The following is a 57671-nucleotide window of genomic DNA, read 5'->3' as shown; positions in this document are numbered from 1 at the left end:
GACCCGCGTCCGGCCAACGTGCTGATCGACGAAGCGGTCAAAGCGGCCAAGGACGCTGACGTGATCGTTGCCGCTGTCGGCGAGTCCCGTGGCATGTCCCACGAATCGTCCAGCCGCACCGACCTGAACATCCCGGAAAACCAGCGCGAGCTGATCCGCGAGCTGAAAGCCACCGGCAAACCGCTGGTGCTGGTGTTGATGAACGGCCGCCCGCTGACCATTCTTGAAGAGAACCAATCGGCTGACGCGATTCTGGAAACCTGGTTCAGCGGCACCGAGGGCGGCAACGCCATCGCCGACGTGCTGTTCGGCGACTACAACCCGTCGGGCAAGCTACCGGTGACCTTCCCGCGTTCCGTGGGCCAGATCCCGACGTACTACAACCATCTGAGCATTGGCCGGCCGTTCACGCCGGGCAAACCGGGCAACTACACCTCGCAGTATTTCGATGACACCACCGGGCCGCTGTTCCCGTTCGGTTATGGCCTGAGCTACACCCATTTCGCCCTGAGCGACATGGCGCTGTCGTCGACCACGCTGAACGCCACCGGCAAGCTCGACGCCAGCGTCATGCTGAAAAACACCGGCAAGCGTGACGGCGAAACCGTGGTGCAGTTGTACATTCAGGACGTTACCGGCTCGATGATCCGTCCGGTCAAAGAACTGAAGAACTTCCAGAAAATCATGCTCAAGGCCGGCGAACAGAAAGTCGTGCACTTCACCATCACCGAGGATGACCTGAAGTTCTACAACGCCCAGCTCAAATACGCGGCCGAGCCCGGCAAGTTCAACGTACAGATCGGCCTGGATTCGCAGGACGTCACACAGCAGAGCTTTGAACTGCTGTAACCGGTTTTGCCCCGATGATCGTTCCCACGCTGCGCGTGGGAATGCCTCAAGGGACGCTCCGCGTCCAGTGACGCGGAGCGTCACGGGCTGCATTCCCACGCAGAGCGTGGGAACGATCAATGGTGTACACCCTGTAGGAGCTGCCGAAGCCTGCGATCTTTTGATCTCGCTCTACCCGCGGCGATCGAGGATGTTCACCACCACCCGATCCACCCACCCCCAGACCCGCTGCTTCACCCGCCGCCACAACGGCCGACGCTGCCACTCTTCCAGACTCACCAGCTGACTCAGCCCGAAGTCCTTCACAAAACTCGCCTCCACCGCTGCCGTCAACGACGGATCCAGCGCCTCCAGATTCGCCTCCAGATTGAAGCGCAGGTTCCAATGGTCGAAGTTGCACGAACCAATGCTCACCCAATCGTCCACCAGCACCATTTTCAAATGCAAAAAGCACGGCTGGTATTCGAAGATCTGCACCCCGGCCTTGAGCAGGCGCGGGTAGTAGCGATGCCCGGCGTAACGCACTGACGGGTGATCGGTGCGCGGCCCGGTCAGCAGCAAACGCACGTCGACACCACGCGCGGCAGCCTTGCGCAGGGAGCGGCGGATTTTCCACGTTGGCAGAAAATACGGCGTGGCCATCCAGATACGTTGCTGGCCGCTGTTCAACGCGCGGAACAACGACTGCAAAATATCGCGATGCTGGCGGGCATCGGCATACGCCACGCGGCCCATGCCCTCGCCCTTGTCCGGCACGCGCGGCAACCGTGGCAGACCGAAATGCGCAGCCGGACGCCAGGCGCGGCGGTAGCGGTTGGCAATCCATTGACGATCAAACAGCAATTGCCAGTCGATCACCAACGGCCCGCTGATCTCGACCATCACTTCGTGCCATTCGCTGGTGTCGTGCCCCGGCGTCCAGAATTCATCGGTGACACCGGTGCCGCCGACCACCGCCAGACGCTGATCGACCAGCAGCAATTTGCGGTGATCGCGATAGAAATTACCGACCCAGCGCCGCCAGTTCAGCCGATTGTAGAAACGCAGTTCAACCCCGGCATGGGTCAGGCGTTGGCGCAAATTGAAAGTGAAGGCGAGGCTGCCGTAATCATCGAACAGGCAACGCACGCGCACCCCACGCTCGGCGGCCAGCACCAGTGCCTGCACGATGGTTTCGGCACAGGCGCCGGCCTCGACCAGGTACAGTTCGAGTTCGATCTGCTCTTGAGCGCCAGCAATCTGCTCGAGCATGCGCGGAAAGAATTGCGGGCCGTCGATCAACAGTTCGAACCGGTTGCCGTCACGCCATGGAAACACCGCGCCGCGCATGTCAGCGCGCCGTGAAAATCAGCACCGCACCCACCGGTACCGACAGACTGATGACCGACAGGTCGGCGAGTTTGCGCAGGCTTTCCAGGCCCGGCGCCAGATCAAAATCTTCGGCGTTGATCACCAGCGGCTCGAGGGTGACCACTTGAAAGCGTCGATCATCGAGCCGCGTCGCCAGCAATTCGGCGGGGTATTCGTGTTGTTTGCCATGCAGGTTGACCGTCAGCGGCAAGCGCAATTCCAGCTGCGCGCCGGGCGCCAGATCGTTGATCGGGCGCAGGTCGATCTGCGTGGTGATGGTCGCTTCGGGGAATTGCTCGATCTGGAACAGCTCCTTGCGCATGCGTTCATCGCGCAGCGGGATGCCGCTGTTGATCGAGTCCAGCTCGACTTCGACTTCGGCGCGACCGTTGGGGTCGACCTTGCCGTGCAGCACCAGAAAGCGCTGCACTTCAGAAATGTTGGCGTTTTTCGTGCTGACGAACGACAGCCGCGACGACTCGCCGTCCAGATACCAATTGGCCTGCGCCGGCAACGCGACAGCGGCGAGCAGCAGGCTGGACAGGGATGCAATGAGGGAGCGGTTGAACATTGAGGACTCGTGGGGCCGATAAACCTGCACGAACCTTAACTGGCCATGGGGTTATTGCAAACATTCAGATCAAAAGATCGCAGCCTGCGGCAGCTCCTACAGGGGAATGCATTTCAAATATTGTAGGAGCTGCCGCAGGCTGCGATCTTTTGGCTGTCAGGCCAATACCTGCTGCACATCGCCAATCGTCGCCGCCAGACTGTTCAAATGCAGGCTCAACACCCGCTCCACCGGCGCCTGATCCATCGGCCAGTGCAGCGCCATGCTGCCCACCAATTTCCCTTCAGCACGAATCGGCAACGCCACCGCGCGAATCAGAAACGGCAAACGCACCGGATATTCCCAATAACCTTCCGTGCGCTGACCAAAACCCTGATGCAACGCCTGCTCTGTCGCACTGACCAAGCTTTCCGCGCTCAGCTGCTCACGCTGGGCCAGGCGTTCGACCTCATCACTGCCCAACTCGCCAAGGCACGCCCGGCCCATCGCCGAGTGAAACAAACTCGCGTGATGCCCGACGATTTGGCAATTGTTCGGATAACGCTTGCGCAACACCTGCGGAATCGCGCTTTCCATCACTTCAACCCGCTCGCCATCGAAGCACGACAGATCCGCGACCAGCCCGGTGCGCTCGCACAACTCCACCAGCATCGGCGCCGCGCTCTCCACCAGATGCCGTTTGAAACGTTGCTGACGATCACCAAACAGACGCTTGGCGCACAGGCGATAACGCCGGTCGCTGAGGCCACGATAGATCCAGCCCTGCTCCTGCAACGTCGCGAGCATGCGTGACACCGTGGCCTTCGGCAGACTCGTGAGGTAGTGCAATTCCTCCAGCCCCAGCGCCTGATGCTCGCCGAGCAATTCGACGATCGCCAGCGCTCGTTCGACCGAACGCACGCTGCCGGTATCTGTTTTGCTGCCCATGTGTTCGATCTCCCTGCGCACAGATGGATGAACACTTTTTGCAGCAAAATGCGGGCCGCTCAAGCCGATTGCAGGCATGGCGGTGGTCGTCGTTCGACCCAACGGGTCAGTTGTTCATGGGCATACGCCAGTTGCAGAACCGCGCGATCCGCCTGCGCCGGGCCGATGATTTGCAGGCCCATCGGCAGCCCTGCCGGGTTGAACCCGACCGGCACGCTGATGCTCGGCAACCCGGCCAAGGTCGGGCCGATAACCACCTCCATCCAGCGGTGATAGGTGTCCATGGTTTGCCCACCGACCACGCGCGGCCATGACTGTTGTGCATCAAAAGGGAACACTTGTGCGGTAGGCAACAGCAGGAAATCGTAACGTTCGAACAATTCACTCAGCGCCCGATACCACTCACTGCGGTCGACCGAGGCCTTGTAGACATCGGCAGCGCTCAGACGCAGACCGCCCTCGACTTCCCACTGTGCTTCCGGTTTGAGCAACTCGCGTTTGTGCGGATCGGCATACGCGGCACCCAGACTGCCCTGCACCAGAAAGTGCCGATGGGTCAGCCAGGTTTGCCACAAACGCTCCATGGAAAAATCCGGCTGACAGGCTTCGACCTGACAGCCCAGCGCGGTGAAATCCGCCAGCGCCGATTCGCACAGACTGAGCACGCCGTCGTCCATCGGCAGATAGCCGTTGTAGTCGCCGAGCCAGCCAATGCGCACGTCGCTGAAATCCCGTTGCAGGCCTTCGGCAAAATTGCGCGGCTGATCTTTCAGCGACAGCGGCACGCGAGGGGCGTAACCCGCCTGCGTCGACAGCAATCGTGCGACGTCGGTGACGCTGCGGCCCATCGGCCCTTCGGTAGCCAGTTGCTGGACGAACACTTCCGGGGTCGGCCCGTGCGGCACGCGGCCCTGGGACGGGCGAAAACCGAAGACGTTATTGAACGCCGCCGGATTACGCAGCGAGCCCATCATGTCGCTGCCATCAGCCACCGGCAGCAAACGCAGAGCCAGCGCCACCGCCGCCCCGCCGCTGCTGCCGCCGGCAATCCGGCTGGCATCGTAGGCATTGGTGGTGGTGCCGAACACGCTGTTGTAGGTCTGCGAACCGAGGCCGAATTCCGGCACGTTGCTCTTGCCGATGATGATCGCGCCGCACTCGCGCACCCGCGCCACGCTGATCGCATCGTGCTGCGGCACCTGCTCGGCGAACAATGGCGAACCCATGGTCGTGCGCAGTCCAGCGGTGGCGGCCAGATCCTTGATCGCCTGCGGCATGCCGTGCATCCAGCCCCGGGATTCGCCGCGATCGAGTTGCCGATCACATTCATCGGCCTCGCGCAAAACCTCCTCGGCGGGACGCAACGACACCAGCGCGTTGACCTGCGGATTGAAACGCTCGATGTGTTGCAGATACGCCTGCATCACTTCGCGGCACGAGACTTTGCGGGCATGGATCGCGCGGGACAACGCATCGGCGTCCAGCGCGACAATCGGATCGATGGCTAACGGACTCAAGATTTCACTCCAAGGTTGAGCGCGCTGGGGGCTTTGGCGCGGGGCGCCTCTTGCATGCAATAAATCCCGAGCAAGGTCAGCAGGCAAGCGAACAACACATAAAACGAAGGCGCCACCGGGGTTTCCAGCACCTTGCTCAACCAGGTCACGATCAGCGGCGCGAAACCGCCGAACACCATTACCGAAATGTTGTAGGCAATCGACACGCCGGTGGAGCGCACTTCGATGGGAAATTGCTCGGCCAGCGCCGTCGGTGCCGGGCCGAAGAAGCCGCCAATCGCGCCGCACAGCAGCAGTTGCATTACCAGCAAACGTTCGATTGAAGGCGCTGCCGCGACCCACACGTACAGCGGATAAATCATCACGAAAAACGCCAGGGTAAAGGCCATCAATACCGGTCGCCGGCCGACGCGATCCGACAGTGCGCCGGAGAACGGTATCACCACGGTCATCAGCGCCACCGCGAGCATCTGCACCAGCAGCACCTGATCCAGCGGCAAGCCGAGGTTGGTGTGGGCGAAGGTCGGCATGTTCACCAGCACCACGTAAAACGCCACCGTCGCACCACTGGCCAGGCCCATCGACACCAGCAGGCTGCGGCGATGTTCGCGAACCACTTGCCACAGGCCCGGCGCTGCGCCTTTGGCTTTTTTGCGCGCTTCGAGAAACTCTTCCGGCTCTTCCATGTGCTTGCGAATCCACAAGCCGACCGGGCCGATCAACAGGCCGAGCACGAACGGAATCCGCCAGCCCCAACTGTCCAGCGTCTCAGGGGTAAACAGGTGCGTGACCAACGCCACCATCGCCGCGCCGGCAAACACCGCCAGGCATTGCCCGACCAGTTGCCACGAACCGTACAAACCTTTGCGATGGGCCGGCGCGCTTTCCACCAGAAACGCCGTGGCGCTGGCGTATTCACCGCCGGTGGCAAAGCCCTGGAGCATCCGCGCAACCACGATCAGCAACGGCGCGCCCATGCCGATGGCGGCGTAACTTGGCGCGAAAGCGATCATTGCAATGGACACGGTCATCAGACGAATGATCATCTGCATCGCCGCTTTGCGACCTTTGCGGTCGGAATACATGCCGAGCAGGATGCCGCCCACCGGGCGCATGAAGAAGCCGACGCCGAAGGTCGCCAGCGCCATCAGCAGCGAGGCGTAGCTGTCTTCGGAGGGGAAGAATTGCCGGGCGATGATGCTCGCCAGAAAGCCGTAAACAATGAAGTCATACCATTCCAGCGCGTTGCCGATAACGGCGGCGACCACTTGCCGGGTACGCGAAACACCTGTGCCTGAAGCCTGCATGGGAGATTCTCCAAAAGCTGTTGGGTGAGCCCGTGCGCCGGTGCGCTCGGGATTCAGCGGCAGCAGAACGTGAAGAAATCAGGCCGGCTTGAGCCAGCTCTCGGTGAGCGCGCCCCAGTAGGCGGCGCCAGTCAGCAGGATGTCGTCGTTAAAGTCATAGGCAGGGTTGTGCACCATCGGCCGCGACACGCCGTTGCCGATAAACAGATAGGCGCCGGGGCAACGCTGGAGCATCCAGGCGAAATCTTCGCTGCCCATCAATTTTGGCGTGTTGCCATCGACGGCGTCGGCGCCGACCAACTCGACGCCAATGTTGCGGGCGAACTCGGTTTCGGCGGCGTGGTTGACCAGCACCGGATAGGCCGGGCGATGTTCGATTGTCGAAGTACAGCCGAAACTCTGCGCCTGGGTTTCGATGATGTTGCGCACGCGATTGAGGGTTTGTTCGCGCACATCGGCATTCAGTGCGCGCAGGCTCAGACGCAGAATCGCCTGCTGCGGAATGACGTTGGCCGCCTCCCCCGCTTGCAGTGCACCGACGGTGACCACCGCGGCTTGCTGCGCATCGATGTTGCGCGCGACCACGGTTTGCAGCGCCATCACCACACTCGACGCAGCGACCAGTGGATCGACGGTCAGGTGCGGCATCGAACCGTGGCCGCCGACGCCTTCGATGACCACGTTGAGCAGATCCTGCGAAGCCATCATCGGCCCCTCGCGAAAGCCCAGATGCCCAGCGGGCAGGCCCGGCATGTTGTGCATGCCGAACAGCGCATCGCAGGGGAAACGTTCAAGCAGACCATCGGCGAGCATCGCTTCGGCGCCGCCCTGACCTTCTTCGGCGGGTTGGAAAATCAGCGTGAGGGTGCCGTCGAACTGACGCGTCGCCGCCAGATAACGTGCGGCGCCGAGCAACATGGTCGTGTGACCATCGTGACCGCAGGCGTGCATGCAGCCCTTGTGCTGACTGCTGTAGGCGACGCCGGTATTTTCGATGATCGGCAAGGCGTCCATGTCGGCACGCAGACCGAGTTTGCGCGAGCTGCTGCCGTTGCGCAGCACACCGACAACGCCGGTTTTACCGATGCCGGTGTGGACTTCGTAGCCCCAGCTTTCGAGGGATTTGGCGACCAGCGCCGAGGTGCGGCTTTCTTCGAAACCGAGTTCGGGGTGGGCGTGGATGTCCTGGCGGGTGGCGTGCAGGTCGCTGGCGACGTCGCTGAGCCAGGCCAGAATGTGCTGATGTCGGGTCATGACGGTTCTCCTCGCGCGGGTTTTCCCGGTCTTGTTGTTCGCAATGAATTCACGACACGTTGGAAGGCAGGTCGTGCTCACCGCCAGATAACCGCGAGACGCGCGCGAGGACAATCGAATGTGGTTCCGCAGAGTGGAACGCAATTCGGGAAACGACACAGATCCTTGTGGGAGCGGGCTTGCTCGCGAAAGCGGTGTATCAGGCGACAACTGTTTTGCCTGACACGACGCCTTCGCGAGCAAGCCCGCTCCCACAGGGGGGGTTGGTTTGCAGGGGGATTGTGTGTCTGTTTTCAGGGATTCAGGCGGCAGCCCTGGCGTTCGCTTTGCCACTGGGCGCTGTTGCTGCGCCCCATGCCACTGACTGTGATGATTTTGCGGGCCGGGTCATCGCTGAACTGGCTGGTCGGCAGCCATTGTTTTACGTAGCCACGGCAATACTCGGCATCGTTGTTCATCACGTACCGGCACGAACAATATTCCTTGGCGGTGTAGGCGCTGATGATGTCCGGGAAGGCCCACAGATTTTCGCGCTCATAGACGATCCAGCCAAGCAACAAAACCAGCAGCAACAACAAAAAGCGCTTCATGGCCGCACCGCCTGCAGCACGCGTTTGAGCAGCTCGTTATGTCGATAACTGCCATCGCGATCATCGCCATAACGGACGATCAGCAGTTTCTCGCTGGGAATCACATACATCGCCTGGCCCCAATGGCCAAGGGCGGCGAAAGTGTCGGGCGGTGCATCGGGCCACGGTGACGCCGCGCCATCCGCCGCACGGTTGAGCCACCACTGCCCGCCGGGCACGGCTTCGTCTTGATGCGCCTTGTAACCGGCGAACGGTTTGAGGTTGAACGCGAGCCATTCCTTGGGCAATAACTGCCGATCATTCCAGCGCCCATCGCGCGCCATCAACAGGCCCACTCGCGCTAGATCCCGCGCGGTGAGATAGGCGTAAGACGAAGCGACAAAGGTGCCCGTCGCATCGGTTTCCCACACGGCGTGACGGATGCCCAAGGGTTCGAACAGCGCCGTCCATGGATAGTCCGCATAGCGCTGCGGGCCGACGATGTTTTTCAGTGCGGCGGCGAGCAGATTGCTGTCGCCACTGGAATAACGGAAAGCCTGACCCGGTGGCGCGTAGCTGTCGTGAACCGCTGTAAAAGCCGCCATGTCGCGCTGACCACGGGTGTAGAGCATCGCCACCACCGAGGATTTCAGCGGGGCGTATTCGTAGTCTTCCTGCCAGTCGAGGCCTGAGGCCCAGTGCAGCAGATCGGCGAGTTTGATGTCCGGGTGTTTAGCCAGCGGCGGGTAAAACTTTGCGGCGGGGTCTTCGAGTTTGAACAGGCCTTCGCCATACGCCACACCGAGGACGGCGGCCATCAGGCTTTTGCTGATTGACCAGGTCAGGTGCGGGGTTTGCGCGTTGGTCGGGCCGGCGTAGCGTTCGTAGATGATCTGCCCGTCGCGGATGATCAGCAGCGCATCGGTGCGGATGCCTTTGCGGGTGGTTTCGTCGCGTGGTGGGAAGGCGTAGTTTTCCAGCGCTTCAGTATTGGTGATTGTCGCGCCAGTCGGCCATTGCTCACCGGGCCATGGTTCGGCCTGAATGGTGGCGCTGATCAGCAGCAGAAGCAGGGTCAGGCCTTTGAACATGGTGAGGGCTCGCTAGACAGATCTGCAAATCCTAGCCCAGAAAAATGACAATCTGCGATCCGATGCCTCCTGTAGGAGCTGCCGCAGGCTGCGATCTTTTGATTTTGCCTTTTAAAAAACAAGATCAAAAGATCGCAGCCTGCGGCAGCTCCTACAGGGAGGTGTGCAAGGCTTTGGTCAGGCGTTTGGCTCTGGCGATAGAGGCCAACTGCATCACTCCCTGATCCCGCGCCCACATCTGCGCCCACTCCGAACCACCCTCCGCCAACGCCTGATCGATCTCAGGCTTGAGCGCATCAAACTGCGCAAACAGCCCAGCCAACAACACATGCCCGGCCGGATTATTCGGCGGCTGCCGGCTCGCCTCGGCACACCCGGCCAACAGCGCCAGCAAACGCAATTGCAGCGTCTGTGGCCAATCGCTGTCCTGCCCGACGCCATACAACCAAGCAGTCATCGCGCTCAGCACATAAACATCTTCCAGCGTGCGAAACGGCTTCACATAAGCGTCCCAACCATCCCCGGCCAACAACTCACACAGCGCGCCATCCAGCAACAAGCGTCCATGACTGATGTCCGGCATCAACGGCAGCGCCGGCAATTTCTCCACGCTCACGCCGGGCTCGCCGGGGTAGACCACGGCCAGACTCAGGCGCGGACTTTCGCCGGGCTCTTCACTGCGCGCCGCGATCAACAGCCAGTCCGCCGCATCACCGGCGGTGACGAAATCCTTGCGTCCGCTCAGACGCAAATCCGTCAGCCGCGTCTGCATGTCTGCCGGGCGCAGGCTGCGCTGTTCGGTCGCACACAAAGCACCAAGGCTCAGCGGCGCACTCGGCCACAACATGCGCAACGCCGCCTGATAACCGACCAGAAACGCCAGCCCCGGCGTCGCCATCCGCCGCCCACCGGCGACCGCCAATTCGAACGGCGTGACGTTGCCCAACTGCTGCAACAACGTCGCAAAACCCTCGGCAAGGTCAGCAACGGCGGGCAATCGTTCACGGCTTTGCAGCAGATCTGGCCAGGGCATAGGAGGCTCCTTGTGGGCTGTCATATAAGCATCACCGAACGTTCATGGCGATGACACCGGGGCTACATAGCCTGACTTTGCACAACACGGCTGCATAAAGAAAGTCGATCGGCTGCAACCCACGACGGGTTAAAGGCCCGTACGGAGATTCACATGACTCAGATCGCCCGCATCAGCGACACCGGCAATGAACGCCGCCTGCAAGCCGAACGCCTGATCGGCGCCGAGGCCTTGCAGCAAGCCCAGGCCCTGCGGTTCAACGTGTTCAGCGGCGAGTTCAACGCCAAGCTGAAAGGCGCGGAGCTGGGTCTGGACATGGATGATTATGATGTTCACTGCAGCCACATCGGCGTGCGTGATTTGAACACCGGCCGTTTGGTGGCGACCACGCGTTTACTCGATCACACCGCCGCCAGCAGCCTCGGCAAGTTCTACAGCGAAGAAGAATTCAGCCTGCACGGCCTCGCGCATCTGCAAGGCCCGATCCTCGAAATCGGCCGCACCTGCGTTGACCCGGCGTACCGTAATGGCGGCACCATCGCCGTGTTGTGGGGCGAGTTGGCCGAGGTGTTGAATCAGGGCGGCTACAGCTATCTGATGGGCTGCGCGAGCATCCCGATGCAGGACGGCGGCGTGCAGGCGCACGCGATCATGCAGCGTCTGCGCGAACGTTATCTGTGCACCGAACACCTGCGCGCCGAGCCGAAAAAACCGCTGCCGACGCTGGATATTCCATCGAACGTAATCGCGGAAATGCCGCCGCTGCTCAAGGCCTACATGCGTCTGGGCGCGAAGATCTGCGGCGAGCCGTGCTGGGACGAAGATTTTCAGGTCGCCGACGTGTTCATCCTGCTCAAGCGCGACGAACTTTGCCCGCGCTACGCCAAGCACTTCAAGGCGGCCGTGTGATGAGCCGGTTGCGGGTGTACGCGCGAATTGCGCGAGTGCTGATCGTGGTGACACTGGGGCTGACCATGGCCGGTGTCTTCGGCGTTTTTGAACGGATTGGTCTGGCGCATTCGATGGAACGTCGCCAGCGTTGGTCGCGCTTTTTCATGGCGCGTTTGGGCAATGCCCTGCCCTTTCGCGTGACCGTGCACGGCGAGCTGCCGAAGCAGCCGATGTTGTGGGTGAGCAATCATGTGTCGTGGACGGATATTCCGCTGCTCGGCATGCTCACGCCGCTGTCGTTTCTGTCCAAGGCCGAAGTGCGCACCTGGCCGGTCGCCGGTTGGCTCGCGGCCAAGGCTGGCAGTCTGTTTATTCGTCGCGGTTCGGGCGATAGCCAGTTGATCCGCAAGCAGATGACCCGTCACCTGCAAACCGCGCATCCGCTGCTGATGTTCCCGGAAGGCACCACCACGGATGGCAGCTCGCTGCGCACCTTTCACGGTCGCTTGCTGTCGGCGGCGATTGATTCGGAGGTGATGCTGCAACCAGTGGCGATTCGTTATCTGCGTGATGGCGAAATTGATGCGCTGGCGCCGTTTATTGGTGACGATGATTTGCTGTCGCACTTGATGCGTTTGTTCAGCAATGATTGCGGCGACGTTGAAGTGCACCTGCTCCAGCCGATTGCCTGTCAGGGTCGTGAGCGTGCGGCGCTGGCGTTTGAAGCGCAGCAGGCGGTGCAGAAGGCGTTGTTTGGTGAGGTGGCGAAACCTGCTGAACCGCGTCGCGCAGGCGAACTGATCGCCGCTTGAAAAGCAAAAGATCGCAGCCTTCGGCAGCTCCTACATTGATCCCTGTAGGAGCTGCCGAAGGCTGCGATCTTTTGATCTTGCTTAATCCCGCAACCCAGCAAAATCCTGGAGATGTGGGTAGAACAATCTGAAGTCTTCACTCAACGGCTCATACAACCGCCGCAACTCCTGCATCGCCCCCGCCAATTCTTCCGGCCGGCTCAACCGCCGCGAGATCCCGCGCAACACCTGTTCCAGCACTTCAAATTCCTGATACGAACCCAACCAGTCATTGGCGACCATGTGCGGCGCAATCTTCGCCAGTCGCTCGGGCAATTCCCGCTCGTGAGTCAGTACCCGATACACATCCGCCGTAAAAACCGCCAACGGCCGATCGGCATACAACGTCCAATCCCGCGCCAGACAGTGATCAAAAAACACATCAAGCACGATCCCGGCATAACGCCGCCGCGTTTCGGTAAACCGCCCCAACGCGACATCCACCAAGGGATGTCGATCGGTAAACACGTCAATCCGTCGATGCAGCTGAATCGCCGCTTCCACCTCCGGCGCAAACTGCCCTTGCAGCCGGCCTTTGACGAAGTCGCCATACAGGCTGCCGAGTAATTGCCCGGGGCGCTGGCCACCGAGGTGCAAATGTGCGAGATAGTTCATGGGCGCAGCTTAGCACCGCGCCCTGCAATCGACACCTCACCATATCGTTATAACCCGATATACCGATTTATGCGTTCATAAGACCAAAATCATATTGGTATATCGCGAAGTACCGATTTAAAGTTCGCCTCATCGCGATATAGCGTTGTACACAACCGAGCACCCTGCCATGAACCTTGACCTCGACGAAATAATAAAAGCCCTGGCGCACCCAGTACGGCGAGACATCCTCAACTGGCTGAAAGACCCGAAAGGCGAATTCCCGGAACAGCTGCACAACCACGAGTACGGCATCTGCGCCGGACAGATCGATCAGCGCTGCGGCCTGTCGCAGTCGACCGTTTCTGCCCACCTCGCGACGTTGCAACGCGCAGGACTGATCAGCAGCCAGAAGGCCGGGCAATGGCACTTTTTCAAACGTAACGAGGACGTGATCCAGGCGTTCCTCAGCACCCTCAGTAAAGAGCTCTGACCCTTAACGTCAGCCAGCCGACAAGGAAACCCGCATGCCCCTCTCGCTACTCATCCTCGCCTTGAGCGCCTTCGCCATCGGCACAACCGAGTTCGTCATCATGGGCCTGCTGCCCGATGTGGCGGCCGACCTCGGTGTGTCGATCCCCGGCGCCGGCTGGCTGGTGACTGGTTACGCCTTGGGCGTAGCCATCGGTGCGCCGTTCATGGCACTGGCCACCGCCAAACTGCCGCGCAAGGCGGCACTGGTCGCGTTGATGGGCATCTTTATTGTCGGCAACCTGCTCTGCGCCATCGCCAGTGACTACAACGTGTTGATGTTCGCTCGTGTAGTCACGGCCCTCTGCCACGGCGCTTTCTTCGGTATCGGTTCGGTCGTTGCCGCCAATCTGGTGCCGGCCAACAAACGTGCTTCCGCCGTCGCATTGATGTTCACCGGTCTGACCCTGGCCAACGTGCTTGGCGTTCCACTGGGCACTGCGCTGGGTCAGCAATACGGCTGGCGCTCGACTTTCTGGGCGGTGACCGTGATTGGCGTGATCGCGCTGATCGGCCTGATCCGCTTCCTGCCGGCCAAGCGTGATGAAGAAAAACTCGACATGCGCGCCGAACTCGCCGCCCTCAAAGGTGCCGGAATCTGGCTGTCGCTGAGCATGACCGCGCTGTTCGCCGCGTCCGTCTTCACCGTGTTCACTTATGTGGCTCCGCTGCTTGGCGAAGTCACCGGCGTCTCGCCGCGTGGCGTGACCTGGACGCTGATGTTGATCGGCCTCGGTCTGACTGTCGGCAACATCATCGGCGGCAAACTCGCCGATAAAGGCATGGCCGCCACGTTGATCGGCGTGTTCATCGCCATGGCGGTGATCTCCACCGTGCTGACCTGGACCAGCGTCGCACTGATCCCGTCTGAAATTACCCTTTTCCTCTGGGCTGTCGCCTGCTTCGCCGCCGTGCCGGCCCTGCAAGTCAACGTGGTGACCTTCGGCAAAGCCGCACCGAACCTGGTGTCGACCCTGAACATCGGCGCCTTCAACGTCGGCAACGCCCTCGGCGCCTGGGTCGGCGGCAGCGTCATCGCCCACGGTTACGGCCTGACCAGCGTGCCGCTCGCCGGCGGTGCCCTCGCGTTACTGGCGCTGTTGGTGACCCTGATTACTTTCCGTCAGAACGGCAATGCCGATCTGGCCCCCGCGACTCACTGATTAACTTTCACTTTTACGAGGGTTGTAGACATGGCAACTATTTTTGATCCCATCAAACTCGGCGACGTCGAACTGGCCAACCGCATCATCATGGCCCCGCTGACCCGCTGCCGCGCCGATGAAGGCCGCGTACCGAACGCGCTGATGGCTGAATACTACGTACAGCGCGCTTCTGCTGGCTTGATCCTCAGCGAAGCCACTTCGGTAACGCCAATGGGCGTGGGCTATCCGGATACCCCGGGCATCTGGTCCAACGACCAAGTGCGCGGCTGGTCCAATGTGACCAAAGCCATTCACGGCGCTGGCGGCAAGATCTTCCTGCAACTGTGGCACGTCGGCCGCGTCTCCCATCCGTCGTACCTCAACGGTGAAGCGCCGGTTGCCCCGAGCGCCATCCAGCCAAAAGGTCACGTCAGCCTGGTTCGTCCAATGGCCGACTACCCGACTCCGCGCGCACTGGAAACCGCTGAAATCGCCGACATCGTCGACGCCTACCGCACCGGTGCCGAGAACGCCAAAGCCGCCGGGTTTGACGGCGTGGAAATCCACGGCGCCAACGGTTACCTGCTCGACCAGTTCCTGCAAAGCAGCACCAACCAGCGCACCGATAACTACGGCGGCTCCCTGGAAAACCGTGCGCGCCTGTTGCTGGAAGTGACTGACGCTGCGATCGAAGTCTGGGGCGCTGGCCGCGTCGGAGTGCACCTGGCACCACGCGCCGACTCCCATGACATGGGCGACGACAACCTGGCCGAAACCTTCACCTACGTCGCGCGTGAGCTGGGCAAGCGCGGTATCGCGTTTATCTGCTCCCGTGAGAAAGAAGGCGCCGACAGTCTCGGCCCGCAACTGAAAGAAGCTTTCGGTGGCCCGTACATCGCCAACGAACGCTTCACCAAGGACAGCGCCAACGCGTGGCTGGCGAGTGGCAAGGCTGACGCTGTGGCGTTTGGCGTGCCGTTTATTGCCAACCCGGATCTGCCGGCGCGTTTGCAGGCTGATGCGCCGTTGAATGAAGCGCGTCCGGAGTTGTTCTACGCTAAGGGGCCGGTCGGTTACATCGACTATCCGACGCTGTAAGTAATATCGTCAAAGCCCAAAAGCCCCGACTCGAAAGAGCCGGGGCTTTTTTATTGACTTAACGTCTTACATTACGAAATCAACCATTACACAGCTAACAGGAAAGTTTGAAAAATGCCTGATATTTTCCATCTCTCAAATCAATCAAAGGTGTTTGCATCATGGAAAACAACAGCCCGACAGAGACTTCGGAACAATCAACACTGGACAAAATAAACTCTTCTGAAGAATTAACCCAAAGCATCAGCCACTTTTTCCAGTCTCTTTCCTCATCTTCAAGCTTTGAAGAATTATCCAACAATCTATCAGCCATCTTCGAGACCGATCAGAAAGTAAAAAACCGTTTCAATGAGCTCGTTGAAGAAACCCAACAGCAGGAGCTGGAAGACTGGGATGCAGTGAGCCGAATCAAATCCCACACCAGTGTCATCGTGTACATCTATAACGGTGCCTACCGCACATTCAAGCTCACCGGCTCCAGCTGGGACACCAGCGAACATGATCTGGAAGATTACACGATCGGACCCTTCCAATACTCTTCGTTCATACTTCGCAGTGAAATACCTAAACGCATAGGCGGCAAATCGACGCGTTCGACAAAAGTAGATCATGATTTTACTTTTGCAAGCGAAGATGAAACTTTTGAGTTCTCGACATCTTTAAAAATTACTAAGCCGTACGACCCCTTTAGCTTCAATCCACAGGAAGTACCTGATCGACGTCACAGCGCTGTCGTGCTAAATACCAGTCCAATCAAAGTAACATCCAGGATATCGCGACAGCAATCCGAAAAACCTTACAGCTACAGTGTGATCATCAGCATCAGTTAAAGCGGCCATAGTGTTTCAGTTCAGTCCGGCCAAATGCCGCTTTCCAGAAATCCGGCCCGAAAATCACCCGACCAGGTAAAGCGCACCCGTGATTAACGTGATCGAAACAAATTCCCTACAAAATACGTAGCCCGCTGGCTGTCATCGGAAAGCCTATACGTATATAAAAGCAGCCTGTTTTGCTCCGCGCGGGTGAAAAACGGCGTTTTCGCCCGCGCCAATTGACATAAGCTGTGCCAATTACGCATTTTGTTTCATTTGCGCAGGCTAGGGCTCAGGCGCAGCATATCCAACCCTGTATCGACCCAACGCTCGGCCTCGGCATGCAGCTCAAAGCTGTCCGGTGCCAGAAGCCATCCGTACAGGAGGCCATCAATATAGGCATGAATGCTGATGGCCGCGCGGGCAGTGTCGAGATCTTCCGGCAACTGGCCGCGATTCACCGCATTACGCAGGGTCAGCCCGATGCGATCGTTGCATTCGAGGCTGGCCGTCCGGCGCTGCTGGCGCAAATCGCACATTTCATCGGTGAATTCGCACTTATGAAACAGAATTTCGTTGATACGCCGGGTTTTCGGGTCCAGTGCAATTTGATGAAACAAATGAATCAACAGCTTGCGCATGCAGCCCAGGGGGTCGAGTTCGTCCTCGCTCTCGCTGGCCTTAGCCAGCTCATCCAGCGTTTCGTGCAGGGTGTCGAGCATGGCCTGAAGCAGGTCGGCTTTATTGCTGAAATGCCAATAAATAGCGCCACGCGTGACGCCGGCAAGGGTCGCGATGTCCGCCAGCGTCGTACGAGCGACGCCCCTTTCATAAAAGGCTTTCTCCGCCGCTTCCAGAATCTGGCTGCGGGTTTCCTGAGCTTCCTCTTTGGTACGACGGACCATGGCAGTAAAACCTCAAACAGGATGTTTCAGGGATGGCTGAATATCCGCTGAATAAAGAGGGGGTGATCTCTCGCGGATCGGCTCCCCGGCCTACAATTTCTTACCTTGCGACGACTTTTGTAACAGGGTGGGTACGACGCCAAGGTGTTTACAAACAACCATGAACGTAAGTATATTCCTTAGCAAGCTACTTATCCACCCGGTACCCTTTTTTTACCCTTCCACACTTCTTGTGCGCTTTTTGCGCGCCTGACCCGAGGATTTTCATGCAATTCAAGCCAGCTGTTACCGCTCTGGTCACTGCCGTCGCCCTGGCATCGCTGCTCAGCGGATGTAAAAAGGAAGAAGCGGCACCGGCCGCTCCGCCCCCTCAGGTCGGCGTCGTTACCCTGCAACCACAAGCCTTTACCCTCACTTCGGAACTGCCGGGCCGCACCAGCGCGTTCCGCGTTGCGGAAGTTCGACCACAGGTCAACGGCATCATTCTCAAGCGTCTGTTCAAGGAAGGTGGCGACGTCAAAGCCGGCCAGCAGCTGTATCAGATCGATCCAGCCGTGTATGAAGCGACCCTGAAAAGCGCCGAAGCCAACCTGCGTTCGACCAAGTCGATCTCCGATCGCTACAAGCAACTGGTCGATGAACAAGCCGTCAGCCGTCAGGAATACGACACCGCCGTGTCCAACCGCATGGAATCGGAAGCGTCGCTGCAGAGCGCGCAGATCAACGTGCGTTACACCAAGGTGTACGCGCCGATCTCCGGCCGTATCGGTCGCTCTTCGGTCACCGAAGGTGCGCTGGTCAACAATGGCCAGACCGATGCCATGGCAACGATCCAGCAGCTGGATCCGATTTACGTCGACGTGACCCAGTCTTCGGTTGAATTGCTGGAACTGCGCCGCGAGCTGGAAAGCGGTCGCCTGCAAAAATCCGGCGAGAACTCGGCAGCGGTCAAACTGACCCTGGAAGACGGCAGCCAGTACAAGCTCGACGGTAAGCTGGAATTCTCCGAAGTGTCGGTCGACCCGACTACCGGTTCCGTGACCCTGCGCGCCGTGTTCCCGAACCCGGATCACACCCTGCTGCCGGGCATGTTCGTCCGTGCTCAATTGCAGGCCGGTGTTAACGCTGCAGCGATTCTGGCACCGCAACAAGGCGTGACCCGCGACCTCAAAGGCACCCCGACCGCACTGGTCGTTGGCGCCGACAACAAGGTCGAGCTGCGTCAGCTCAAGGCCAGCCGCACCGTCGGCAGCCAGTGGCTGATCGAAGACGGCCTGAAAGCCGGCGATCGTCTGATCACCGAAGGCCTGCAATACGTTCGTCCGGGCGTGCAAGTGAACCCGACCGAAGCCACCAACGTAGCGAAAAAGAACCCGGCCCCCGCTCAGCCTGCTGACAAAGCCGCTGGCGGCAAAGGGGAGTAACTCATGTCAAAATTCTTCATCGACCGTCCGATTTTCGCTTGGGTAATTGCCCTGGTGATCATGCTGGTCGGGGCACTTTCGATCCTGAAATTGCCGATCAACCAGTACCCGAGCATTGCGCCACCGGCCATTGCGATCTCCGTGACCTACCCGGGCGCTTCGGCGCAAACCGTGCAGGACACCGTGGTTCAGGTCATCGAGCAGCAGCTCAACGGTATCGACAACCTGCGTTATGTGTCGTCGGAAAGTAACTCCGACGGCAGCATGACCATCACCGCGACCTTCGAGCAAGGCACCAACTCCGACACCGCGCAGGTTCAGGTTCAGAACAAGCTGAACCTGGCCACCCCGCTGTTGCCGCAGGAAGTGCAGCAACAAGGTATCCGTGTGACCAAGGCAGTGAAAAACTTCCTTCTGGTGATCGGCGTGGTATCGCGTGACGGCAGCATGACCAAGGACGACTTGTCCAACTACATCGTGTCGAACATGCAGGATCCGATCTCGCGTACCGCCGGTGTCGGTGACTTCCAGGTCTTCGGTGCCCAGTACGCGATGCGCATCTGGCTCGACCCGGCCAAGTTGAACAAATTCAACCTGACCCCGGCCGACGTCAGCTCCGCGATCTCGGCGCAGAACGTCCAGGTCTCCTCCGGTCAGCTCGGCGGTTTGCCGGCGCTGCCTGGCCAGCAACTGAACGCCACGATCATCGGCAAGACCCGTCTGCAGACTGCCGAGCAGTTCAAGGCGATTCTGCTGAAGGTCAATCAGGACGGTTCGCAAGTTCGTGTCGGTGACGTCGCCGATGTCGGTCTGGGTGGCGAAAACTCGACCATTTCGGCTCAGTTCAACGGCAAGCCGTCGTCCGGTCTGGCGGTGAAACTGGCCAACGGCGCCAACGCCCTCGACACCGCCAAAGCCCTGCGCAAGACGATTGACGAGCTCAAGCCGTTCTTCCCGGAAGGCATGGAAGTGGTGTTCCCGTACGACACCACCCCGGTGGTGACCGAATCGATCAAGGGTGTGGTTGAAACCCTGGTCGAGGCGATCGTGCTGGTGTTCCTGGTGATGTTCCTGTTCCTGCAAAACTTCCGCGCCACCGTCATCACCACGATGACTGTACCGGTGGTATTGCTCGGTACATTCGGCATCCTCGCGGCGTTCGGTTTCAGCATCAACACCCTGACCATGTTCGGTATGGTGTTGGCCATCGGCTTGCTGGTGGACGATGCCATCGTTGTGGTGGAAAACGTCGAGCGGGTGATGAGCGAAGAAGGCTTGTCACCGAAGGAAGCGACCAAAAAGTCCATGGGCCAGATCCAGGGCGCACTGGTCGGTATTGCGCTGGTGCTGTCGGCGGTACTGCTGCCGATGGCGTTCTTCAGCGGCTCCACCGGTGTGATCTACAAGCAGTTCTCGATCACCATCGTCTCGGCCATGGCCCTGTCGGTATTGGTTGCGCTGATCTTCACCCCGGCGCTCTGCGCCACCATGCTCAAGGCGATTCCGAAAGGCGAGCACGGCACACCGAAAAAAGGCTTCTTCGGCTGGTTCAACCGTAACTTCGACCGTGGCGTTCGCAGCTACGAGCGCGGCGTTGGCAACATGCTGTCGCGCAAAGCCCCGTACCTGCTGGCGTACCTGCTGATCGTGGTTGGCATGATCTGGCTGTTCACCCGCATTCCGACCGCGTTCCTGCCGGAAGAAGACCAGGGCGTACTGTTCGCCCAGGTGCAGACCCCGGCCGGTTCCAGTGCTGAACGTACCCAAGTCGTCATCGACGAAATGCGTTCTTACCTGCTGGAGAAAGAGTCCGGTGCGGTGGCCTCGGTGTTCACCGTGAACGGCTTCAACTTCGCCGGTCGTGGGCAGAGCTCGGGTCTGGCGTTCATCATGCTCAAACCGTGGGACGAGCGTGACGCCAGCAACAGCGTGTTTGCCCTCGCCCAGCGTGCGCAACAGCACTTCTTCACCTTTCGCGACGCGATGGTGTTTGCTTTCGCCCCGCCAGCGGTACTGGAACTGGGTAACGCCACCGGTTTCGACGTGTTCCTGCAAGACCGTGCCGGTATCGGTCACGACAAGTTGATGGAAGCGCGTAATCAGTTCCTCGGTCTGGCCGCGCAGAGCAAGGTGCTCTACCAGGTACGTCCGAACGGCCTGAACGACGAGCCGCAATACCACCTGGAAATTGATGACGAGAAAGCGCGCGCCCTGGGTGTGAGCATTTCCGACATCAACAGCACCCTGTCGATTTCCTTCGGTAGTAGCTACGTCAACGACTTCATCGACCGTGGTCGGGTGAAGAAGGTGTACGTGCAAGGTCAGGCCGGTGCTCGCATGAGCCCCGAAGACATGAAGAAATGGTACGTGCGCAACAGCGCCGGAACCATGGTGCCGTTCTCCGCATTCGCCAAGGGCGAGTGGATCTATGGTTCGCCGAAACTGGCGCGTTACAACGGTGTAGAAGCGATGGAGATCCTCGGTTCTCCGGCGCCGGGTTACTCCACCGGTGATGCGATGGCCGAAGTCGAAGCGATCGCCAAGAAGCTGCCGGCGGGTGTCGGTATCTCCTGGACCGGTCTGTCGTATGAAGAACGTCTGTCCGGTTCGCAAGCGCCAGCGCTGTACGCCCTGTCGCTGCTGATGGTGTTCCTGTGTCTGGCGGCGCTGTACGAGAGCTGGTCGATTCCGATCGCCGTTATGCTCGTGGTGCCGCTGGGGATCATCGGTGCGCTGCTGGCCACCAGCCTGCGCGGTCTGTCCAACGACGTGTACTTCCAGGTGGGTCTGTTGACGACCATTGGTCTGGCGGCTAAAAACGCCATTCTGATCGTCGAGTTTGCCAAGGAACTGCATGAACAAGGGCGTAGCCTGCGTGATGCGGCGATCGAAGCCTGCCGCATGCGTCTGCGACCGATCATCATGACGTCGCTGGCCTTCGTCCTCGGTGTTGTACCGTTGGCGATCTCCACCGGTGCCGGTTCGGGCAGCCAACACGCGATCGGTACCGGCGTAATTGGCGGTATGCTCACAGCCACGATCCTGGCGGTCTTCTGGGTTCCACTGTTCTTCGTTACGGTTTCGTCCATCGGCCAGCGTAAAATCGCCGATCCAGATGACGAAGCTAAAGAAACTCCTAAAGAGGCTGGCCAATGAGCAAGTCGCTACTCTCCATCGCAGTCGCCGCCTTCGTGCTGAGCGGTTGCTCGCTGATACCTGATTATCAGCAGCCTGAGGCTCCGGTCGCAGGTCAGTACCCGCAAGGGCCGGCGTACTCGCCGGCCCAGGCACCGGCGCAAGCCGCTGCCGAGCAGGGCTGGAAGCAGTTTTTCCACGACCCTGCCCTGCAACAGCTGATCCAGGTGTCGCTGGAAAACAACCGTGACCTGCGTGTCGCGGCACTGAACATCGACGCTTACGCGGCTCAATACCGCATTCAGCGTGCTGACTTGTACCCGGCGATTTCGGCCAATGGCTCCGGCAGCCGTCAACGTCTTCCGGAACGCGCTTCGCAGACCGGCGAGTCGATGATCAGCAGCTCGTACTCGGCCACCGTTGGCATCAGCGCCTACGAACTCGACCTGTTCGGTCGCGTTCGCAGTCTGAGCGAACAAGCGCTGCAACAATACTTCGCCACGGAAGAAGCGCGCCGCAGCACCCAGATCAGTCTGGTCGCCAGCGTCGCCAATGCTTACCTGACCTGGCAAGCGGACAAGGAACTGCTCAAGCTGACCCAGGACACCCTCGGTGCCTTTGAAGAAAGCTACAAGCTGACCAGCCGCAGCAACGAAGTCGGTGTCGCTTCGGCACTGGATCTGGCGCAGTCGCGTACCTCGGTGGAAAACGCCCGTGCACAACTGGCGCGCTACACCCGCCAAGTCGCTCAGGACGAAAACAGCCTGACCCTGCTGCTCGGCACCGGTATCCCGGCCAACCTGCAAGCGGCCAAACCGCTGTCGGATGATCTGCTCAGCGACGTACCGCCGGGTCTGCCATCGGATCTGCTGCAACGTCGTCCGGACATTCTGCAAGCCGAGCACAACCTGAAAGCGGCCAACGCCAACATCGGCGCGGCCCGTGCAGCGTTCTTCCCGAGCATCAGCCTGACCGCCAACGCGGGCACCCTGAGCCCGGATCTGTCCGGTCTGTTCAAGGGTGGTTCGGGGACGTGGCTGTTCTCGCCGCAGATCAACCTGCCGATCTTCAACGCCGGCAGCCTGCGCGCCAGCCTCGACTACGCCAAGATCCAGAAGGACATTGGCGTGGCGAACTACGAGAAGTCGATTCAAACCGCCTTCCAGGAAGTCGCCGACGGCCTGGCCGCCCGCCAGACCTACACCGAGCAGCTGCAAGCGCAGCGTGACTTCGTTCAGGCCAACCAGGATTACTACCGCCTGGCCGAGCGTCGTTACCGCATCGGTGTCGACAGCAACCTGACCTTCCTCGATGCCCAGCGTCAGCTGTTCAGCGCGCAACAAGCGCTGATCACCGACCGCCTCGCGCAGCTGACCAGTGCGGTCAACCTGTACAAGGCTTTGGGTGGCGGCTGGAATTCGCAAACCGCGAAGAACGAGCCGGTGAAAGAAGAAGCGCCGAAGATGAGATTGTTCTGATCATCTGCTGAACACAAGAAGCCCACCGATTGGTGGGCTTTTTGTTGGCTGAAAATCAAAAGATCGCAGCCTTCGGCAGCTCCTACATTTGAAATGCGATCCCCTGTAGGAGCTGCCGAAGGCTGCGATCATTTGATCTTCAATGCTGTTCGATAATCGCCCAAAACCCGCTTTTACCAATTGAATCAAAACATCCGCCCCCCGCACCATTCGAGCCACAAAACCAATAATAACAGGTTCGCCACATGCTCCCACGCCCTGCTCCGTCCGGCTGATCGCCGCCGCTCCGCCCCCTGAATCCATCGCATTTCTGCGCCACAAAAACGGCCGCAGCGCATTCCGTTTGCCTCAAAAAAACAAGAGAGACCCAGCTATGACCACCTCCCCTGCGCCCTACGCATTTCCCGGCCTCATGGCCCTGGCCCTGGCGGGTGCCGCCCTCCCCGTCGCGGCTGAAGAAGCGGGGTTTATTGAAGGGGCCAAGGTCAACCTCAACCTGCGCAACTTCTACATCAACCGCAACTTCACCAACCCGACCAAGGCGCAGGGCAAGGCTGAAGAGTGGACGCAGAACTTCATCCTCGACGCCAAATCCGGCTTCACCCAAGGCACCGTCGGGTTCGGCATGGACGTGCTGGGTTTGTATTCGTTGAAACTCGATGGCGGCAAAGGCACGGGCGGCACGCAGTTGTTGCCACTGGATCACGACGGTCGCCCGACGGATAACTTCGGCCGCACCAACGTCGCGTTCAAGGCCAAATTTTCCCAGACCGAAGTGAAGGTCGGCGAATGGATGCCAGTGCTGCCGATCCTGCGTTCGGACGACGGTCGCTCGCTGCCGCAAACCTTTCGTGGCGGCCAGATTACGTCGAAAGAAATCGACGGGCTGACCCTCTACGGCGGCCAGTTCCGCGCCAACAGCCCGCGCGACGACAGCAGCATGAGCGACATGTCGATGACCGGCAAAGCGGCGTTCACCTCGGATCGATTCAACTTTCAGGGCGGCGAATATGTGTTCAACGACAAGCGCACCCAGATCGGCTTATGGAACGCTGAACTCAAGGACATCTACAGCCAGCAATACGTCAACCTGACCCACAGCCAACCGCTTGGCGACTGGACGCTGGGCGCCAACCTCGGTTTCTTCTACGGCAAGGACGACGGCAGCGCGCGCGCCGGCGATCTCGACAACAAGACCTGGTCGGGGATGTTCTCGGCCCGATACGGCGGCAACACCTTCTACGTCGGCCTGCAAAAACTCACCGGCGACAGCGCATGGATGCGCGTCAACGGCACCAGCGGCGGCACGCTGGCCAACGACAGTTACAACGCCAGTTATGACAACGCGCAGGAACGCTCGTGGCAGCTGCGCCACGACTACAACTTCGCCGCGTTGGGCGTGCCCGGCCTGACCCTGATGAACCGCTACATCAGCGGCGACAATGTACACACCGGCACCATCACCGACGGCAAGGAATGGGGCCGCGAATCGGAACTGGGCTACACCGTGCAGAGCGGCACGCTCAAAGATCTCAACGTCAGATGGCGCAACTCGACCATGCGCCGGGATTTCAGCAATAACGAATTCGACGAGAATCGTTTGATTGTCAGTTACCCGATCAGCCTTTTGTGATCAGCGAACGGTCACTTCAATAGCGTGGCTCGTTAAGGCACTCCGTCGGTCGTATCGACTGGCGGATTGTACGAACACAGATAAAGTCAGTAAGTGGTTACTCTCTCCAGTCCGAAGTAGGAGCCCTTTTTCTCTTCCGTTATCTCCGGATGCTGTACGCGAAGCTGCCATGACCTCGGAGGTCAGGTATGAATAAGCGAATAGTTATCGTCGGTGGCGGTGTAGGCGGAACCATGCTGGCCAATCAACTGGCCGGCAAGCTGTATCCGGAAATCCTTCGCGGCGACGTCTCGATCACCCTGCTATCCAATTCCCCCGATCACTTCTACAAACCGGCGTTCATGTACGTAGCGTTTAATCAGTTCTTCAATGAAGAGCTCAAACGCCCGGAACGTTCACTGTTACGCCCGGAAATCCACTTTAACGTTGAAGAAGTCACCCACTTCGATTTTCCTGGCCAGTACCTGAAAACCCGTAGCGCAAAACGCTATGACTATGATTTTCTGGTCATCGCCACTGGCTGCGTGCCTGCACCTGAACGCATTGAGGGATTGCAAGAGGCTGGCGATCACTTCTATCAATACCAACCCGCCCGTCAACTGGCACAAAGGCTGAGCACCATCGAAAAAGGCCGGATTTTCATTACGGTATCTTTCCCGCAAACACCCAACGTCCCTCACCAGTGCGGCATTGCTCCGGTAGAAACGACATTGATGCTTGATGATTTCCTGCGTCGCCGAGGTGTCCGTGACAAGGTAGAAATCATTTACACCTACCCTACCGTCGCCCAACTCTTGCGTAATTGCCTGTTTCTGCAACGGCCCACGGGCGAAATCCTGCCGGACATTTTTGAACAGAAAGGTATCCACTTTCAGCGCGGCTTCACTCTGAGCAAGGTCGACCCCGACGCAAAAGTCGCCTATTCAGCCGAAGGTGATGCACAACCATTCGACATCCTGATGGCTACCCCGCCGATCTGTGCAGTTAAAGCGGTTCGGGAGTCCGGCGCCTCACAAGCGCCGAATGATGAGGGCTGGCTGCCGACCCATCATGAAACGCTGCAGGTTTATGGCCTGCAAAATGTCTATGTGATCGGCGACACCGTAGATCTTCCAGTGAGCAAGGCGGGTGGTGCATGCCATAACCAGGCACCCGTCATCGCCAACAACATCACCGCCGAAATTCGCTTGGGAGCCCCCAACAGCGTTTATGACGGTCGGGTTCAGGCAGTGGCGCAAATGGGGCTGAATGCCGGGATGCCTCTTTGGTACGACTATTCCCACGATGTACAGCCGACACCGCCCACCAAACTTGGCGGTCTGCTCAGAAACGGTTTCAATCGCGGCCTGTACTGGGCCGTGGCCCGAGGCATGCTTTGACCCTGCACAGGGAGGAGTGATGACAGATGAATATGCCTGAAGAAATCTCGGCCACGCCTGGGTTCACCGCCCTCATGGCCAAACTGCAACCGTTGGTTGACGGTGGAAGACTGGAAAACCTCGTGGACTTGCTTTCATTGCTTTCCGATCTGATCGACGTGACGGATGCGGCGATGGTGGAAAAGCTCGCGCAGGCGTTCGAATCCGCCACGGCAACCACTTGGGCAGCCAGTAACACTTTGCGCCAGGCCAAAGCTGAAGCTGCGGCACTGCCCGAATCGCTGAGCGTCTTTGCCTTGCTCAAACTGTTGAACGATACGGATACGCGCAAAGGTGTGGCAGTTGTCCTGAAAACCCTCAACATCATCGGAAGACAACTGTAATTCGCCAGAGAGGATCACCTCATGAGCGTCAAACTTGAAACGGCAGGGGAAGCCACCACCCGATGGAACGCCAAGGCGTACCAGCAGTTTTCCCGCCTCAGGCAACGCCCGGTCAATGAATTGCTCGACCGTGTCGACCTGCACCACCCCAAACGTATGGTTGACCTCGGTTGCGGCACCGGCATCGCCACCCGCTTGTTGGCCGAGCGCTGGCCGCAGGCGCATTTGCTGGGGATCGACAGTTCAGCGCAGATGCTCGACGAGGCACGCGCCCTGCCGATCAACGCCTCATGGCAACAGTGCGACCTGCTCGACTGGCAGCCCGAACAACCGGCGGATCTGCTGTTTGCCGCCGCCGTGCTGCACTTTATTGATGGTCATGAAACGCTGCTGCCGCGCCTGCTCGGCCAGCTCAACGCCGGCGGCTGCCTGGCCGCGCATATGCCGGACTGGCGCGATGCGTTGTGGTATCGGCTGATGCTGGAAACCCTCGAAGACGGCGGTGTCGGCGGCACGCCATTGGGCACACCGGAACTGCGCCAGCGTATGGCGGCGCGGCCGTTGTTGGCGCTGGAGGATTACTACCGTTTGCTGGCGCCGCTGACCACGTCGCTGGATATCTGGGAGACCGAGCAGTTGCAGGTGGTCGACGGCAAATCGCCGGTGTATGACTGGGTGAAAGTGTCGGCGCTGCGGCCGGTGATGCAGGCGCTGGATTCAGCGGAGCAGGCGCGGTTTATTTATCACTATCTGATGCGGGTGCACGCGCAGTATCCGCAGGAGGCGGATGGGCATACGTTGTTTGCGTTCAAGCGGATATTTATTGTTGCCAAGGTTTGAAGAGCGAAAGATCGCAGCCTTCGGCAGCTCCTACAGGGGAACGCATTCCAAATGTAGGAGCTGCCGAAGGCTGCGATCTTTTTCGGTTTCAACCGTCACTCGCGGGATTCGGTACCCAACTCATCCCACACCGATTCCGCCAAATGAAACGTCGCATTCGCCGCCGGAATCCCGCAGTAAATCGCGCTCTGCATGATTACTTCCTTGATCTCGCCGCGGCTCACGCCATTATTTGCCGCCGCGCGCAAATGCAGTTTCAGTTCGCCTTCGCGGTTCATGCCGATCAGCATGGCGATGGTAATCAAACTGCGCGTGTGCCGAGGCAAGCCCGGACGTGTCCAGATATCGCCCCAGGCATGCCGGGTGATCATCTCCTGGAACTCCGAGTTGAACTCGGTCAGTGTGGTCAGGCTGCGATCGACATGTGCATCACCAAGTACCGCGCGGCGCACTTGCATGCCGTCGTCGTAACGTTGTTTCTCGTCCACAAAAACTTCCTCACTTAGCCTGCAAAAACGCCAATACGCGATCACTGAAATCAGCACCGGCCTGCACGTTCGAAAGATGCGCCGCATAGAACTCGGCGTACTCGGCACCGCGTACGTGCTCCTGAATGAAGTGCCCACCGGACGGCGGCGTCACTGCATCTTCGGTGCCGGCAATCACCAGCAACGGCACGTTGATCGACGCCAGTTGCTCGCGGAAATCGGCATCACGCACTGCCGCGCAGTTGGCCGCGTAACCCTCAGGCGAGGTGGCCGCGAGCATGTCGGTAATTTGCTTGGCTGCGGCTGGATGTGCAGCGGAAAAATCCGGGGTAAACCAGCGAGCAATGGATGCATCGCGCAGAGCAACCATCGCTGCCGCGCCGTCACGCAGCACGGTTTCGATACGCGGATTCCACACCGATGGATCACCGATTTTGGCTGCCGTGTTGCAGACGATCAGTTTGTGCAGACGATGCCCGGCATTGATCCCCAGCCATTGCCCGATCAGCCCGCCCATCGACAGTCCGCAGAAATGCGCGCGATCAATGTGCAACGCATCCAGCAAACCGAGTACGTCGTCACCGAGTTGCTCGATGCTGTACGGCCCCGGCGTAACCAGTGATTTGCCGTGACCACGGGTGTCGAAACGCAGCACGCGGAAATGCTCGGTGAACACCGGCATCTGCGCGTCCCACATGTGCAGATCAGTGCCCAACGAGTTGGACAGCACCAGCACCGGCGCATCGACCGGGCCGTCTATTTGATAGTGCAGTTCGCCATCGGCGAGTTGAACGAAAGCCACAGCCTTCTCCTTTCAGACAGACAATGCGTTGTGTTCGGCCACCGCACGCTCGACCCAGGTTTTCGCCTGGCCGAGGTAATGGGCGGGGTTCAAAAGATGATCGAGTTCAGCACTGCTCAATTCGGCGGTGACTTGCGGTTCGTCACCGAGTACGGCGCGCAAATGACGCTGCTCGGCCACCGCGCGTTTGCAGCATTGTTCGAGCAGATGATGCGCGGTGTCGCGGCCAACCCGTTGCGCGAGGACGATGCTCACCGCTTCGGCCAGCACCAGCCCTTGGGTCAGTTCGAGGTTGCGCGCCATGCGCTTAGCGTCGACTTCCAGACCCTCAGCGAGCAATTTAGCCTGTTGCAGCGAACCGGAAACCAGGCAGCAGATTTCCGGCAAGGTTTCCCATTCGGCATGCCACAAACCGAGGCTGCGTTCGTGCTCCTGCGGCATCGCGCTGAACAGCGTCGAGACCAGACCCGGCACACGCGTCGCCGCACCGATCAGCACCGCTGCACCGACCGGATTGCGTTTGTGCGGCATGGTCGACGAACCGCCCTTGCCCGGCGCTGATGGCTCGAAAACCTCAGCGGCTTCGGTCTGCATCAACAGGCTGATGTCGCGGCCGAATTTGCCGAGGCTGCCGGCGATCAAACCGAGCACCGCGCCGAACTCCACCACGCGATCACGCTGGGTATGCCACGGTTGTTCCGGCAAGGTCAGTTGCAGTTCTTCGGCCAGCGCCTCGGCAATCGGCATCGCCTGCTCACCCAACGCCGCGAGCGTCCCCGAGGCGCCGCCAAATTGCAGCACCAGCAGACGCGGTTTGAGTTCGCGCAGACGCTGACGGCTGCGAGTCACGGCGCCCAGCCATCCGGCGATTTTCATGCCGAGGGTAACCGGCGTCGCATGTTGCAGCCACGTGCGTCCGGCCAGCGGCGTCGCAGCATGACGTTGCGCCTGACTGGCGAGCGAATCGGCCAATTGCGCCAGATCACTTTCAATCAATTCCAGCGCCTGACGCAATTGCAGTACCAGCCCGGAATCCATCACGTCCTGACTGGTCGCGCCCAAATGCACATAACGCTCGGCTTCTGCATCGGTCGCGGCAATCTGTTTGCCCAACGCCTTGACCAGCGGAATCGCCGAATTACCCGCCGTGGCAATCGCCTCGCCCAGTGCCGCGAAGTCATACAGACCGGCGCTGCACGCCGCCGCAATCGGCGCCACCGCAGAAGCAGGAATCAAGCCGACCCGCGCCTCGGCCCGGGCCAGCGCCGCTTCGAAGTCGAGCATCGCCTGCACGCGGCCCTGATCGCAGAACACCTCACGCATATCGCGGGCAGTGAAGTAGGCATCGAACAATTGATTGCCCGGTCGCTGAGTCATAAAAATCCTTGCCGGCGCGGGCCATCACGGCCCGCGCGCATCGGGTTAGAGATCGTGGTGCAAATACGCCGCTTGTTTAGGCAAGCGCAGACTGAACAGGAACGCGATCGCCATCATCGCCGTCACGTACCAGTAGAAGGAGTTTTCCATGCCGATGTTCTTCAGGCTCAGCGCGACGAATTCCGCCGAACCACCGAAGATCGCATTCGCCACCGCGTACGCCAGACCAACGCCGAGGGCGCGGACTTCCGGGGGGAACATTTCGGCTTTCACCAGGCCGCTGATCGAGGTGTAGAAACTAACGATCGCCAGCGCAACGGTGATCAATACAAACGCCAGAAACGGACTGCTGACGCTTTTCAGGCTCAACAGAATCGGCACGGTGAACAGCGTGCCGAGCGCGCCGAACCAGAGCATCGAGTTACGTCGACCGATCTTGTCGGCGAGCATGCCGAACAGCGGCTGCATGCACATATACAAGAACAGCGCGCCGGTCATGATGTAGCTGGCGGTCTTGGCGTGCATGCCGGCGGTGTTCACCAGATATTTCTGCATGTACGTGGTGAAGGTGTAGAAAATCAGCGAGCCACCGGCGGTGTAACCGAGCACGGTGATGAACGCGGCTTTGTGATCGCGGAACAGCGCGCGGATGCTGCCGGCGTCTTTGTGTTCGCGGGTTTCCTTGTTGGTGGTTTCTTTCAGCGAGCGACGCAGGAACAGCGAAATCACCGCCGCAATTGCACCCACAACAAACGGAATCCGCCAGCCGTAAGCACGCAGATCTTCTTCGGTGAGGAACTGTTGCAGGATCACCACCAGCGACACCGCCAGCAGTTGCCCGCCGATCAAGGTCACGTACTGGAACGAGGCGAAAAATCCGCGCTGGCCCTTGAGCGCAACTTCGCTCATGTAGGTCGCGGTGGCGCCGTATTCACCGCCGACCGACAGGCCTTGCAGCAGACGCGCGAACAGCAACAGGATCGGCGCCCAGACGCCAATGCTGTTGTAGGTCGGCAGGCAAGCGATCAGCAGCGAGCCAAAGCACATCATCAGAATCGAGATGAGCATGGATTTCTTGCGGCCGTGTTTGTCAGCGATCCGACCGAAAATCCAGCCACCGATCGGACGCATCAGGAAGCCGGCAGCGAACACGCCAGCCGTGTTGACCAGTTGCACCGTCGGGTTATCGGAGGGGAAAAACGCCGGAGCGAAATAGATCGCGCAAAAGGCGTAGACGTAGAAGTCGAACCATTCGACAAGGTTGCCGGACGAGGCGCCGACAATGGCAAAGATGCGCTTGCTGCGCTCTTCACCGGTGTAATGGGAGGTGGTGGTTGTCATTGTTTTTCACTCGATAGGGACAGTGAGAGTCTAGACATACTTTGCAACAGTCCCGTTCCACAGTTCCATATGCAACACAGTTTTCACCTGTGGGAGCGGGCTTGCTCGCGAAAGCGGTGTGTCAGGTGATACATCTGTCGACTGACACTCCGCCTTCGCGAGCAAGCCCGCTCCCACAGGGGGGGGGTGGTGATCTATTGATCGTTCCCACGCAGAGCGTGGGAACGATCATGTAGGAGCTGCCGCAGGCTGCAATCTTTTGATCTTAATAATCGAAGAACACGGTCTCGGCATCAGTGCCCTGCAAAATCACATTCCACTGATAAACACCCGATTCATCCTTCTTCGCCAGCAAGGTCGCGCGGCGTTCAGCCGGCACACATTCGAGCAACGGATCATCAACGTTGGCCGGCTCGCCTTCAAAGTAGATCCGCGTCAGCAAGTGCTTCACCAAGCCACGGGCAAACACCAACACCACCAAATGCGGCGCCTGGGTCGAGCCCTTCAGCCCTTCAACCGTGCCCGGTTTGATCGTGGTAAAGCGAAAGCGCCCTTCAGCATCCACCGGCACGCGGCCAAAGCCTTCGAAGTTCGGATCGAGCGCTTTGTCCTGCTCATCTTCCGGGTGGTCGTACTTGCCGGCAGCATTCGCCTGCCAGACTTCGAGCATGGCGTCGTTGACGACATCGCCGTTGCCATCCACCACTTGCCCGGTGATCGCCACGCGCTCGCCGAGGGTTTGTTCGACGGTGAGGTCTTCGCGGTTCAGCCAGGTCAGGCCGATGTGGTAATACGGCCCGACGGTGTGGGACGTGGTCGCAGTCAGCGTCATCTTATTTCTCCATCGGCGTGGCTTCACGCCCGCGCAGCACGATGTCCCAGCGATAACCGAGGGCGTAGGACGGAATGGTTTTTTCCAGATCGAAACTGGCGATCAGGCGTTCCTTGGCCGAAGTGTCCGGCACGCAGTTGTAGATCGGGTCGTAGGCCAGCAGCGGGTCACCCGGGAAATACATTTGCGTAACCAGGCGCGTAAGAATGCTCGGCCCGAACAGCGAAAAGTGAATGTGCGCCGGACGCCAGGCGTTGTGGTGGTTGCCCCACGGATAGGCGCCAGGCTTGATGGTCTGGAACTGATACCAGCCGTCGGCGTCGGTCACGGTGCGGCCGGTGCCGGTGAAGTTCGGATCCAGCGGCGCATCATGCACGTCGCGCTTGTGGTTATAGCGGCCAGCGGCGTTGGCCTGCCAGATTTCCACGAGAATCCCCGGCACCGGCAGACCGTTTTCGTCGAGCACGCGGCCGTGAATGATGATGCGTTCGCCCTGTGGCTCGCCTGCATGCTGGGCGGTCAGATCGTTATCGGTGTCGCCTACACGTTCGGCGCCGATGGTCGGCCCGGTGATTTCCGACAGCGAATGCGGCAGAAACACCAACGGCTTCGACGGCGAGCGCAGGTTGGTGGATTGATAGGTCGGGTGCAGGTACTCAGGCTGAGTGCCTTCCTGCGGACGACGGTAACCAGGCTTGTCAGACATGTCGCTTTCCTCTGTTCTTTTTCGTCACGGCTTGCGTCAGACGCGTTCGATGGCCAGGGCCAGACCTTGGCCGACACCGACGCACATGGTCGCCAGACCTTTCTTGCCACCGGTCTTTTCCAGTTGATGCAGCGCGGTCAACACCAATCGCGCACCGCTCATGCCCAACGGGTGACCAAGGGCAATCGCCCCGCCGTTCGGGTTGACCTGCGCGGCGTCATCCGCCAGACCCAATTCACGCAGCACCGCCAAGCCTTGGCTGGCAAACGCTTCGTTGAGTTCGATCACGTCGAAATCACTGGCCGCTACGCCGAGGCGCTCGATCAATTTGCGCACCGCTGGCACCGGGCCGATGCCCATTACGCGCGGCGCCACGCCGGCGCTGGCCATGCCGAGCACTTTGGCGCGGGCGGTCAGGCCATGTTTTTTCACCGCTTCGGCAGAAGCCAGAATCAGCGCCGCGGCACCGTCGTTGACCCCGGAGGCATTGCCGGCGGTAACGGTTTTGTCCGGGCCATTGACCGGCTTCAATTTTGTCAGCGCTTCAATCGTGGTGTCGGCGCGCGGATGTTCATCCTGGCTGACCACGGTTTCACCCTTCTTGTGGGCAATCCGCACTTCGACGATTTCTTCAGCGAAAAATCCTGCAGCCTGCGCGGCGGCGGTGCGTTGCTGACTGCGCAGGGCGAAAGCGTCCTGATCGGCGCGCGAGACTTTATAGTCGTCGGCGACGTTGTCAGCGGTCTGCGGCATCGCGTCGACGCCGTATTGCGCCTTCATCAGCGGGTTGATGAAACGCCAGCCGATGGTGGTGTCTTCCAGTTTCATGTTGCGCGAAAACGCCGCGTCAGCCTTGCCCATCACGAACGGTGCGCGGGACATCGACTCGACGCCGCCGGCAATCGCCAGCTCCATCTCGCCGCTGGCGATGGCGCGGAATGCCGTGCCGATCGCGTCCATGCCCGAAGCGCACAGACGATTGAGGGTCACGCCCGGCACGGTTTCCGGCAGGCCCGCCAACAGCAGCGCCATGCGTGCCACATTGCGGTTGTCTTCGCCGGCCTGGTTGGCGCAGCCGAGGAAGACTTCGTCGATGGCGCTCCAGTCCACCGAGGGATTGCGCTCCATCAGGGCCTTGATCGGCACGGCGGCCAGGTCATCAGCGCGAACGGCGGACAGTCCGCCGCCGAAACGGCCGATCGGCGTGCGAATCGCGTCGCAGATATAAACGTCACGCATCATGCTTCTCCCGGTGCCTGACCGTGGGCGGCGGCGGTGCGCGCTTCGAGATCGCGCAGCGCGGTCAGTTCGACGTCAGTCGGCTCCGCGGTGGTCTCAACGCTGTCGGCAAAACGAATCGCCCAACCGGTGGCCGCGACCACTTGCTCGCGGGTCACGCCCGGGTGCAGTGCGGTGACCACGAATTCGTGGGTGCCCTCTTCCGGCTCCATGATGCACAGGTCGGTGATGATCCCGACCGGCCCGGCGCCCGGCAGGCCCAGACGTTTGCGCGAATCGCCGCCCTCGCCGTGACCGACCGAGGTGATGAAATCGAGCTTGTCGACAAACGAACGCGCCGACTGTTTAAGGATGATCAACACGCTTTTTGCCGAACCGGCAATTTCCGGCGCGCCACCGGCACCCGGCAGGCGCACTTTCGGCGAGAAGTAATCGCCGACCACGGTGGTGTTGATGTTGCCGAAACGGTCGACCTGCGCGGCGCCGAGAAAACCGACGTCGATGCGTCCGCCCTGCAACCAATAGCGAAAAATCTCACCGGTCGGGACGACGGTGTCAGCGGTTTCCGCCAGTTCGCCGTCACCGATGGACAGCGGCAGCACGCTCGGCTTGGCACCAATCGGGCCCGATTCGTAGATCAGCACCACGTCCGGCGACGAAGTCAGGCGCGCGAGGTTGGCAGCTTTCGACGGCAGACCGATGCCGACGAAGCACACCGAGCCGTTCTTCAAGCGACGGGCCGCAGCGACGGTCATCATTTCATTGGTGGTGTAAGTCATTACTTGGCCTCCGAAGCAGCGGCCAACTTGGCCTGGAACTCGCTGAAGTCAGCGCAGCCATGGATGTATTCGTTGATCCACGCGGTAAACGTCTCACGGTCGCGGGCGATCGGATCCCACGCCTGATAGAAACGATTGTCGCGCTCGTTGTAACCGTGGGCGTAGGACGGATGTGCACCGCCGGGTACATGGCAGACTGCGCTCAAGGCCCAAGTCGGCAACACGCAGGAGTTCATCGGTGCGTTGAGGTTGTCGACGATTTCTTCGACGGTGACGATGCAGCGCTTGGCGGCCAGTGCGGCTTCTTTCTGCACGCCGAGAATGCCCCACAGCAGCACGTTGCCTTGGCGGTCGGCTTTCTGTGCGTGGATCACGGTCACGTCCGGGCGCACCGACGGCACGGCCGCCAACACTTCACCGGTGAACGGGCAGGTGACGGTTTTGATCAGCGGATTGACCTTCGGCAGGTCGGAACCGGCGTAGGCGCGCAGTACCGCGAACGGTAGGCCGGAAGCGCCGGCGACGTAGGCATTCGCCAGGTCGGCGTGGCTGTGCTCTTCGATCTCCAGCGGCTGCGGCCATTGCTTCTCGACCGCATCGCGCAGACGGTGCAGCGAACCCACGCCAGGGTTGCCGCCCCAGGAGAAAATCAGTTTGCGTGCGCAACCGGCGCCGATCAGTTGGTCGTAGATCAGGTCAGGCGTCATCCGCACCAGCGTCAGATCTTTCTTGCCCTGACGAATGATTTCATGACCTGCGGCCGTAGGGATCAAGTGAGTGAAGCCTTCGAGTGCGACGGTGTCGCCGTCGTTGACGAATTGCTTCACCGCGTCGTGCAGCGAAAGGATCTCAGCCATGGAGCGGGCTCCTGTTTTTGTAATGAATCGCCAGTGATAAAAAGGCGCGAGGTTCAGCGCCGGAGTCACTGCAGATTAAGCCTGGGAAATGTGCCAAACAATCCGATAATCGACTGAGTGTTCGTTTATCGAACAGATTGTTGTTTACCTATCGTTTCGTGGCGCCAGCAAAAGATCGCAGCCTGCGGCAGCTCCTACAGGGTTTCACATTCCCCTGTAGGAGCTGCCGCAGGCTGCGATCTTTTCGCTTCACACCGCGATATCAGGTGGCATCCGCATGACTGACCATGCCCTTGATCACCACCGCAGCCGTCGCCACCGCCGCCGGAATCACCAACGCCGTCAATACCTGCTCAAAATTCCAGCCCAAGCCCAACAACGTCGCGCCCATCCACGCCCCGAGAATCGCGCCAAAGCGGCCAATCCCCAGCATCCACGACACGCCGGTCGCCCGCCCCTGCGTCGGATAAAACCGCGCCGCCAGCGACGGCATTGCCGATTGCGCGCCGTTCACGCACATCCCCGCCACTAAAACCAAAGTCGCCAACAACGTAATGTTGCCCAGGCTCTGCCCCACCGCGTAGGCAAACACCCCGGCCAGCAGGTAGAAAATGCCGATGACCTTGTGCGGATTGAAGCGATCCATCGCCCATCCCACAGCGACCGCGCTCAATACCCCGCCGAATTGGAACAACGCGCCGATGAACGCGGCTTGTTCCATGCTCGCGCCACTGTCACGCATCAGCGTCGGCAGCCAACTGGTCAACAGATAAACGATGACCAGGCCCATGAAGTAGGTCAGCCACAGCAGCAAGGTGCCGGTGCTGTAGGTGCCGGAGAAGATCACCGCGAACACGTTGCGTGCCTTCACGGTTTTTTGTTCCGGCACGCTGAAACTAGAGGCTTGGGCGACGGTGACCGGATCGATCGGCGCCAGGGTTTTGCGCACTTTGTCGGTGCCACGGTTACGGACTACAAGGTAGCGCGCCGATTCCGGCAGCCAGAACAGCAGCACCACCGCGAGGATCAGCGGCAAAATCCCGCCGATCAGCAGCAGACTGTGCCAGCCGAACGCCGGAATCAGTTTGGCGGAAATAAACCCGCCACCGGCCATGCCGAGGTTGAAACCGCAAAACATGCTGGTCACCAGCAGCGACTTCTTGCGCTCCGGGGTGTACTCCGAGAGCAGCGTGGTGGCATTGGGCATCCCCGCACCCAGACCGAGACCGGTCAGGAAGCGCAGCACCAGCAGTTGTTCAACGTTAGTGCTGTAAGCCGACGCCAGGCTGAAGGCACCGAACAGAATCACGGCGCCGACGAGTACGACTTTTCGCCCGAAGCGGTCAGCCAAAGGGCCGGAGCCAAGTGCGCCGAAGACCATGCCGATCAACGCGGCGCTCATTACCGGGCCGAGGCTGGCGCGGTCGATGCCCCAGTCCTGCGACAACGCCGGGGCAATGAAGCCCATCGCGGCGGTGTCGAGGCCATCGAGGAAGACAATCAGGAAACACAGGATCACCACCCGCCATTGATAGCGCGAGATTGGTTGGGCGTTGATGAAGGTCTGCACGTCGAGGCACTGACCCACAGCGGACTGAGGCTGGTTCATTATTTTTATCCACGCAAAAAACGCAGTCGAACGGCGGCCGGCCAGGGAGCGGCACAGCTACAAGAATAGAAGGTTGCAATCAGGCGTTGCGGTGAACCCGGCAACAGCGGTTGGAGCGGAGACAGTCGGGGAGCGTGCGCATGGTGAGTTGCCTCTTGTCATTATTATGGGAGTCGACAGTCCGGCGGGCTCATTCACAACAGCGCCGGATGACGCTGCCGCGACATTAATGATCCGGGGGTTTTAGCGTCAATTCGATAAACGCAACACTGTGCGTTTATCGAACAGCTTCATCAGGCAAACAACTGCGCGCTGAGGTCGCGGCTGGCGCTGAGCAGGCCCGGCAGAAAGCGCTGCTCCAACTCGGTGCGGCTGACGCGACCGGCGTGGGTACTGACGTTGAGCGCCGCCACCACTTGGCCCGAAGCGTCGTAGACCGGTACGGCAATCGAGCGCAGGCCTTGTTCCAATTCCTGATCGACGATGCACCAACCTTGCTGCCGCACTTCCTGTAAACATTCGAGCAACGCGTCGGGGGTGTGGATCGTGCGGCTGGTTTTAGCGACCAGTTCGGCGTGGTCGAGGTATTCGCGCAAGGACGTGTCGTCCAGCGCTGCCAGCAGAATCCGGCCCATCGATGTGCAATAAGCCGGCAGACGCCCGCCCACCGAAAGGTCGACCGAGATCAGCCGCTGCGTGGTCGCCGAGCGGGCGATGTAAAGAATGTCGTCGCCCTCAAGCGTGGCCATGTTGCAGGCTTCGTGCAGCTGCTCGCTCATGCGATCGAGGTACGGCTGCGCGGACACGGCCAGCGGCGTCGACGACAGATAAGCATGGCCGAGGGTCAGCACTTTCGGCAGCAAGGAGTAGGTGCGTCCGTCGGTGGTGGCGTAGCCGAGTTTGATCAACGTATGTAGGCAACGGCGCACCGCGGCGCGGGGAATTTCCGTGCGGTGGCTGATCTGCGCGATGGTCAGATGACGTTTGCGCTCCTGAAACGCCTGCACCACCGCCAGGCCACGGGCCAGCGACGTCATGAAATCCGGATCACCGGTCAGCGCCTGAATCCGCTTGGCCGGCGAGGCGACGATCGGCGGCGCCACGGAAGTGAAGGAGTTGCGCATTTGATCGTTCATTTATTGTCCTTTTTACCCGACACGGATCAATGGCTATACAAACGGCTCGCGGGCAGATGCACAAGCGGCGGGCCATCAACATTGGGCGATTATCGAACCGTCGACCGATAATCGCAATCGCCCTCCTCTGCTGTGGCTTGCTATTTGAGACGCTTGTGCAACTTTGCCGGGGAACTCAATCAAGATTTAGTTGATCGACTAAATGGCGCCAAAAACAGATCGCGGCGAAGTAAACGTTTGCTTGCACTTCAACTACCCATGAAAGTTGCGAGTAACAAAACAATCACACATCCCGAACCGTTTTTAACTTGGCAACGATAGTCAATCCTGAATCGACCGCTATAATGCACCTCAGTGGCACCCGTTATTCATCGAGGTGGTCACCGGCTGAGGCGATGCCAATCGCTGCCAGTCCCGGCAAGCGCCTGACGCTCATGATTGATGTAACGCCAGCGCTCGCTGAAACAGGAACTGATGCTGCGTCCGTTTTAATCTGGTGTCGTAGCCGCCTGTAACATGGAAGTCTTGATCGCCCTGCCGAAGACATCAATGCCTGTTCTGGCGTTGAGTTTTCGACGGGCCCGCTCAATCGACTCGTTGCAGTGCGATTCACCAGACACTTATCTCAACTCATACAGGTAGCACTGTGACGAAAGACGAACTGCGCGCGGAACTTGAGCGCCAGGAACAACGTTACAAGGATGTTTACGGCGGGGAAGTCACCACCTACGCCGCTCAACCAGAACCGGAACGCAAGGCATGGCGCAAACGCCCTACCGTTCAGGATCAGGTCTTCAAGCAAGAAATCGAAAAGATCGAAAAGGAACTCAAAGCCGAAGAGCCATGAGCCACGGTTTTTGAAGGCCTTGAGCATCCGCGTACGCACCGGTTACCCACGCGGTGCCGAGACGATGCCTTGCGCGCCCGCTACCCGCGGGCAGCGGCTGATTCTGCGTAGAGCCGGCTAAAGGACAGCTTCGGAAAGTTTCACAGATATTTCAGACAAGCGTTTGAGCCCTCCAAACGCGGGTAAAACGCTTGTTCCAAAAAGCCTTTTTATAGATAAATCAAAGGCTTGAAAAACCCTGCACGCCGCTTGGTTTTCATGTGCTGCAACAAATTAAATCGAAGAAGTGCGTTACCGATGAGCACTGAGGGCATCGATTTCCAGTCTTTTCTGGCATAATCGCGCCCCCTTACGACCGGGTCAGAAAACCTTCATGATCGATTTATTCAGCGGACTGGATGCTTGGGTGCTTGTGAGCCTCTTGCTCGCCCTGACGTTTGTCCTCGCCTTCGAGTTCATCAATGGATTTCATGACACCGCTAACGCGGTAGCCACTGTTATCTACACCAAAGCCATGCCGCCGCACCTGGCGGTGTTCTTTTCCGGTGTGTTCAATTTCCTCGGCGTGCTGCTGGGTGGCGTTGGCGTGGCGTATGCCATTGTCCACCTGCTGCCGGTTGAGCTGCTGATCAATGTGAACACCGGCCATGGCCTTGCGATGGTTTTCTCGTTGCTCGCAGCGGCAATCGCCTGGAACCTCGGCACCTGGTACTTCGGTATCCCGGCGTCCAGTTCCCACACCCTGATCGGCTCGATCCTCGGTGTCGGCCTGGCCAACGCGTTGATCAACGACATCCCGTTGGCCGACGGCGTTAACTGGCAGAAAGCGATCGACATCGGCGCTTCGCTGGTGTTCTCGCCGATGGCTGGCTTCCTGATTGCAGCGCTGATCCTGATCGGCCTGAAATGGTGGCGCCCGCTGTCGAAGATGCACAAGACGCCTGAACAGCGCCGCAAACTCGACGACAAAAAGCACCCGCCGTTCTGGAACCGTCTGGTTCTGGTGATCTCGGCCATGGCCGTGAGCTTCGTGCACGGTTCCAACGATGGCCAGAAAGGCATCGGCCTGATCATGCTGGTGTTGATCGGCATCGTGCCGGCGCAGTTCGTTCTCGACCTGAACAGCACCACTTACCAGATCGAACGCACCCGCGACGCGACTCTGCACCTGAGCCAGTTCTACCAGCGCAACGCCGATTCGCTGGGTGAATTCCTCGCACTGGGCAAGAGCGTAGACGGCGACCTGCCGGAGAAATTCCGCTGCAACCCGCAGCAGACCGAACCGACCATCAGCGCCCTGCTGCATACGCTTAAAGGTGTAGCGGACTACCATTCGTTGTCGTCGGATAGCCGCATCGAAGTGCGCCGCTACTTGCTGTGCCTGGACGATACCGCGAAGAAAGTCAGCAAGTTGCCGGTTCTGGATGCCCGTGAAAAGGCTGACCTCGACAAGTTGCGCAAAGACCTGACCACGACCACTGAATACGCGCCGTTCTGGGTGATTCTGGCGGTTGCACTGGCGCTGGGTCTGGGCACCATGGTTGGCTGGAAACGTGTGGTTCTGACCATTGGCGAGAAGATCGGCAAGCAGGGCATGACCTATTCGCAGGGCATGTCGGCGCAGATCACTACGGCGAGTTTGATTGGTTTGGCCAACATCTTCAGTTTGCCGGTGTCGACGACTCATGTGTTGTCTTCGGGTGTGGCGGGGACCATGGTCGCGAATAAGAGCGGCCTGCAAGGTGGGACTGTTCGCACTATTCTGTTGGCTTGGGTGTTGACCTTGCCGGCTACCGTGGCGTTGTCGGCTGGGTTGTTCTGGTTGGCTTCGAAGGCTTTGGGTAGTTGATAGATAGCTGTATATGAAGAAGGCGCGATTCTTTGGGATCGCGCCTTTTTTTTGGTTCGGGGGTTGGGGTTGGGATTGGGGGCATATCCGTTTTTTTTGGTGTTGCGGCTGGCGGTTTCGCTCTTACAGCGACTCACTTTTCCAGGCGCCGAAAAGTAAGCAAAAGGCTTTGCCCCTGGCGTACGGCACTTCGCTGAGGCTCAGTGTTCCCTCGCTACGGTGTCCATCCGGGGGCATCGCCTACGGTTTGCTTCGCTGCACCTCCTCTCGATGTATGCGGCTGCGCCGCACGGCGCTACGCGCCTGATCCCCGGATGGACACCTACGCTCGGCCTGCCGAAGGGGCTTGAGATCAAAAGCCACGTCAAAAGCCAGATCAAGATCAAGAGCCCCTCACCCTAGCCCTCTCCCGGAGGGAGAGGGGACTGATCGGGGTGTTTGGGAGAGGTACGCCGGCTTGGGATACCGAGTCGAACACACATTTTGAAAAGCCCACCATCGGCTCCCTCTCCCTCGAGAGGGCTGGGCGGGCGGCGTTCCGATGAGGGGCAAAAACGCCACAAAAACCAAAGCCAAGCGCGCCGTGCTCCACACCACTCAATAGGCCGAGTGTCAGCTCGCCTGCTTTTGATCTTAGAGCCCGTCGGCAGGCTGAGTGGAGGGATTGATGCGGGGGTGGGAGCGCAGCGACCGTTTGGCGCAGCCAAACACAGCGAGAGGAGGTGCAGCGAAGCAAACCGTAGGCGCTGCCCCCCGGATCGATCCCGGAGCGAAGGAACCCCGAGCCCCGGCGAGCGGGCCGAACGTCAGGGTAAAGCGTTTTGGTTACTTTTGGGCGTCTGCAAAAGTGACTCGCCGTAAGGGCGAAACCCTAAGCAGCCGTTACCGCAGCAACGGATATTCACAAAACACCCCCCAGCCTGGTCGGCCCAAAGGCCGCCAAGGCAAAAAAAAAGGGGCAACCGAAGTCGCCCCAAAATGCCTTGCGTGCCCATCAATCCAGAAGAATCACTTCTTACGCTTATGCGCATCCTTCCAGATAAAAAATCCAAACCCTGCAAAAAACAGAACCATCAGCCCTACAGTCAGAACCCCGGCAAACACCACGTTATCGAAAAACATGACTGGCCTCCTGGCCCCTGCTTTGCTGCGATGGGACTAAATTACCAAACACACAGGCGCACAAATTGACCGGGATCAATGTCCCGCAACGAAGGGAGATAAAGGAGGGGAAATAACTGACCTGCATCAACAGATGCAGGGGGAGATCAACGCTTTTTCGGCTTGTTCTTCGACTTTTTTTTCGGCTTGCCCAACGGCATCGCCTGCTCAAACGCCTGACGCACTTCGTTCAGCCGCTTCTCTTTAATGTCATGCACCCGCTTGGCGCGTTCAGTGCTGAGGTCGATCAGTTTGTCGTCTTGGCTCATGGCGTTCAGAACATCGCTTCAAAGAATCACAACTGCCACATCACCGGCAGGACTGCGCCAATAATGCCGCCTGCCGCCAGCGCTGACCAGCCACCCAGCCCAACACGATCAAACCAGTCATCTAGCCAGAGCCGCTCAAATCTCGATATCGACCCACAAGCCCTGACGCGGCTGATCTTCAATCAGCGGCACCACCGGCACGGTATTGTCGGCGTTGAGCACCGTACCCGGCACGGCCAGATGCTCTTCCGGGTCTTCATCGGCCTCGCGACGGCGACGATCACGCTCCTGCTGACGGCGCTGTTCTTCGCGCGCCAGCAGTCGATCCTCTTCCGGATCACGTTTCTGCAGATCGATCGTACTTTCGTTGGAGCTTTCCTGCACCGGCACCACCGGCGGAATATCCGGCCGCTGGCGGATCGGATCCTGCTGCGAAGTGATCGGCACAGCGCTCAGGGGGAGCATCGGTGGCAACATATAGGGGTTCTCCAGTCAGCAGGCTATCGGCTAAGACAAACACGCCTTGAGCCACCCGTCGCAATTCTGTGACGCACTTGGCACCTGTAGGAGCTGCCGCAGGCTGCGATCTTTCATCGGACAGCGCAGAACTCAAGTGTTTCCAAAGATCAAAAGATCGCAGCCTTCGGCAGCTCCTACGCCAGTAATCTTTGGCCCTGAAGCCCTCATTCCGTTAAGATAGCCCGCTTTTTCAAGGTGGGAGTCAGGCAGCATGGCGCAGCAGTATCAACCGGGGCAACGCTGGATCAGTGACAGCGAAGCCGAGCTGGGTTTAGGCACCGTTCTGGCACAGGACGGCCGCTTGTTGACCGTGCTCTATCCGGCCACTGGCGAAACCCGCCAGTACGCGCTACGGAATGCGCCCCTCACCCGCGTGCGATTCTCGCCGGGTGACACCATTACCCACTTCGAAGGCTGGAAGATGACCGTGCAGCAAGTCGACGATGTCGACGGCCTGATGGTTTATCACGGTCTCAACGGGCAGAACGAAGCCGTTACCCTGCCGGAAACCCAGCTGTCGAACTTCATTCAGTTCCGTCTGGCCAGCGACCGTCTGTTCGCCGGGCAGATTGACCCGCTGTCGTGGTTCTCGCTGCGTTACAACACCCTCGAACACACTAGCCGCCAGCTGCAATCTTCGCTCTGGGGCCTGGGTGGCGTGCGTGCGCAACCGATCGCGCACCAACTGCACATCGCCCGTGAAGTCGCCGACCGAATTGCGCCGCGCGTATTGCTGGCGGACGAAGTCGGTCTGGGTAAAACCATCGAAGCCGGTCTGGTGATCCATCGCCAACTGCTCTCGGGCCGCGCCAACCGCGTGCTGATCCTCGTCCCGGAAAACCTTCAGCACCAGTGGCTGGTGGAGATGCGTCGTCGTTTCAACCTCCAAGTTGCGCTGTTCGACGAAGAACGCTTTATCGAAAGCGATGCCACCAACCCGTTCGAAGACACCCAATTGGCGCTGGTCGCGCTGGAATGGCTGGTCGACGACGAGAAGGCGCAGGACGCTCTGTTCGCCGCCGGTTGGGATTTGCTGGTGGTCGACGAAGCGCACCACTTGGTCTGGCACGAAGAAAAGGCTAGCGCCGAATACTCGCTGGTCGAGCAACTCGCCGAAGTCATCCCGGGCGTGCTGCTGCTCACCGCGACTCCGGAACAACTTGGTCAGGACAGCCACTTTGCCCGTCTGCGCCTGCTCGATCCAAACCGTTTCCACGACCTGGCCGCGTTCCGTGCCGAGAGCGACAACTATCGCCCGGTGGCCGAAGCCGTTCAGGAACTGCTCGACAAGGGCCGTCTGTCGGCCAAAGCGCACAAAACCATTCAGGGTTTCCTCGGCAACGAAGGCGAAGCCCTGCTGACCGCGGTCAACGATGGCGACACCGAAGCCAGCGCCCGCCTCGTGCGCGAACTGCTTGACCGCCACGGCACTGGCCGCGTGCTGTTCCGTAACACCCGCGCCGCCGTGCAGGGTTTCCCGGAGCGCAAACTGCACCCGTACCCGTTGCCGTGCCCGGACGAATACCTCGAACTGCCGTTGGGCGATCACGCCGAGCTGTACCCGGAAGTCAGCTTCCAGGCGCAGCCGGACGCCAGCGAAGAAGAACGCTGGTGGAAATTCGACCCGCGCGTCGAATGGCTGATCGATCAGCTGAAAATGCTCAAGCGCACCAAAGTGCTGGTGATCTGTGCCCACGCCGAAACCGCGATGGATCTGGAAGACGCCCTGCGCGTGCGTTCCGGCATCCCGGCCACGGTGTTCCATGAAGGCATGAACATCCTTGAGCGTGACCGCGCCGCTGCTTACTTCGCCGATGAAGAGTTCGGCGCGCAAGTGCTGATCTGCTCGGAAATCGGCAGTGAAGGTCGTAACTTCCAGTTCGCACACCACCTGGTGCTGTTCGATCTGCCGTCGCACCCGGATCTGCTTGAGCAGCGTATCGGTCGTCTCGACCGGATCGGCCAGAAGCACATCATCGAACTGCACGTGCCGTACCTGGAAACCAGCCCGCAAGAGCGCCTGTTCCAGTGGTACCACGAAGCGCTGAACGCGTTCCTCAACACCTGCCCGACCGGCAACGCCTTGCAGCATCAGTTCGGCCCGCGCCTGCTGCCGCTGCTCGAAGAAGCCGACGACAGCGAGTGGCAAGCGCTGATCGACGAAGCGCGCAGCGAGCGTGAACGTCTGGAGGCCGAGCTGCACACCGGTCGCGACCGTTTGCTGGAGCTCAATTCCGGTGGCGCAGGCGAAGGTGAAGCGCTGGTCGAGGACATCCTTGAGCAAGACGATCAGTTCGCCCTGCCGATCTACATGGAAACCCTGTTCGACGCGTTCGGCATCGACAGCGAAGACCATTCGGAAAACGCCCTGATCCTCAAGCCGAGCGAGAAAATGCTCGACGCCAGCTTCCCGCTGGGCGACGACGAAGGCGTGACCATCACTTACGACCGTAACCAGGCGCTGTCGCGCGAAGACATGCAGTTCATCACCTGGGAACACCCGATGGTGCAGGGCGGCATGGATCTGGTGCTGTCCGGTTCGATGGGCAACACCGCCGTCGCGCTGATCAAAAACAAGGCGTTGAAGCCGGGCACCGTGTTGCTGGAATTGCTCTATGTCAGCGAAGTGGTTGCCCCGCGCGCGCTGCAACTGGGCCGTTACCTGCCGCCGGCCGCCCTGCGCTGCCTGCTCGATGCCAATGGTAACGACTTGTCGCCACGCGTCTCGTTTGAAACCCTGAACGATCAGCTGGAAAGCGTGCCGCGCGCCAGCGCCAACAAGTTCATCCAGGCCCAGCGCGATCAGCTGACGCCACGGATCAACGCCGGTGAAGACAAGATCACCCCGCGTCACGCCGAGCGCGTGGCCGAGGCCCGTCGCCGTCTGGCGGCCGACACCGACGAAGAACTGGCGCGCCTGACCGCGTTGCAAGCGGTCAACCCGACCGTACGTGACAGCGAACTGGTGGCGTTGCGTGAACAGCGCGAGCAAGGTCTGGCGATGCTGGACAAAGCGGCGTTGCGCCTGGAAGCGATTCGGGTGTTGGTGGCGGGTTAACCCCCCCCTGCTCCCCTGCTGAAACAACAAGGCCCGCAGCGATGCGGGCCGATCGTTCCCACGTTCCGCGTGGGAATGCCTCAAGGGACGCTCCGCGTTCCAGCTCTGGAAAGGGACGCAGAGCGTCCCGTGCTGCATTCCCACGCAGAGCGTGGGAACGATCATGTAGGAGCTGCCGAAGGCTGCGATCTTTTGATCTTAAGCCGTCGCCACTGCAACCTCTGGCTCAACCACCGCAACCAAACCTTCCTTCATCCGCTGCGCATCGCGCACAAAACACCGCGCCGCGAGAAACAGAAACACCATCGTCAGAAACAGCGCCACCGGAATCAAATACATCGCGTCATGCAGCCCGACTGCCTTGAACGCCTCGGTCATCTGCTCAGCCCCCGCCGCCAGCATCGCCGTGTGCGCAAAGTGATCGGACAAACCACCGACCACCACCGGCCCCAAGCCACCGCCCAGCAGATACAACCCGGCAAAGAACAACGCCATCGCCGTCGCTCGCAGACGCGGTTCGACCACGTCTTGAATCGCTGTGTAAACGCAGGTGTAGAAGTTGTAGGCAAACAGCCAGCCGACACTGAATACCGCGACAAACACACCAATCTCGATGCGCCCGGAATGCAGGGCCCACGCCGTGCACAGGGTCGAAATAATCAGGCTGAACGCCGCGAACAACAACCGCCCGTTGGCCACGCGCTGGTGAATCTTGTCCGCAATCCAGCCGCCCAGCGTCAAACCGATCAGTCCGGTCACGCCGACGATCACGCCAGTCGCCACGGCCGCTTCCTGCAGCGGCATGAGGAAATAACGCTGCAGCATCGGCACCAGAAACGAGTTGCAGGCATAGGTCGCGAAGTTGAAGCACAACCCCGCCATCACCAGCCAGAGAAAGGTCGGCACGGCCAGAATCCGCCGGATCGGCTTGTCGACGCGTTCCTGCGAAACCTGCACGGTTTCCGCCGCGCCGCGCTTCGGCTCTTTAATGAAGAACATGAAGATCGCCAGGATCAGACCCGGCACCGCCGCAATAAAGAACGGCGCGCGCCAGCTGTCGAATGCCTTGACCATCCAGCCGATGGTAAAAAACGCCAGCAACAAGCCCAGTGGCAGACCGAGCATGAAAATGCCCATCGCCCGCGCCCGACGGTGCGCCGGGAACAGGTCACCGATCAGCGAGTTGGCTGCCGGTGCATAACTGGCCTCACCGATGCCGATGCCCATGCGCACGATCAAAAAGCTCCAGAAGCTGCCGACCAGCCCGTTGACTGCGGTCAGCGCGCTCCACGTCGCCAGGCCCCAGCCCATCAGTTTGCGCCGTGAGCCGGTGTCGGCCATGCGCCCCAACGGCAGGCCGGCAATCGCGTAAACAAGGGTGAATGCGGTACCGACGATGCCCAGTTGAAAGTCGCTGAGATGCCATTCCATGCGGATTGGCTCGATGATGATCGCCGGAATGGTGCGGTCGAAGAAGTTGAACAGGTTGGCAAGGAACAGCAGGAACAGAATGCGCCAGGCATTCGCCGCTTGGGTCGAGTTCTGCATGGGTCCGTCTCTTTATTGTTATAGGGCTTCACTGCCAACGCATCCGAGCCCGGAACCTGCAATCTAGTCAGCCTGAACGGGGCTGTCTGTGATCATTCGTCTGCCTGATATCGGGCCATGGCACTGTAACGAAACGTAAGCCCTTGATAACGCTTGAATCCCCCGAAAACCGGGGCTTTTGCGGCAAAACCTTGCCACAAAAAAATAGTTTCACGCCCCCCTTCCCAACGCCGTGGCGAAGCCTAGAATAGCCGCCGGATCCGTCCGGATCTCCCGATCAATCCCTTTGATACCCCCGTCCATGTCCGAAGTCAGTCCGTGTCTGAATTGCGGTGCCTGTTGTTCCCATTTCCGTGTGTCTTTTTTCTGGGGTGAGTGCGCTTCCTCCGGCGGCACCGTGCCCGATGAACTGGTCACGCAGATCAGCCCGAGCCGGGTGGCGATGAACGGCACCGACTGCAAATCGCCACGCTGCACGGCGCTGGAAGGCGAAGTCGGTAGCGAAGTGAAGTGCTCGATTTATGAATTGCGCTCCAGCCCCTGCCGCGAGTTCGAATCGTCGTGGGAAAACGGCGAGCAAAACGTCGATTGCGACAAGGCCCGCGCACGTTTTGGCCTGCCGCCGCTGCAACCGGACTGGGCACAAATCCCTTTCGAACAGATTGCCTAAGCCTTTAGCGCCAATCGCTATGACGCTAATGCCGAAATCATTAGCGCCAATGTGCCACTACCACTTGCTCTGCGAAAACCGCCTCTATACTCCAGTCATTCGCCTGCGCTAGCCGCGCAGTAAGGACGACTCAGAGACGGGGCATGCTATGGAGTGGCTTGGTTTGCAGTTTGTTACCGAGCTGCCGGAGAGCGGGCAGGTCATTCTTAATTGCAGCCATAACCCGCTGCTGGTGCTGGTGGCCTATCTGGTCGCGTGCGCCGCCAGTTTTGCCACCCTCGACATGGCCGAACGCGTCGGTCACGCGGAAGACCCGCGCTCACAGCGACTATGGCGCTGGATCGGCGCGACCTGCCTGGCCGGCGGCATCTGGGCCATGCACTTCATCGGCATGCTTGCGTTTCAGGCACCGATCGACATCCAGTACGACCTGCCCATCACCCTGTTTTCCCTGCTGATCGCCCTGCTCGCCTCGTGGCTGGCCATGCACACCCTGAGCGAATCCCAGCCCAGTCTGGTGCTCTACCTGAAAACCGCGCTCGTCATCGGTCTGGGTATCGCCGGCATGCATTACGTCGGCATGGCGGCGATGCAATCGGCCGCCACCGCGTACTACGATCCTGGACTGTTCACCCTGTCAGTGGTGATCGCCATCGGCGCCAGTTTCGCCGCTCTGTGGGTGGCAGGCTATCTGCGCGAAGGCAGCGGTTTACTTCATCAGGCACTCAAATACAGCGCCGCACTGATCCTCGGCGCCGGCATTTTCAGCATGCATTTCACCGGAATGGCCGCACTCAAGCTGATTTTGCCCGAGGCCAGCACGCCGACACTGACCGCCGAAACCAGCCACCTGCAATTGGGCCTGACCGTGGCCCTGATCACCTTGCTGATTCTCGGCAGTGCGATCAGCGCCGCACTCGCCGACAAAAAGCTGCAACACAAGGAACACGACCTGCGCCGGGTCAACGCCCTGCTCAGCCAACTCGACCAGGCACGCATGTCGCTGCAACACGTGGCCAACTACGACGCATTGACCAACCTGATCAACCGCCGTGGCTTCAACCAGATCTTCGCCGAGAAACTCAATCAGAAAGCCATTGAAGGCGGCATGCTCGCGGTGATGTTTCTCGACATCGACCACTTCAAACGCATCAACGACAGCCTCGGTCATGACGCCGGCGACGCGCTGCTGAAAGTCATCGCTGACCACATCAAAGGCTCGGTGCGCAGCCATGAAGACGTAGTCGCGCGGTTCGGTGGCGACGAGTTCTGCATCCTCATCGGCCTGCATGACCGCGAAGAAGCGCGCAGCATGGCCCAGCGCATCATGCAAAAAATGAAGGAGCCGATTGAGCTGGCCGGGCGGCGCATGGTGATGACCACCAGCATCGGCATCAGTCTGTTTCCGGATGACGGCACCACCTGCGAAGAACTGCTCAAGCACGCCGATCTGGCGCTGTATCAATCCAAAGGTGCCGGGCGCAACGGCCTGCATTTTTTCAATTCCAACCTGAAAAACCGCGCGACCATGGAGTTGCAACTCGAAGAAGAACTGCGTCATGCCCTCCGCGAAGAAAATGGTTTGATGCTGTATTACCAGCCGATCTTCGAACTGAAAACCGGCAAGGTCACCAAGCTTGAAGCGTTGATCCGCTGGCAGCATCCGGTCAACGGCCTGCTGACGCCGGATCGCTTCATCAGCATCGCCGAAAACAATGGCCTGATCGCCGAACTGGACAACTGGGTGCTGCGTCGCGCCTGCAAGGATTTGGGAGAACTGTCGCGCCACGGCTGCGACGAATTGAAAATCGCCTGGAACTGCTCGCCGCTAAACCTTGGCCGCGAAGAACTGGCTGACGAAATCGAAAACGCCTTACGCACTGCCGGTGTCGCGCCGGAACGGCTGGAGCTGGAAGTCACCGAGAATGCGCTGATGGGCAATATCGCCAACACCCTGGTGTTGTTGCGGCAGATCCGCGCCCTCGGCGTGTCGCTGTCGATCGATGACTTCGGCACCGGTTATTCGTCGCTGGCCTACCTCAAGCGTCTGCCACTGAATACGCTGAAAATCGATCGCTCGTTCATCATCGACATTCCCAATGCCACGGCGGACATGGAAATCGTCCAGGCGATCATCGTCATGGCGCACACCCTGCATTTGCAGGTGGTCACCGAAGGCGTCGAAACCCTGGAGCAGTACGAATTTCTCGAACGCTCGGGCTGCGATTTCATTCAGGGTTACCTGCTCAGTCGCCCGGTGCCGCTCGACGAATTACGCCCGGTGCTGGAAGAAATCAATCAGCGCAAACAGTCCCATGCGGTCAATCCGTTGATTCTGGCGCGCGGTACATTTGCACCAGCGTTGCTGGATCCTTCGCCAAAAAGCCCTGCGCCCCATGCAGGCGCATCAATTGTGCGGCCAATCCGCTGATCGGCGTGGCCGAGCCCTGTTCGCGGGAAAACTTCACCGCGGTGTCGAGATCCTTGAGCAGCGTGCGCACGTGCCATTTGATCGGCTCGAAACGGCTTTCGGCCATTTGCGGGGCGAGGATCTGCAACGGTTTCGAATCGGCAAAACCGCCGGCCAATGCCTCGGCAATCAGGCTGGCATCGACCCCGGCTTTTTCCGCCAGCGCCACCACTTCAGCAATTACCAATGCATTACAAGCGACGATCATTTGATTGCAGGCCTTGGTCACCCCACCGGCGCCGACGCCGCCCATGTGCGTAACGCGCTGACCGAGATTGAGCAGCACCGGGCGCACTCGCTGAAGATCCGCCGCTTCACCACCGACCATAATTGCCAGACTGCCGGCCTCGGCGCCGACCACGCCTCCGGACACCGGTGAGTCCAGCCAGGACATGCCGGTTTTCTGCGCCAGTTCAGCGGCCATCTCGCGCGTCGCGGTCGGTTCCAGGCTGGAAAAATCCACCAGCAACTGACCACTCTTGCCACCCTCAGCGACACCGCCCGTGCCGAACACCACCTCGCGCACCACCGCCGTATCAGCCAGGCACAGCATCACCACATCGGCGTGTGCGCACAGTTCAGCCGGGGTCGCCACTTGCCGGGCGCCGGCCTCAACCAGTGGCGCGCATTTGTCCGGGTTGCGGTTCCACACGCTCAGCGGGTAACCGGCGGCCAGCAAGCGGCGGCACATCGGCAAGCCCATCAGACCGATTCCGGCGAACCCCAACGAAGGTAGCGTTGACATCATTTAGCCTCCTTTTGATTAAAGATCGCCGAATAATGGCCGATTCATCAGCGATCAGGAAAGGATTCCCCCGAGCGACCGTCAGGCCAAGTCCCTGACGCCCGGGCCAAATTCGCGCAAACAAGACGCGAGCTCTTATTCCGTGAGGTTCGCTGACATTGGTCTGCGAACCAACCCAGTACCAGGTAAATGGCGCCCAATGACTTCTAAAAACAATACCGCCACCGCGGTCTCCGATCTGAATCCGAGCCCCGCCGCCAACAGCCCGTCATCGCCCAAACCGCTGGTTCCCTCGCGTCCGTTGTCGACCCAGCAATACCTGTACTTCACCGAAACCAATACCGACCGCATCCTCGACAACCTCGACGGCCTGCGCGACATGGTGTTCCCGCGCCCGCCGCACCTGGAAGGCGATAACGAACAGCACAACGATCAGGAATTTCCGTCGGTGTGCCTGATCGGCCTCGGTCGCTGCGGCTCCAACATCGCTCTCGACGTGGCGGAGTTGGTGTACAACGCGCGCAAGTTTTACCTCAACGAATTCAACAACGAAGATCGCCCGTCGAATGACCGACGCGCCACCGAAAAAGGCTACAGCCCGGCGCAGTGGATCAAGAACAACCTGCGCATCGGCAACAGCAAAGCGAGCAAACCGGTGTTTCTGGTCGAGCCGCTGGTAATGCTCGGCGACCTCGACAAGGACATCGCCGGGCGCATTCGTTTCTCGCGCAAGGGCGAAAAAAGCGGTTTCCTTCGCGACTACAGCAAAATGAAGATCATGGACTTGTCCGAAGTCCACGCCGGTGGCGCCGGTAACGCGCCGATTCTCGGCCAGTATCTGGCGAAGATCATCCTCAACAAGGACACCCAGCGTTTCTCCAGCCCTGACTGGAAAATGATCCACTCGTACCTGATCGACAGCTGCGGCATCAAAGCCAACCAGTCGCGCCTGTATTTCTCGATCTTCAGTGCCGGCGGCGGTACCGGTTCCGGCATGGCCTCGGAATTCGGTCTGGCCCAGCAGCACTCGTACATGAACAAGACGTTCGACACCAAGCCGATGGACGAGCATGACGGCAAGAGCGGTCATTCGTTCGTGTTCGAGCCGATCTTCACCAGCGGCATCTGCGTGCTGCCGAACATTTCCGATCACCGCAGCGAAATGTCCGAGGCGCTGCACATCAACGCCGGTCGCCTGCTGTGCAAATACCTTTCGGAAGAATGGGATTTCTCCTACAACTTCGCCAACGAAGACAGCAGCGAAGCCAGCGTCATGGGCCGTATCCGCCCATGGAACGCGATGATGCTGATCTCCAACGACATCATGCGTTACGCCGAAGAGAGCGATGACGGCAACATCCAGAACATTGATGTCAATGCGATGGAAAAGCACGCCAACCAATACATCTCGCAGCAAATCTTCAACATTCTGACGGCGCAGGCGGTAACGACTGACTACGATCAGAACTACTTCCGCCGCGCCGGCATCGACATCGGTGAGACCATTCGCCTGGATGCCAACGACCTGTTCATGAGTCTGGCCGGCCCGGTGGCGATTGCCTACGCCGAATCGGTGGTGCCGGAAACCCCGCCGCCGAGCAGCGACAAATTCAAGGTGTTCGATAAAGAGCCGCAGCGCCTGAACATCGACGATCTGTTCTTCCGCTCGATCGACCTGCCGCACTTCAACAAGGTCACGCAAGCGATCGAAGGCATCAGCCTGCTGCCGATCGAATCCAAGCGTTATCGCGCTTCGCTGGAGCAGTACAAGAATTCCGGCTACGACGCCGCCGCGTTGCACGACCTGCACTTCTTCAAGAACTGCTCGTCGGTGGTCTCGATCGTTTCGCTGCCGAAGGATTACAAGCTGTCTTACATGGATCTGAACCGGTTGAAGACCCACCTCAACAGCCTGTTCCCCAACACCACGCTCAAGCGTTATGCGCTGGTGATCGGCGCCTCGGCCAACTTGTCGCTGACCACATTGATCGCCAAAAGCCCGTGCCTGTCGGACGACTTCCTGACCTTGATCGTCGCCTTCATCAAACGCTGCTTCGCCAAGACGCCGTACCGTTTCGACGAGACGCTGGACAACTCGATCCTCGACTTCATCATTAATGAAGAATTCGACGAAGATCGCATCGACGATTTGCTAAACGAATTCGAGAACCCGGCGAAGATTCTCGACACCAACTGGTACGCGATCAAACCGATGTACGAGAAGAAGTACCGCGAGCTGATCAACGACAAAGACAAGTTTGTTTCGATCAATGACATTCGGTTGTCGCGCGATTGTGTGAAGAAGTCGATCAAGTATTTGCGCGAGATTTATCGTCACCGGATTGGCAAGACCAAGGTTATTTCGCTGAATAACCATACCGGGAAGTCTTTCTCGGTCTGATCCTCAGCCGAGTCGCCGCCTTCGCGAGCGAGCTCGCTCCCACATTTGGAATGCATTCCCTTGTGGGAGCGAGCTCGCTCGCGAAGGGGCCGGCACATTCACTCAAGATTATGCCTTTCCAACATCCAGAAACAATTAAGCAGCCGTTAGGCTGCTTATTAAACTGTTCCCGTTACGTTTACGTCACCGTGATGCCACCCTCGCTTGTGGCCTTTCTTCACGGCAACGTGCCATCACGCTACTCCGCTACACACTTTTCGCCGACCAGCGGACGCACCATCAAGGTGCAACGTCGGCAGCACCCGCCCTTTCCTGGATCAGAATCCACGGCGAAACCACCACTGCCCAGAGCTGCGGATCGCGTTCGAAAAGATCCAGCGCCCGCGTTTCAGACAGCTTGGCGACTTTGTCTTCGGCCAGCCAGGCGGCGACTTTCTCGCCATCATCCGACGCCACGGCCTCGGCGGCGGCGATCAAATCCAGGTCAGGGCCGACCCACAATAGGGCACCCTTGGCGAAGAACGGCTCCAACTCTTTCCAGGTAATAGATGCGGTTTCACCAAGCAGCTTGGCATAGAGGGTGCTAGGTTCTTGATTCATGGGAACTGTCCGGAAAAGAAATCGACGCGAATAATAACGTCGGTGATCCGTCAGCAAAACCCGGTTGCAAAAGGCTGTACCGAACGAAAAGAGCAGGAAAGCCAAGGAATGCTGTTGATTGGGGCATAACCCCACGAACGCCCCGCCGCAATTCTGTCTTTTTCATTCAAAAAAGCGACACCCTCAGGTTTTGCCCCTCGGCGCCCGCTTCCCAGGCTAACAACCGGCGCTCTACACTGTACCGGTACAGTTGCCGGGGGCATTTCCGGAGGGTATCGCAAAGATATCTGACCCGGTTCTGCTGCTACGGCGCCAGAACTCAAAAAAAATACAACAGTAAGAGTGGAGCACTATGACTAAGGCTACTAAGCAGATTTCCAAACTGTTTGCCGCTATGGTTCTGGCCGGGGTTGCCAGCCATTCGTTCGCAGCTGACACCATCAAAATCGGTATCGCCGGCCCTAAGACCGGTCCAGTAGCCCAATACGGCGACATGCAGTTCAGTGGCGCGAAAATGGCCATCGAGCAAATCAACGCCAAGGGCGGCGTCGACGGCAAGAAACTCGAAGCCGTTGAATACGACGATGCCTGCGATCCGAAACAAGCAGTAGCGGTAGCGAACAAGGTCGTCAACGACGGCGTCAAGTTCGTGGTCGGTCACCTGTGCTCCAGCTCCACTCAACCGGCTTCGGACATCTACGAAGACGAAGGCGTGATCATGATCACCCCGGCCGCCACCAGCCCGGACATCACCGCCCGTGGTTACAAAATGGTCTTCCGTACCATCGGTCTGGACAGCGCCCAGGGCCCTGCCGCCGGTAACTACATTGCCGATCACGTCAAACCGAAAATCGTTGCTGTGCTGCACGACAAACAGCAATACGGTGAAGGCATCGCCACCGCCGTCAAATCGACCCTTGAGAAGAAAGGCGTGAAAGTTGCCGTGTTCGAAGGCGTCAACGCCGGCGACAAGGACTTCTCCTCGATCATCGCCAAGCTCAAGCAAGCCAACGTCGACTTCGTTTACTACGGCGGCTACCACCCGGAGCTGGGCCTGATCCTGCGTCAATCGGCTGAAAAAGGCCTGAAAGCCAAGTTCATGGGTCCGGAAGGCGTGGGTAACGACTCGATTTCGCAGATCGCCAAAGACGCTTCCGAAGGTCTGCTGGTAACCCTGCCGAAATCCTTCGACCAGGATCCGGCCAACATCGCCCTGGCTGATGCATTCAAAGCGAAGAAAGAAGATCCGAGCGGCCCGTTCGTGTTCCCTTCCTACTCGGCTGTTGAAGTGATTGCCGGCGGTATCACCGCTGCCAAGAGCGAAGACCCGGCCAAAGTGGCTGAAGCCATTCACGCTGGCACCTTCAAAACCCCGACTGGCGACCTGAGCTTCGACGCCAAGGGCGACCTGAAGGACTTCAAATTTGTGGTTTACGAGTGGCACTTCGGCAAACCAAAAACTGAAGTATCCCCTCAGTAAGGCGCTGCCTGACTGACTGCCAATAAAGCCCACGGCGTGCCGTGGGCTTTGTTTTACGAATGTATGGGCCGCGCTGGCGTGATCCGCCAGTCTCCCCACCTGAAAATCTCAAAACCGTCATCAGCGGTTCGCTGGCAAAACCCGGATTCGAAGTGGATATAGATCCACGGGGCCGGGCGGGAAAATGACTCCACCAGTGAAATGCGTATCAGGTTTTTAGGAGCGTTGTAATGCCTGACCTCTATCACTTCTTCCAGCAGCTGGTTAATGGTCTGACCATTGGCAGCACGTATGCCCTGATTGCCATCGGCTATACGATGGTTTACGGCATCATTGGAATGATCAACTTCGCCCACGGCGAGGTGTACATGATCGGTTCCTACGTGGCGTTCATCGCCATCGCCGGGCTGGCCATGATGGGAATCGACAACGTCCCGCTGTTGATGACCGCGGCCTTCATTGCGAGCATCGTTGTCACCAGTTCCTACGGTTACAGCATCGAACGGATCGCCTACCGCCCCCTGCGCGGCAGCAACCGTCTGATCCCGCTGATTTCCGCCATCGGTATGTCGATCTTCCTGCAGAACACGGTTCTGCTGGCGCAAGACTCCAAGGACAAATCCATCCCCAACCTGATCCCCGGGAACATTTCCTTCGGGCCAGGTGGCGCACATGAAGTGCTGATTTCCTACATGCAAATCGTGGTGTTCGTGGTGACGCTGATCGCCATGCTCGGCCTGACGCTGTTCATCTCCCGTTCTCGCCTGGGTCGCGCCTGCCGCGCCTGCGCCGAAGACATCAAGATGGCCAACCTGCTCGGCATCAACACCAACAACATCATCGCCCTGACCTTCGTCATTGGTGCTGCGCTGGCGGCCATCGCGGCCGTGCTGCTGAGCATGCAATATGGCGTGATCAACCCGAACGCCGGTTTCCTCGTCGGCCTCAAAGCCTTCACCGCAGCAGTACTCGGCGGCATCGGCAGCATCCCCGGCGCCATGCTCGGCGGGTTGGTGCTTGGGGTGGCGGAAGCGTTTGGCGCCGATATCTTCGGCGACCAATACAAGGACGTCGTGGCTTTCGGCTTGTTGGTTCTGGTGCTGTTGTTCCGTCCGACCGGCATTCTGGGCCGTCCGGAGGTTGAGAAAGTATGACTAGGAATCTTAAACAGGCACTGTTCAGTGCCTTGCTGGTGTGGGCTGTGGCCTACCCGGTACTCGGACTGAAACTGACCATCGTCGGCATCAACCTCGAAGTGCATAACACCAGTCCGATGATTCTGGCGACCATCGCCATCTGTTCGGTGCTGATGTTCCTGCGG

The 57671-nt window shown here is 59.6% G+C and carries 51 protein-coding genes (2 of these 51 only partly in view); 23 read left to right on the top strand and 28 right to left on the bottom strand.

Annotated features, from left to right (window positions below; all coding sequences use genetic code 11):
• Positions 1–849, top strand: the 3' portion of a protein-coding gene (bglX, locus tag AD669_RS06415) for a beta-glucosidase BglX (protein ID WP_053117922.1). It extends 1443 nt beyond the left edge of the window; only the last 849 of its 2292 coding nucleotides appear in the window; its start codon lies beyond the left edge, outside the window; the stop codon is at positions 847–849.
• Between the two features lie 171 nt (positions 850–1020).
• On the opposite strand, the gene AD669_RS06410 is transcribed toward bglX, so the two are convergent.
• The 9 genes from AD669_RS06410 to AD669_RS06370 form a co-directional block, all read right to left on the bottom strand.
• Positions 1021–2178 (bottom strand): phosphatidylserine/phosphatidylglycerophosphate/cardiolipin synthase family protein, encoded by a 1158-nt coding sequence (locus tag AD669_RS06410; protein WP_053117920.1) that lies wholly within the window; start codon positions 2176–2178, stop codon positions 1021–1023.
• 1 nt (position 2179) lies between these two features.
• The gene (locus AD669_RS06405; protein WP_053117918.1) at positions 2180–2770 is read right to left on the bottom strand and encodes a YceI family protein; all 591 of its coding nucleotides are present in this window, start codon (positions 2768–2770) and stop codon (positions 2180–2182) included.
• A gap of 156 nt (positions 2771–2926) precedes the next feature.
• Positions 2927–3697 carry an IclR family transcriptional regulator gene (locus AD669_RS06400; RefSeq protein WP_053117916.1) on the bottom strand — a complete coding sequence of 257 codons (771 nt, stop codon included), beginning with the start codon at positions 3695–3697 and terminating at the stop codon, positions 2927–2929.
• 59 nt (positions 3698–3756) lie between these two features.
• Complete coding sequence (locus tag AD669_RS06395) at positions 3757–5214, bottom strand: amidase (protein ID WP_053117913.1); 1458 nt, start codon at positions 5212–5214, stop codon at positions 3757–3759.
• On the bottom strand, positions 5211–6521 hold the full coding sequence (locus AD669_RS06390; RefSeq protein WP_053117911.1) for a citrate-proton symporter: 1311 nt from the start codon (positions 6519–6521) through the stop codon (positions 5211–5213). The genes AD669_RS06395 and AD669_RS06390 overlap by 4 nt, the downstream gene beginning before the upstream one ends.
• A gap of 78 nt (positions 6522–6599) precedes the next feature.
• Entirely contained in the window at positions 6600–7775 is a 1176-nt protein-coding gene (locus AD669_RS06385; protein WP_053117909.1) for a M20 aminoacylase family protein, read from the bottom strand.
• Between the two features lie 293 nt (positions 7776–8068).
• The gene (locus tag AD669_RS06380) at positions 8069–8365 is read right to left on the bottom strand and encodes a hypothetical protein (RefSeq protein WP_053117907.1); all 297 of its coding nucleotides are present in this window, start codon (positions 8363–8365) and stop codon (positions 8069–8071) included.
• On the bottom strand, positions 8362–9435 hold the full coding sequence (locus tag AD669_RS06375) for a serine hydrolase (protein ID WP_053117905.1): 1074 nt from the start codon (positions 9433–9435) through the stop codon (positions 8362–8364). The genes AD669_RS06380 and AD669_RS06375 overlap by 4 nt, the downstream gene beginning before the upstream one ends.
• Positions 9436–9586: 151 nt before the next feature.
• Positions 9587–10468, bottom strand: coding sequence for an acyl-CoA dehydrogenase family protein (locus AD669_RS06370; RefSeq protein WP_053117903.1), 882 nt, complete (start codon positions 10466–10468; stop codon positions 9587–9589).
• Between the two features lie 153 nt (positions 10469–10621).
• Between AD669_RS06370 and olsB the strand changes: the two genes are divergently transcribed.
• Positions 10622–11377, top strand: coding sequence for an L-ornithine N(alpha)-acyltransferase (gene olsB / locus AD669_RS06365; RefSeq protein ID WP_008080112.1), 756 nt, complete (start codon positions 10622–10624; stop codon positions 11375–11377).
• The gene (locus AD669_RS06360; RefSeq protein ID WP_053117901.1) at positions 11377–12171 is read left to right on the top strand and encodes a 1-acyl-sn-glycerol-3-phosphate acyltransferase; all 795 of its coding nucleotides are present in this window, start codon (positions 11377–11379) and stop codon (positions 12169–12171) included. The genes olsB and AD669_RS06360 overlap by 1 nt, the downstream gene beginning before the upstream one ends.
• 81 nt (positions 12172–12252) lie before the next feature.
• Here AD669_RS06360 and AD669_RS06355 read toward each other — a convergent pair whose 3' ends face one another.
• Complete coding sequence (locus AD669_RS06355; protein ID WP_053117899.1) at positions 12253–12825, bottom strand: ACP phosphodiesterase; 573 nt, start codon at positions 12823–12825, stop codon at positions 12253–12255.
• 169 nt (positions 12826–12994) lie between these two features.
• Between AD669_RS06355 and AD669_RS06350 the strand changes: the two genes are divergently transcribed.
• From AD669_RS06350 to AD669_RS06335, 4 genes are all read left to right on the top strand, one after another.
• Positions 12995–13297 (top strand): helix-turn-helix transcriptional regulator, encoded by a 303-nt coding sequence (locus tag AD669_RS06350; protein ID WP_016771327.1) that lies wholly within the window; start codon positions 12995–12997, stop codon positions 13295–13297.
• A gap of 34 nt (positions 13298–13331) precedes the next feature.
• Positions 13332–14498 carry an MFS transporter gene (locus AD669_RS06345; RefSeq protein ID WP_053117897.1) on the top strand — a complete coding sequence of 389 codons (1167 nt, stop codon included), beginning with the start codon at positions 13332–13334 and terminating at the stop codon, positions 14496–14498.
• A 30-nt stretch (positions 14499–14528) separates the two neighbouring features.
• Positions 14529–15578 (top strand): alkene reductase, encoded by a 1050-nt coding sequence (locus AD669_RS06340; protein ID WP_053117895.1) that lies wholly within the window; start codon positions 14529–14531, stop codon positions 15576–15578.
• Positions 15579–15739: 161 nt separating this feature from the next.
• A complete protein-coding gene (locus AD669_RS06335) occupies positions 15740–16408 on the top strand; it encodes a hypothetical protein (RefSeq protein WP_053117893.1) in 669 nt (222 codons plus the stop codon).
• Between the two features lie 254 nt (positions 16409–16662).
• Here AD669_RS06335 and emhR read toward each other — a convergent pair whose 3' ends face one another.
• On the bottom strand, positions 16663–17295 hold the full coding sequence (emhR, locus tag AD669_RS06330) for an efflux system transcriptional repressor EmhR (protein ID WP_053117891.1): 633 nt from the start codon (positions 17293–17295) through the stop codon (positions 16663–16665).
• Between the two features lie 266 nt (positions 17296–17561).
• On the opposite strand from emhR, the gene AD669_RS06325 reads away from it, so the two are divergent.
• The 7 genes from AD669_RS06325 to AD669_RS06295 all read left to right on the top strand — a co-directional run bounded on the left by AD669_RS06325 (position 17562) and on the right by AD669_RS06295 (position 27567).
• On the top strand, positions 17562–18719 hold the full coding sequence (locus AD669_RS06325; protein ID WP_053117889.1) for an efflux RND transporter periplasmic adaptor subunit: 1158 nt from the start codon (positions 17562–17564) through the stop codon (positions 18717–18719).
• A gap of 3 nt (positions 18720–18722) precedes the next feature.
• Positions 18723–21875, top strand: coding sequence for an efflux RND transporter permease subunit EmhB (emhB, locus tag AD669_RS06320; RefSeq protein WP_053117886.1), 3153 nt, complete (start codon positions 18723–18725; stop codon positions 21873–21875).
• A complete protein-coding gene (gene emhC / locus AD669_RS06315; RefSeq protein ID WP_053117884.1) occupies positions 21872–23332 on the top strand; it encodes an efflux RND transporter outer membrane subunit EmhC in 1461 nt (486 codons plus the stop codon). Before emhB ends, emhC begins: the two co-directional genes overlap by 4 nt.
• Before the next feature lie 373 nt (positions 23333–23705).
• Positions 23706–24965, top strand: a complete 1260-nt coding sequence (locus tag AD669_RS06310; RefSeq protein WP_053117882.1) for an OprD family porin — start codon at positions 23706–23708, stop codon at positions 24963–24965.
• 188 nt (positions 24966–25153) lie between these two features.
• Entirely contained in the window at positions 25154–26344 is a 1191-nt protein-coding gene (locus AD669_RS06305) for an FAD/NAD(P)-binding oxidoreductase (RefSeq protein WP_053117880.1), read from the top strand.
• A 26-nt stretch (positions 26345–26370) separates the two neighbouring features.
• Entirely contained in the window at positions 26371–26727 is a 357-nt protein-coding gene (locus tag AD669_RS06300) for a DUF1641 domain-containing protein (RefSeq protein ID WP_053117877.1), read from the top strand.
• Between the two features lie 21 nt (positions 26728–26748).
• A complete protein-coding gene (locus AD669_RS06295; protein ID WP_053117876.1) occupies positions 26749–27567 on the top strand; it encodes a methyltransferase domain-containing protein in 819 nt (272 codons plus the stop codon).
• Positions 27568–27662: 95 nt separating this feature from the next.
• Here the strand turns inward: AD669_RS06295 and pcaC are convergent, their stop codons facing one another.
• The 11 genes from pcaC to pcaR form a co-directional block, all read right to left on the bottom strand.
• The gene (pcaC, locus tag AD669_RS06290) at positions 27663–28055 is read right to left on the bottom strand and encodes a 4-carboxymuconolactone decarboxylase (RefSeq protein ID WP_011332825.1); all 393 of its coding nucleotides are present in this window, start codon (positions 28053–28055) and stop codon (positions 27663–27665) included.
• Positions 28056–28065: 10 nt separating this feature from the next.
• The gene (gene pcaD, locus AD669_RS06285; RefSeq protein ID WP_053117874.1) at positions 28066–28857 is read right to left on the bottom strand and encodes a 3-oxoadipate enol-lactonase; all 792 of its coding nucleotides are present in this window, start codon (positions 28855–28857) and stop codon (positions 28066–28068) included.
• Positions 28858–28869: 12 nt separating this feature from the next.
• Positions 28870–30234 (bottom strand): 3-carboxy-cis,cis-muconate cycloisomerase, encoded by a 1365-nt coding sequence (locus tag AD669_RS06280; protein ID WP_053117873.1) that lies wholly within the window; start codon positions 30232–30234, stop codon positions 28870–28872.
• Between the two features lie 45 nt (positions 30235–30279).
• Positions 30280–31575 (bottom strand): MFS family transporter, encoded by a 1296-nt coding sequence (locus tag AD669_RS06275; protein ID WP_053117871.1) that lies wholly within the window; start codon positions 31573–31575, stop codon positions 30280–30282.
• Between the two features lie 265 nt (positions 31576–31840).
• Positions 31841–32407, bottom strand: a complete 567-nt coding sequence (gene pcaG / locus AD669_RS06270) for a protocatechuate 3,4-dioxygenase subunit alpha (RefSeq protein ID WP_053117869.1) — start codon at positions 32405–32407, stop codon at positions 31841–31843.
• A 1-nt stretch (position 32408) separates the two neighbouring features.
• Positions 32409–33113, bottom strand: a complete 705-nt coding sequence (gene pcaH, locus AD669_RS06265; protein ID WP_053117867.1) for a protocatechuate 3,4-dioxygenase subunit beta — start codon at positions 33111–33113, stop codon at positions 32409–32411.
• Positions 33114–33149: 36 nt separating this feature from the next.
• Positions 33150–34355: a 3-oxoadipyl-CoA thiolase gene (gene pcaF, locus AD669_RS06260; RefSeq protein ID WP_172680077.1), complete on the bottom strand. Its 1206-nt coding sequence runs from the start codon at positions 34353–34355 to the stop codon at positions 33150–33152.
• A complete protein-coding gene (locus tag AD669_RS06255) occupies positions 34352–35131 on the bottom strand; it encodes a CoA-transferase subunit beta (protein WP_016982817.1) in 780 nt (259 codons plus the stop codon). The genes pcaF and AD669_RS06255 overlap by 4 nt, the downstream gene beginning before the upstream one ends.
• A complete protein-coding gene (locus AD669_RS06250; protein ID WP_053117863.1) occupies positions 35131–35988 on the bottom strand; it encodes a CoA transferase subunit A in 858 nt (285 codons plus the stop codon). The genes AD669_RS06255 and AD669_RS06250 overlap by 1 nt, the downstream gene beginning before the upstream one ends.
• 262 nt (positions 35989–36250) lie before the next feature.
• Positions 36251–37597 carry an MFS transporter gene (locus AD669_RS06245; protein WP_053117860.1) on the bottom strand — a complete coding sequence of 449 codons (1347 nt, stop codon included), beginning with the start codon at positions 37595–37597 and terminating at the stop codon, positions 36251–36253.
• A 293-nt stretch (positions 37598–37890) separates the two neighbouring features.
• A complete protein-coding gene (gene pcaR, locus AD669_RS06240; RefSeq protein ID WP_007917109.1) occupies positions 37891–38733 on the bottom strand; it encodes a pca regulon transcriptional regulator PcaR in 843 nt (280 codons plus the stop codon).
• 646 nt (positions 38734–39379) lie between these two features.
• Between pcaR and AD669_RS06235 the strand changes: the two genes are divergently transcribed.
• Positions 39380–39580, top strand: coding sequence for a hypothetical protein (locus tag AD669_RS06235; protein ID WP_053117858.1), 201 nt, complete (start codon positions 39380–39382; stop codon positions 39578–39580).
• A 373-nt stretch (positions 39581–39953) separates the two neighbouring features.
• The gene (locus AD669_RS06230; protein WP_053117856.1) at positions 39954–41429 is read left to right on the top strand and encodes an inorganic phosphate transporter; all 1476 of its coding nucleotides are present in this window, start codon (positions 39954–39956) and stop codon (positions 41427–41429) included.
• 1008 nt (positions 41430–42437) lie between these two features.
• Here the strand turns inward: AD669_RS06230 and ccoM are convergent.
• From ccoM to AD669_RS06220, 3 genes are all read right to left on the bottom strand, one after another.
• Positions 42438–42551 (bottom strand): cytochrome c oxidase subunit CcoM, encoded by a 114-nt coding sequence (gene ccoM, locus AD669_RS28880; protein ID WP_041070550.1) that lies wholly within the window; start codon positions 42549–42551, stop codon positions 42438–42440.
• A 146-nt stretch (positions 42552–42697) separates the two neighbouring features.
• Entirely contained in the window at positions 42698–42859 is a 162-nt protein-coding gene (locus AD669_RS28555; RefSeq protein ID WP_172680076.1) for a hypothetical protein, read from the bottom strand.
• A gap of 135 nt (positions 42860–42994) precedes the next feature.
• The gene (locus tag AD669_RS06220) at positions 42995–43336 is read right to left on the bottom strand and encodes a hypothetical protein (RefSeq protein ID WP_053117854.1); all 342 of its coding nucleotides are present in this window, start codon (positions 43334–43336) and stop codon (positions 42995–42997) included.
• Between the two features lie 253 nt (positions 43337–43589).
• On the opposite strand from AD669_RS06220, the gene rapA reads away from it, so the two are divergent.
• Positions 43590–46436 (top strand): RNA polymerase-associated protein RapA, encoded by a 2847-nt coding sequence (rapA, locus tag AD669_RS06215; RefSeq protein WP_053117852.1) that lies wholly within the window; start codon positions 43590–43592, stop codon positions 46434–46436.
• A gap of 198 nt (positions 46437–46634) precedes the next feature.
• Here the strand turns inward: rapA and AD669_RS06210 are convergent, their stop codons facing one another.
• Positions 46635–47984, bottom strand: coding sequence for an MFS transporter (locus tag AD669_RS06210; RefSeq protein ID WP_053117850.1), 1350 nt, complete (start codon positions 47982–47984; stop codon positions 46635–46637).
• Between the two features lie 301 nt (positions 47985–48285).
• On the opposite strand from AD669_RS06210, the gene AD669_RS06205 reads away from it, so the two are divergent.
• Both AD669_RS06205 and AD669_RS06200 read left to right on the top strand, forming a co-directional pair.
• Entirely contained in the window at positions 48286–48654 is a 369-nt protein-coding gene (locus tag AD669_RS06205) for a YkgJ family cysteine cluster protein (protein ID WP_053117848.1), read from the top strand.
• Positions 48655–48802: 148 nt separating this feature from the next.
• A complete protein-coding gene (locus AD669_RS06200) occupies positions 48803–51085 on the top strand; it encodes a bifunctional diguanylate cyclase/phosphodiesterase (RefSeq protein WP_053117847.1) in 2283 nt (760 codons plus the stop codon).
• On the opposite strand, the gene AD669_RS27980 is transcribed toward AD669_RS06200, so the two are convergent.
• A complete protein-coding gene (locus AD669_RS27980) occupies positions 50976–51872 on the bottom strand; it encodes an NAD(P)-dependent oxidoreductase (RefSeq protein WP_172680075.1) in 897 nt (298 codons plus the stop codon). The genes AD669_RS06200 and AD669_RS27980 overlap by 110 nt on opposite strands.
• 196 nt (positions 51873–52068) lie before the next feature.
• Here AD669_RS27980 and AD669_RS06185 point away from each other — a divergent pair, with 196 nt between their 5' ends.
• The gene (locus AD669_RS06185; RefSeq protein ID WP_053117842.1) at positions 52069–54270 is read left to right on the top strand and encodes a hypothetical protein; all 2202 of its coding nucleotides are present in this window, start codon (positions 52069–52071) and stop codon (positions 54268–54270) included.
• 279 nt (positions 54271–54549) lie between these two features.
• Here AD669_RS06185 and AD669_RS06180 read toward each other — a convergent pair whose 3' ends face one another.
• Entirely contained in the window at positions 54550–54870 is a 321-nt protein-coding gene (locus AD669_RS06180) for a DUF2288 domain-containing protein (protein WP_053117840.1), read from the bottom strand.
• Between the two features lie 352 nt (positions 54871–55222).
• On the opposite strand from AD669_RS06180, the gene AD669_RS06175 reads away from it, so the two are divergent.
• From AD669_RS06175 to AD669_RS06165, 3 genes are all read left to right on the top strand, one after another.
• Positions 55223–56350, top strand: coding sequence for a branched-chain amino acid ABC transporter substrate-binding protein (locus tag AD669_RS06175; protein ID WP_053117839.1), 1128 nt, complete (start codon positions 55223–55225; stop codon positions 56348–56350).
• A gap of 230 nt (positions 56351–56580) precedes the next feature.
• A complete protein-coding gene (livH, locus tag AD669_RS06170; protein WP_008082254.1) occupies positions 56581–57504 on the top strand; it encodes a high-affinity branched-chain amino acid ABC transporter permease LivH in 924 nt (307 codons plus the stop codon).
• Positions 57501–57671: the 5' portion of a high-affinity branched-chain amino acid ABC transporter permease LivM gene (locus AD669_RS06165; protein WP_008082257.1), read on the top strand. Its footprint extends 1086 nt past the window's final position; only the first 171 of its 1257 coding nucleotides appear in the window; the start codon lies at positions 57501–57503; its stop codon lies beyond the right edge, outside the window. The genes livH and AD669_RS06165 overlap by 4 nt, the downstream gene beginning before the upstream one ends.

The organism is Pseudomonas sp. P1.31 (genome assembly GCF_001269815.1).
In the GTDB taxonomy this organism is placed as follows: domain Bacteria; phylum Pseudomonadota; class Gammaproteobacteria; order Pseudomonadales; family Pseudomonadaceae; genus Aquipseudomonas; species Aquipseudomonas rustica.
Note: the sequence above shows the minus strand (reverse complement) of the source record. Positions and strands in the feature narration are given on the sequence as shown.

Excerpts from the sequence above, each read along its gene's own strand:
- AD669_RS06385 (WP_053117909.1), bottom strand. The coding sequence starts at position 7,775 with ATGACCCGACATCAGCACATTCTGGCCTGGCTCAGCGACGTCGCCAGC.
- ccoM (WP_041070550.1), bottom strand. The coding sequence starts at position 42,551 with ATGTTTTTCGATAACGTGGTGTTTGCCGGGGTTCTGACTGTAGGGCTG.
- emhC (WP_053117884.1), top strand. The coding sequence starts at position 21,872 with ATGAGCAAGTCGCTACTCTCCATCGCAGTCGCCGCCTTCGTGCTGAGC.
- emhB (WP_053117886.1), top strand. The coding sequence starts at position 18,723 with ATGTCAAAATTCTTCATCGACCGTCCGATTTTCGCTTGGGTAATTGCC.
- AD669_RS06250 (WP_053117863.1), bottom strand. The coding sequence starts at position 35,988 with ATGGCTGAGATCCTTTCGCTGCACGACGCGGTGAAGCAATTCGTCAAC.
- AD669_RS06390 (WP_053117911.1), bottom strand. The coding sequence starts at position 6,521 with ATGCAGGCTTCAGGCACAGGTGTTTCGCGTACCCGGCAAGTGGTCGCC.
- AD669_RS06310 (WP_053117882.1), top strand. The coding sequence starts at position 23,706 with ATGACCACCTCCCCTGCGCCCTACGCATTTCCCGGCCTCATGGCCCTG.
- AD669_RS06410 (WP_053117920.1), bottom strand. The coding sequence starts at position 2,178 with ATGCGCGGCGCGGTGTTTCCATGGCGTGACGGCAACCGGTTCGAACTG.
- AD669_RS06230 (WP_053117856.1), top strand. The coding sequence starts at position 39,954 with ATGATCGATTTATTCAGCGGACTGGATGCTTGGGTGCTTGTGAGCCTC.
- AD669_RS06325 (WP_053117889.1), top strand. The coding sequence starts at position 17,562 with ATGCAATTCAAGCCAGCTGTTACCGCTCTGGTCACTGCCGTCGCCCTG.
- AD669_RS06340 (WP_053117895.1), top strand. The coding sequence starts at position 14,529 with ATGGCAACTATTTTTGATCCCATCAAACTCGGCGACGTCGAACTGGCC.
- AD669_RS06375 (WP_053117905.1), bottom strand. The coding sequence starts at position 9,435 with ATGTTCAAAGGCCTGACCCTGCTTCTGCTGCTGATCAGCGCCACCATT.
- AD669_RS06380 (WP_053117907.1), bottom strand. The coding sequence starts at position 8,365 with ATGAAGCGCTTTTTGTTGTTGCTGCTGGTTTTGTTGCTTGGCTGGATC.
- AD669_RS06305 (WP_053117880.1), top strand. The coding sequence starts at position 25,154 with ATGAATAAGCGAATAGTTATCGTCGGTGGCGGTGTAGGCGGAACCATG.
- AD669_RS06245 (WP_053117860.1), bottom strand. The coding sequence starts at position 37,597 with ATGAACCAGCCTCAGTCCGCTGTGGGTCAGTGCCTCGACGTGCAGACC.
- AD669_RS06180 (WP_053117840.1), bottom strand. The coding sequence starts at position 54,870 with ATGAATCAAGAACCTAGCACCCTCTATGCCAAGCTGCTTGGTGAAACC.
- AD669_RS06255 (WP_016982817.1), bottom strand. The coding sequence starts at position 35,131 with ATGACTTACACCACCAATGAAATGATGACCGTCGCTGCGGCCCGTCGC.
- AD669_RS06360 (WP_053117901.1), top strand. The coding sequence starts at position 11,377 with ATGAGCCGGTTGCGGGTGTACGCGCGAATTGCGCGAGTGCTGATCGTG.
- pcaR (WP_007917109.1), bottom strand. The coding sequence starts at position 38,733 with ATGAACGATCAAATGCGCAACTCCTTCACTTCCGTGGCGCCGCCGATC.
- AD669_RS27980 (WP_172680075.1), bottom strand. The coding sequence starts at position 51,872 with ATGATGTCAACGCTACCTTCGTTGGGGTTCGCCGGAATCGGTCTGATG.
- AD669_RS06295 (WP_053117876.1), top strand. The coding sequence starts at position 26,749 with ATGAGCGTCAAACTTGAAACGGCAGGGGAAGCCACCACCCGATGGAAC.
- rapA (WP_053117852.1), top strand. The coding sequence starts at position 43,590 with ATGGCGCAGCAGTATCAACCGGGGCAACGCTGGATCAGTGACAGCGAA.
- AD669_RS06370 (WP_053117903.1), bottom strand. The coding sequence starts at position 10,468 with ATGCCCTGGCCAGATCTGCTGCAAAGCCGTGAACGATTGCCCGCCGTT.
- AD669_RS06175 (WP_053117839.1), top strand. The coding sequence starts at position 55,223 with ATGACTAAGGCTACTAAGCAGATTTCCAAACTGTTTGCCGCTATGGTT.
- pcaF (WP_172680077.1), bottom strand. The coding sequence starts at position 34,355 with ATGATGCGTGACGTTTATATCTGCGACGCGATTCGCACGCCGATCGGC.
- AD669_RS06220 (WP_053117854.1), bottom strand. The coding sequence starts at position 43,336 with ATGTTGCCACCGATGCTCCCCCTGAGCGCTGTGCCGATCACTTCGCAG.
- AD669_RS06205 (WP_053117848.1), top strand. The coding sequence starts at position 48,286 with ATGTCCGAAGTCAGTCCGTGTCTGAATTGCGGTGCCTGTTGTTCCCAT.
- AD669_RS06300 (WP_053117877.1), top strand. The coding sequence starts at position 26,371 with ATGAATATGCCTGAAGAAATCTCGGCCACGCCTGGGTTCACCGCCCTC.
- AD669_RS06405 (WP_053117918.1), bottom strand. The coding sequence starts at position 2,770 with ATGTTCAACCGCTCCCTCATTGCATCCCTGTCCAGCCTGCTGCTCGCC.
- AD669_RS06275 (WP_053117871.1), bottom strand. The coding sequence starts at position 31,575 with ATGACAACCACCACCTCCCATTACACCGGTGAAGAGCGCAGCAAGCGC.
- pcaG (WP_053117869.1), bottom strand. The coding sequence starts at position 32,407 with ATGACGCTGACTGCGACCACGTCCCACACCGTCGGGCCGTATTACCAC.
- AD669_RS06350 (WP_016771327.1), top strand. The coding sequence starts at position 12,995 with ATGAACCTTGACCTCGACGAAATAATAAAAGCCCTGGCGCACCCAGTA.
- AD669_RS28555 (WP_172680076.1), bottom strand. The coding sequence starts at position 42,859 with ATGAGCCAAGACGACAAACTGATCGACCTCAGCACTGAACGCGCCAAG.
- pcaH (WP_053117867.1), bottom strand. The coding sequence starts at position 33,113 with ATGTCTGACAAGCCTGGTTACCGTCGTCCGCAGGAAGGCACTCAGCCT.
- emhR (WP_053117891.1), bottom strand. The coding sequence starts at position 17,295 with ATGGTCCGTCGTACCAAAGAGGAAGCTCAGGAAACCCGCAGCCAGATT.
- AD669_RS06280 (WP_053117873.1), bottom strand. The coding sequence starts at position 30,234 with ATGACTCAGCGACCGGGCAATCAATTGTTCGATGCCTACTTCACTGCC.
- AD669_RS06400 (WP_053117916.1), bottom strand. The coding sequence starts at position 3,697 with ATGGGCAGCAAAACAGATACCGGCAGCGTGCGTTCGGTCGAACGAGCG.
- olsB (WP_008080112.1), top strand. The coding sequence starts at position 10,622 with ATGACTCAGATCGCCCGCATCAGCGACACCGGCAATGAACGCCGCCTG.
- AD669_RS06210 (WP_053117850.1), bottom strand. The coding sequence starts at position 47,984 with ATGCAGAACTCGACCCAAGCGGCGAATGCCTGGCGCATTCTGTTCCTG.
- AD669_RS06200 (WP_053117847.1), top strand. The coding sequence starts at position 48,803 with ATGGAGTGGCTTGGTTTGCAGTTTGTTACCGAGCTGCCGGAGAGCGGG.
- AD669_RS06185 (WP_053117842.1), top strand. The coding sequence starts at position 52,069 with ATGACTTCTAAAAACAATACCGCCACCGCGGTCTCCGATCTGAATCCG.
- AD669_RS06335 (WP_053117893.1), top strand. The coding sequence starts at position 15,740 with ATGGAAAACAACAGCCCGACAGAGACTTCGGAACAATCAACACTGGAC.
- livH (WP_008082254.1), top strand. The coding sequence starts at position 56,581 with ATGCCTGACCTCTATCACTTCTTCCAGCAGCTGGTTAATGGTCTGACC.
- AD669_RS06355 (WP_053117899.1), bottom strand. The coding sequence starts at position 12,825 with ATGAACTATCTCGCACATTTGCACCTCGGTGGCCAGCGCCCCGGGCAA.
- AD669_RS06345 (WP_053117897.1), top strand. The coding sequence starts at position 13,332 with ATGCCCCTCTCGCTACTCATCCTCGCCTTGAGCGCCTTCGCCATCGGC.